This is a genomic window from Aminobacter sp. SR38 (assembly GCF_014843375.1).
GTDB lineage: Bacteria > Pseudomonadota > Alphaproteobacteria > Rhizobiales > Rhizobiaceae > Aminobacter > Aminobacter ciceronei.
Genome location: NZ_CP062113.1, coordinates 229511 through 287181 on the forward strand (window position 1 = coordinate 229511; position 57671 = coordinate 287181).

At 64.3% G+C, this 57671-nt stretch carries 52 protein-coding genes and 1 pseudogene (2 of these 53 running past the window's edge); 21 read left to right on the plus strand and 32 right to left on the minus strand.

Features of this window, described 5'->3' with window-relative positions:
* Nucleotides 1-94 (minus strand): annotated as a pseudogene (locus tag IG197_RS36365) (GMC oxidoreductase) (its annotated part extends 202 nt beyond the left edge of the window); the annotation flags it as partial.
* Between the two features lie 6 nt (nt 95-100).
* Here IG197_RS36365 and IG197_RS36920 point away from each other — a divergent pair.
* Nucleotides 101-274, plus strand: coding sequence for a hypothetical protein (locus IG197_RS36920; RefSeq protein WP_263008201.1), 174 nt, complete (start codon nt 101-103; stop codon nt 272-274).
* A 42-nt stretch (nt 275-316) separates the two neighbouring features.
* Here the strand turns inward: IG197_RS36920 and IG197_RS29020 are convergent, their stop codons facing one another.
* The 8 genes from IG197_RS29020 to IG197_RS29055 all read right to left on the minus strand — a co-directional run bounded on the left by IG197_RS29020 (nt 317) and on the right by IG197_RS29055 (nt 9407).
* Nucleotides 317-1561, minus strand: coding sequence for a glycine betaine/L-proline ABC transporter ATP-binding protein (locus IG197_RS29020; protein ID WP_371746584.1), 1245 nt, complete (start codon nt 1559-1561; stop codon nt 317-319).
* A gap of 4 nt (nt 1562-1565) precedes the next feature.
* Nucleotides 1566-2438, minus strand: coding sequence for a proline/glycine betaine ABC transporter permease (locus IG197_RS29025; RefSeq protein ID WP_192320576.1), 873 nt, complete (start codon nt 2436-2438; stop codon nt 1566-1568).
* A gap of 140 nt (nt 2439-2578) precedes the next feature.
* Nucleotides 2579-3583 (minus strand): glycine betaine ABC transporter substrate-binding protein, encoded by a 1005-nt coding sequence (locus IG197_RS29030; RefSeq protein WP_192320578.1) that lies wholly within the window; start codon nt 3581-3583, stop codon nt 2579-2581.
* A 102-nt stretch (nt 3584-3685) separates the two neighbouring features.
* Nucleotides 3686-4690, minus strand: coding sequence for an Ldh family oxidoreductase (locus IG197_RS29035; RefSeq protein ID WP_192320579.1), 1005 nt, complete (start codon nt 4688-4690; stop codon nt 3686-3688).
* 8 nt (nt 4691-4698) lie between these two features.
* Nucleotides 4699-5268, minus strand: coding sequence for a DUF3726 domain-containing protein (locus IG197_RS29040; RefSeq protein ID WP_154384448.1), 570 nt, complete (start codon nt 5266-5268; stop codon nt 4699-4701).
* Nucleotides 5265-6959, minus strand: coding sequence for a hypothetical protein (locus IG197_RS29045; RefSeq protein WP_192320581.1), 1695 nt, complete (start codon nt 6957-6959; stop codon nt 5265-5267). Before IG197_RS29045 ends, IG197_RS29040 begins: the two co-directional genes overlap by 4 nt.
* Nucleotides 6959-7951 (minus strand): membrane dipeptidase, encoded by a 993-nt coding sequence (locus IG197_RS29050; protein ID WP_067967262.1) that lies wholly within the window; start codon nt 7949-7951, stop codon nt 6959-6961. Before IG197_RS29050 ends, IG197_RS29045 begins: the two co-directional genes overlap by 1 nt.
* Nucleotides 7952-7955: 4 nt before the next feature.
* Nucleotides 7956-9407: an aldehyde dehydrogenase family protein gene (locus tag IG197_RS29055; RefSeq protein ID WP_192320582.1), complete on the minus strand. Its 1452-nt coding sequence runs from the start codon at nt 9405-9407 to the stop codon at nt 7956-7958.
* A 96-nt stretch (nt 9408-9503) separates the two neighbouring features.
* On the opposite strand from IG197_RS29055, the gene IG197_RS29060 reads away from it, so the two are divergent.
* Nucleotides 9504-10397: a LysR family transcriptional regulator gene (locus tag IG197_RS29060; protein WP_192320584.1), complete on the plus strand. Its 894-nt coding sequence runs from the start codon at nt 9504-9506 to the stop codon at nt 10395-10397.
* A gap of 143 nt (nt 10398-10540) precedes the next feature.
* On the opposite strand, the gene IG197_RS29065 is transcribed toward IG197_RS29060, so the two are convergent.
* From IG197_RS29065 to IG197_RS29075, 3 genes are read right to left on the minus strand one after another with little or no spacing between them, the layout of a single operon-like run.
* Entirely contained in the window at nt 10541-10957 is a 417-nt protein-coding gene (locus IG197_RS29065; RefSeq protein WP_067967258.1) for a DUF2177 family protein, read from the minus strand.
* Nucleotides 10958-10982: 25 nt separating this feature from the next.
* Complete coding sequence (locus tag IG197_RS29070) at nt 10983-11633, minus strand: ChrR family anti-sigma-E factor (protein ID WP_192320586.1); 651 nt, start codon at nt 11631-11633, stop codon at nt 10983-10985.
* On the minus strand, nt 11630-12208 hold the full coding sequence (locus tag IG197_RS29075) for a sigma-70 family RNA polymerase sigma factor (protein WP_246765460.1): 579 nt from the start codon (nt 12206-12208) through the stop codon (nt 11630-11632). Before IG197_RS29075 ends, IG197_RS29070 begins: the two co-directional genes overlap by 4 nt.
* Nucleotides 12209-12432: 224 nt before the next feature.
* On the opposite strand from IG197_RS29075, the gene IG197_RS29080 reads away from it, so the two are divergent.
* Both IG197_RS29080 and IG197_RS29085 read left to right on the plus strand, forming a co-directional pair.
* The gene (locus IG197_RS29080; protein WP_246765461.1) at nt 12433-13791 is read left to right on the plus strand and encodes an NAD(P)/FAD-dependent oxidoreductase; all 1359 of its coding nucleotides are present in this window, start codon (nt 12433-12435) and stop codon (nt 13789-13791) included.
* Nucleotides 13788-14585: a DUF1365 domain-containing protein gene (locus IG197_RS29085; protein WP_067967248.1), complete on the plus strand. Its 798-nt coding sequence runs from the start codon at nt 13788-13790 to the stop codon at nt 14583-14585. The genes IG197_RS29080 and IG197_RS29085 overlap by 4 nt, the downstream gene beginning before the upstream one ends.
* Nucleotides 14586-14614: 29 nt before the next feature.
* Here the strand turns inward: IG197_RS29085 and IG197_RS29090 are convergent, their stop codons facing one another.
* A complete protein-coding gene (locus IG197_RS29090; RefSeq protein WP_192320588.1) occupies nt 14615-15397 on the minus strand; it encodes an SDR family oxidoreductase in 783 nt (260 codons plus the stop codon).
* Between the two features lie 335 nt (nt 15398-15732).
* Between IG197_RS29090 and urtA the strand changes: the two genes are divergently transcribed.
* The 12 genes from urtA (at nt 15733) to IG197_RS29150 (ending at nt 28404) form a co-directional block, all read left to right on the plus strand.
* Nucleotides 15733-17040, plus strand: a complete 1308-nt coding sequence (gene urtA, locus IG197_RS29095) for an urea ABC transporter substrate-binding protein (RefSeq protein ID WP_192320590.1) — start codon at nt 15733-15735, stop codon at nt 17038-17040.
* Between the two features lie 71 nt (nt 17041-17111).
* Complete coding sequence (gene urtB / locus IG197_RS29100; protein WP_192320592.1) at nt 17112-18731, plus strand: urea ABC transporter permease subunit UrtB; 1620 nt, start codon at nt 17112-17114, stop codon at nt 18729-18731.
* Nucleotides 18728-19879 carry an urea ABC transporter permease subunit UrtC gene (urtC, locus tag IG197_RS29105; protein WP_182574699.1) on the plus strand — a complete coding sequence of 384 codons (1152 nt, stop codon included), beginning with the start codon at nt 18728-18730 and terminating at the stop codon, nt 19877-19879. The genes urtB and urtC overlap by 4 nt, the downstream gene beginning before the upstream one ends.
* 4 nt (nt 19880-19883) lie before the next feature.
* Nucleotides 19884-20630, plus strand: a complete 747-nt coding sequence (gene urtD, locus IG197_RS29110) for an urea ABC transporter ATP-binding protein UrtD (RefSeq protein ID WP_067967237.1) — start codon at nt 19884-19886, stop codon at nt 20628-20630.
* 171 nt (nt 20631-20801) lie between these two features.
* Nucleotides 20802-21497 carry an urea ABC transporter ATP-binding subunit UrtE gene (urtE, locus tag IG197_RS29115; RefSeq protein WP_192320594.1) on the plus strand — a complete coding sequence of 232 codons (696 nt, stop codon included), beginning with the start codon at nt 20802-20804 and terminating at the stop codon, nt 21495-21497.
* Between the two features lie 98 nt (nt 21498-21595).
* Nucleotides 21596-22342: a GntR family transcriptional regulator gene (locus tag IG197_RS29120; protein ID WP_192320596.1), complete on the plus strand. Its 747-nt coding sequence runs from the start codon at nt 21596-21598 to the stop codon at nt 22340-22342.
* 69 nt (nt 22343-22411) lie between these two features.
* Complete coding sequence (locus IG197_RS29125; RefSeq protein WP_246765462.1) at nt 22412-23098, plus strand: N-acetylmannosamine-6-phosphate 2-epimerase; 687 nt, start codon at nt 22412-22414, stop codon at nt 23096-23098.
* 5 nt (nt 23099-23103) lie between these two features.
* Nucleotides 23104-23952, plus strand: coding sequence for an ROK family protein (locus IG197_RS29130; RefSeq protein WP_192320598.1), 849 nt, complete (start codon nt 23104-23106; stop codon nt 23950-23952).
* A gap of 19 nt (nt 23953-23971) precedes the next feature.
* Complete coding sequence (locus IG197_RS29135) at nt 23972-25300, plus strand: sugar ABC transporter substrate-binding protein (protein ID WP_192320600.1); 1329 nt, start codon at nt 23972-23974, stop codon at nt 25298-25300.
* Between the two features lie 263 nt (nt 25301-25563).
* On the plus strand, nt 25564-26448 hold the full coding sequence (locus IG197_RS29140) for a carbohydrate ABC transporter permease (protein WP_192320602.1): 885 nt from the start codon (nt 25564-25566) through the stop codon (nt 26446-26448).
* Nucleotides 26448-27269, plus strand: a complete 822-nt coding sequence (locus IG197_RS29145; RefSeq protein WP_067967215.1) for a carbohydrate ABC transporter permease — start codon at nt 26448-26450, stop codon at nt 27267-27269. The genes IG197_RS29140 and IG197_RS29145 overlap by 1 nt, the downstream gene beginning before the upstream one ends.
* Before the next feature lie 73 nt (nt 27270-27342).
* Nucleotides 27343-28404: an ABC transporter ATP-binding protein gene (locus tag IG197_RS29150; protein ID WP_067967212.1), complete on the plus strand. Its 1062-nt coding sequence runs from the start codon at nt 27343-27345 to the stop codon at nt 28402-28404.
* 95 nt (nt 28405-28499) lie between these two features.
* Here the strand turns inward: IG197_RS29150 and IG197_RS29155 are convergent, their stop codons facing one another.
* The 12 genes from IG197_RS29155 to IG197_RS29210 all read right to left on the minus strand — a co-directional run bounded on the left by IG197_RS29155 (nt 28500) and on the right by IG197_RS29210 (nt 40919).
* Nucleotides 28500-29183, minus strand: a complete 684-nt coding sequence (locus IG197_RS29155) for a class II aldolase/adducin family protein (protein ID WP_067967210.1) — start codon at nt 29181-29183, stop codon at nt 28500-28502.
* 3 nt (nt 29184-29186) lie between these two features.
* A complete protein-coding gene (gene rhaM / locus IG197_RS29160; RefSeq protein WP_192320604.1) occupies nt 29187-29504 on the minus strand; it encodes an L-rhamnose mutarotase in 318 nt (105 codons plus the stop codon).
* A gap of 12 nt (nt 29505-29516) precedes the next feature.
* Nucleotides 29517-30806, minus strand: a complete 1290-nt coding sequence (rhaI, locus tag IG197_RS29165) for an L-rhamnose catabolism isomerase (protein WP_192320606.1) — start codon at nt 30804-30806, stop codon at nt 29517-29519.
* 22 nt (nt 30807-30828) lie between these two features.
* Complete coding sequence (locus IG197_RS29170) at nt 30829-31665, minus strand: TIGR01459 family HAD-type hydrolase (protein WP_192320607.1); 837 nt, start codon at nt 31663-31665, stop codon at nt 30829-30831.
* Nucleotides 31665-32942 carry an FGGY-family carbohydrate kinase gene (locus IG197_RS29175; protein ID WP_192320609.1) on the minus strand — a complete coding sequence of 426 codons (1278 nt, stop codon included), beginning with the start codon at nt 32940-32942 and terminating at the stop codon, nt 31665-31667. The genes IG197_RS29170 and IG197_RS29175 overlap by 1 nt, the downstream gene beginning before the upstream one ends.
* Nucleotide 32943: 1 nt before the next feature.
* Complete coding sequence (locus IG197_RS29180; protein WP_192320611.1) at nt 32944-34005, minus strand: class II aldolase/adducin family protein; 1062 nt, start codon at nt 34003-34005, stop codon at nt 32944-32946.
* A 105-nt stretch (nt 34006-34110) separates the two neighbouring features.
* Nucleotides 34111-35217, minus strand: a complete 1107-nt coding sequence (locus IG197_RS29185) for a substrate-binding domain-containing protein (protein ID WP_192320613.1) — start codon at nt 35215-35217, stop codon at nt 34111-34113.
* Nucleotides 35218-35275: 58 nt separating this feature from the next.
* Nucleotides 35276-36223: an ABC transporter permease gene (locus IG197_RS29190; RefSeq protein ID WP_192320615.1), complete on the minus strand. Its 948-nt coding sequence runs from the start codon at nt 36221-36223 to the stop codon at nt 35276-35278.
* 1 nt (nt 36224) lies between these two features.
* Nucleotides 36225-37229 carry an ABC transporter permease gene (locus tag IG197_RS29195; protein WP_192320617.1) on the minus strand — a complete coding sequence of 335 codons (1005 nt, stop codon included), beginning with the start codon at nt 37227-37229 and terminating at the stop codon, nt 36225-36227.
* Complete coding sequence (locus IG197_RS29200) at nt 37226-38740, minus strand: sugar ABC transporter ATP-binding protein (protein WP_192320619.1); 1515 nt, start codon at nt 38738-38740, stop codon at nt 37226-37228. The genes IG197_RS29195 and IG197_RS29200 overlap by 4 nt, the downstream gene beginning before the upstream one ends.
* A complete protein-coding gene (locus tag IG197_RS29205; RefSeq protein ID WP_192320620.1) occupies nt 38740-40146 on the minus strand; it encodes an FGGY-family carbohydrate kinase in 1407 nt (468 codons plus the stop codon). The genes IG197_RS29200 and IG197_RS29205 overlap by 1 nt, the downstream gene beginning before the upstream one ends.
* Nucleotides 40143-40919 (minus strand): DeoR/GlpR family DNA-binding transcription regulator, encoded by a 777-nt coding sequence (locus IG197_RS29210; protein WP_067968385.1) that lies wholly within the window; start codon nt 40917-40919, stop codon nt 40143-40145. The genes IG197_RS29205 and IG197_RS29210 overlap by 4 nt, the downstream gene beginning before the upstream one ends.
* 234 nt (nt 40920-41153) lie before the next feature.
* On the opposite strand from IG197_RS29210, the gene IG197_RS29215 reads away from it, so the two are divergent.
* Nucleotides 41154-43256 carry a bifunctional rhamnulose-1-phosphate aldolase/short-chain dehydrogenase gene (locus tag IG197_RS29215; RefSeq protein WP_192320622.1) on the plus strand — a complete coding sequence of 701 codons (2103 nt, stop codon included), beginning with the start codon at nt 41154-41156 and terminating at the stop codon, nt 43254-43256.
* A 327-nt stretch (nt 43257-43583) separates the two neighbouring features.
* Nucleotides 43584-43748: a sugar-binding domain-containing protein gene (locus IG197_RS36690; protein ID WP_192320626.1), complete on the plus strand. Its 165-nt coding sequence runs from the start codon at nt 43584-43586 to the stop codon at nt 43746-43748.
* Nucleotides 43749-43948: 200 nt separating this feature from the next.
* Here the strand turns inward: IG197_RS36690 and IG197_RS29230 are convergent, their stop codons facing one another.
* Nucleotides 43949-44935, minus strand: a complete 987-nt coding sequence (locus IG197_RS29230; protein ID WP_192320627.1) for a methyltransferase — start codon at nt 44933-44935, stop codon at nt 43949-43951.
* 232 nt (nt 44936-45167) lie between these two features.
* Between IG197_RS29230 and IG197_RS29235 the strand changes: the two genes are divergently transcribed.
* Nucleotides 45168-46418 (plus strand): site-specific integrase, encoded by a 1251-nt coding sequence (locus tag IG197_RS29235; protein ID WP_192320629.1) that lies wholly within the window; start codon nt 45168-45170, stop codon nt 46416-46418.
* 261 nt (nt 46419-46679) lie between these two features.
* Here IG197_RS29235 and repC read toward each other — a convergent pair whose 3' ends face one another.
* The 6 genes from repC to IG197_RS29265 all read right to left on the minus strand — a co-directional run bounded on the left by repC (nt 46680) and on the right by IG197_RS29265 (nt 56022).
* Nucleotides 46680-47888, minus strand: a complete 1209-nt coding sequence (repC, locus tag IG197_RS29240; RefSeq protein ID WP_182574704.1) for a plasmid replication protein RepC — start codon at nt 47886-47888, stop codon at nt 46680-46682.
* A gap of 259 nt (nt 47889-48147) precedes the next feature.
* A complete protein-coding gene (gene repB, locus IG197_RS29245; RefSeq protein WP_067968382.1) occupies nt 48148-49203 on the minus strand; it encodes a plasmid partitioning protein RepB in 1056 nt (351 codons plus the stop codon).
* A gap of 11 nt (nt 49204-49214) precedes the next feature.
* Nucleotides 49215-50408 carry a plasmid partitioning protein RepA gene (gene repA / locus IG197_RS29250; protein WP_182574706.1) on the minus strand — a complete coding sequence of 398 codons (1194 nt, stop codon included), beginning with the start codon at nt 50406-50408 and terminating at the stop codon, nt 49215-49217.
* Nucleotides 50409-50783: 375 nt separating this feature from the next.
* Complete coding sequence (locus tag IG197_RS29255; RefSeq protein ID WP_246765435.1) at nt 50784-51059, minus strand: WGR domain-containing protein; 276 nt, start codon at nt 51057-51059, stop codon at nt 50784-50786.
* A 65-nt stretch (nt 51060-51124) separates the two neighbouring features.
* Nucleotides 51125-54610 (minus strand): indolepyruvate ferredoxin oxidoreductase family protein, encoded by a 3486-nt coding sequence (locus IG197_RS29260; RefSeq protein ID WP_192320052.1) that lies wholly within the window; start codon nt 54608-54610, stop codon nt 51125-51127.
* Between the two features lie 8 nt (nt 54611-54618).
* On the minus strand, nt 54619-56022 hold the full coding sequence (locus tag IG197_RS29265) for an FAD-binding oxidoreductase (RefSeq protein WP_192320054.1): 1404 nt from the start codon (nt 56020-56022) through the stop codon (nt 54619-54621).
* A gap of 141 nt (nt 56023-56163) precedes the next feature.
* On the opposite strand from IG197_RS29265, the gene IG197_RS29270 reads away from it, so the two are divergent.
* Together IG197_RS29270 and IG197_RS29275 are read left to right on the plus strand one after the other, a co-directional pair.
* On the plus strand, nt 56164-56913 hold the full coding sequence (locus tag IG197_RS29270; RefSeq protein ID WP_154384421.1) for a FadR/GntR family transcriptional regulator: 750 nt from the start codon (nt 56164-56166) through the stop codon (nt 56911-56913).
* A gap of 36 nt (nt 56914-56949) precedes the next feature.
* Nucleotides 56950-57671, plus strand: partial view of an MDR family oxidoreductase gene (locus tag IG197_RS29275; protein WP_067968371.1) — the 5' portion only. It continues 271 nt past the right edge of the window; 722 of the gene's 993 nt are visible here — the first part of the coding sequence; the start codon lies at nt 56950-56952; the stop codon falls past the right edge of the window.

The window sequence follows — 57671 nt, forward strand, 5'->3', positions numbered from 1 at the left end:
GGCACGAGCCGCAAGGGTGGTAGGTGCTTTCCATCGTCTCGCGCACCCAGGCGTAGATCTCGCCATTGTCGCGCACATGTTGGGGCCACGGCGCACCTAGGTGACCGAAACTCCGATTTGCGGCGTCGATTTCGCCTGGGCTGCGGCGACCCCGCACATGGAAGGCACGCTGCTGCTGTTGCTTTCCGGCGCCTACATCGGCTTCCTCCCCGACCATTATGCCGAGGAGTCGGTGGCAAAGGCGATCTGCAGCTCCTGCTGCCCGAGCGCATGACCTTCGAGGATCCGTTTTACATCGCCTACCCCCGCTCGCGCCTCACGCGCGGCAGAGACCCTGGCCCAGGCGATCATCGGCCGCATTCGATGATCGCTTTACAACATCATCGAGCACCTGCGGCCTCTGGCGATGGTCCAAGTAGGCGGCGCCGCTCGACCGACACAGCGACTTAAATGCCAATTCGCGAGTGAGGACTCCGGCGGGCGCTCCACCGTCCATGACCACGACGGCATCTTCATCCGCCAGGAGCGGAAAGGTCTGGCGAAGTGTCGCCGCAGCGTCGATGCATGCAGCCCTCTTCGCACTATCCGGCTCGCCTGAGGTAACAACGCGCATCTCCGTACCATGCGTGACGATCACCGCCGGATGTTGGCGCAACAGCACGGCGGCCTCGTCACCCGTGGCTTCCGCCTGCGTCAGGACGGGAACCTTGGCAAAGGCGTCGTTGGCATGGAGCGCACGCGACAGGTCGACCTTGCGGACGAAACGCTCGACATAGTCGTCCGCCGGGCGGAACAGGATCTCTTCGCCGGTGCCGACCTGGCGCAACTCGCCATCCTTCAGAATGGCGATGCGATCACCGAGATGCAGGGCTTCATCGAGATCATGGGTGATAAAGATGATGGTCTTCTTCAGCCGTGCCTGGATCTGCTTCAGCTGTTCCTGCATGTCGCTTTTGATCAGCGGGTCGAGCGCGCTGAAGGCCTCGTCCATCAAGAGCACGTCTGCCTGCGTCGCAAGCGCCCGGGCGAGGCCAACCCGTTGCTGCATGCCGCCCGAGAGCTGGCGGGGAAAGCGGTGCTCGAACCCCTTGAGGCCGACGAGTTCGAGCTGCTCCATGCCGCGTGTCAGCGCCTCGCGCCGATCCACGCCCTGCAGGATCGGCCCGCAGATCGTGTTCTCCAGCACCGTCTGATGCGGCAGCAGACCGAAGCGCTGGAACACCATGGAAATGCCGCTGCGACGAAACGCCAACAATTCCCTCGCGTTCATGTCCATGATGTTGCGGCCGTCGACCAGGATGCGGCCGGCTGTCGGCTCGATCAGCCGGTTGAAATGACGGATCATCGTCGACTTCCCGGAGCCCGAAAGACCCATGATGACAAAGGTCTCGCCGCGGCGGATCGAGAAATCGATCCCCCTGAGGCCAACGATGCAGCCGGTCTTCTGCAGGACCTCGGCCTTCCCGGCGCCAGCGTGGAGTGCAGCCATTGCATCGTCCGGTCGGCTGCCGAAGATCTTGTAGACCTTATCGACCTGAATTTTCACGTCCGAAACGGTCACGATCCTACTCCCCGTGCTCGAGGTGTTTCTGGGCACGCCTGCCGTAGGACTGTGCGATGCGGTCGAAAATCACGGCGAGGAAGACGATGGCGATGCCGGCGACAAGGCCACGGCTTACCTCCAGCCGCTGGATCCCCTGCAACACCTGGTAGCCGAGCCCGCCGGCGCCGATCATCGATGCGATGACCACCATCGACAGCGCCATCATCGTCGTCTGGTTGATGCCGGCCATGATGGTCGGCAGGGCGAGCGGGATCTGGACCCTCACCAGCTTCTGGCTTGGTGTCGCACCAAAGGCGACAATCGCCTCGACCACCTCGCCGTCGACCTGGCGGATGCCGAGATCGGTCAACCTGATGACAGGTGGAATGGCGAAGAAGACGGTGGCGAGGATGGCCGGGATCTTGCCCGGCCCGAACAGCATGACGAAGGGGATCAGATAAACGAAGATCGGCAGCGTTTGCATGATGTTGAGCAACGGCAAGGCAATCGAGCGCAGCCTGTCGGACCGCGCCATGACGATGCCGAGCGGAATGCCAACCACAACGGCGACAACGGTCGCGGCGAGCATCAGCGCTACCGTCGCCATGGCGTCGTTCCACAGGCCAACAGCGCCGATGAAGAACAGCATGACGATCGCGCTGCCCGTCATTCGCACGTTACGCGAGGCCGAGTAGGTCAAAAGGGCGATGCCGGCGATCGTGACATACCAGGGCAACCATTGCAGGAAGGCCTCCATGGCACCGAGCAGCTTGAGCAGCGGTGCAAGCAACCGCTCGAGCGTGTCGCCGTAATTGGCAACGACCCAGCTGAAACCGTCATCGATCGCGAAGCGGAGCCCGCGCGTGTCCAGAAGCTCGGGAAAATTGTCTGCCACGGCATGACCCTTTCAAGGTTGGCAACCCGCGGCTCTCGCGGAGGCGGCCAGTTGCCGACGTTCCGCGGACAAGCGCCATGGGCATCGTATGCGAAGGGGCGGCCGCGCCCGGGGGAAGATACGCGGCCGCCAGGCTGCGATCAGAGCGCAGCCTTCACCTTCTCGGCGACATCGGCCGGGACCCATTTCGTCCAGATCGTTTCGTAGTTCTTGAAGAAATAGGCGGCGACTTCCTCGGGCGAAGCCTTGTTGTCGTCGCCCCAGGCCAGCACGTCGCTGATCTCGACGTTGGGCACCTGCATCTTCGACAGGAACTCGGCCACGGCAGGCGCCTTGTCCTTGAGTCTGGTGGTGGCCGCGACCGCAACTTCACCGACCGCCCAGCCCGTCAGTTCCGGCTTTTCGCATTTGGCATCGGTGAGGCAGGTGAATTTTGCCTGGTCGTAGGCCGGCATCTCGAGAACCTTGAGCTTGTACTTGCCGATCACTTCGGTCGGGCCCCAGTACCAGCCGATGAACGGCTTCTTGCGCGAGACCTGCCTGGCGATCATCGCCTTGAGGTTCGCACCCGAGCCGGTCGGATAGACCTCGTAGGTCGCTTCCAGGTCGAGCGCCTTGACCAGATTGTTGGTGATGATCTCGCAACCCCAGCCGGGCGGACAGGCATAGAAGCGGCCTTTGCCCGGGCTCGACGCGTCCTCGAACACCTGCCAGTTGTTCTTGAGATCGCTGACGGAGCGGATTTCCGGATGAGCCTCGGCGATGTAGTCAGGAATCCACCAGCCTTCCTGGCCGCCGCTGGCGAAGATGTCTCCCGCCTTGTAGACGGTTCCCTTGGCCAACATCTGGTCCCATGTCGACTTGACGGTGGAGACCCAGAGCTCGGGTGCGATGTCAGGCTCTCCCTTGGCCAGCATGGAAGATGCGGTCGGCACGGTATCGCCGGGCACGATCTGGACGTTGCAGCCATAGCCTTCGGCCAGGATCTCCTTGGCGACATAGGCGAGCGTACCGGCAGACAGCCAGGTCATTTCGGCGATCGTGATCGGGTCCTTCGTCCCGCATTCCGTGGCCTCGGCGGCATTGCTGCCGAGCACCATGCAGGCAAGGCACACTCCCGCAAGAATGGATGTCTTGAGCTTCATCGCAGTTCCCTTTGTTGTCGTTGTGATGGCCTCGAGGGATACGATGTCGAAAGCAGTCACTTTTATCAAACCGAAATAACTGATCCGGATTTCAGAAAAACTTTAGCGGCAGAGTGTTTCGATCCGATCCACGAGGCCGGCATCGACCCGCACGCCCTCCCGTTCATTGCGGCGCCGCGCAGCCTGGCGGCCGCTACCCGGAAGGCGGACATCGCCCTGATTGGCGATAGCTGCCACGAGACTTGCGACCTGATGTGAAAAGCCCGTCGAAAACGCCCTGGGGTCAAAAGCGATGAAACACTGTCCGGTTCTCGGCGGCCCGCCCGCCGTTCCGGAAAACGGACTGGCATCCTTGCTGAGAACGGCACCGGCAAGACAGGACGCCAGGATTTCGACGAGAAGTCCGACACCAAAACCCTTGTGGCCGCCGGCCGGCAGCATCGAGCCCTTCAGAGCGGCAGCCGGATCGAGCGTGTCAGCGCCATGTTCGTCGATGGCCCACCCGGGTTCGATCGGCCGGCCCTCCCGCGAGCGCAGAAGAATCTCCGATTTCGCCACCACACTCGCCGACTGGTCGAGCACCAGCGCGGCACCGCCTGCGCCATCCGGAGCGCCAAGCGCAAACGGATTGGTGCCGATCACCGGCAGGCGCCCGCCCGGCGGCGCTATCGACGCCGGTGCATGGGTGGTGCACAACCCGAGCAGTCCCGCCTCGGCGATACGCTCGGCATGGTGGCCAACTACGCCGCAATTGCAGGAATTGAACACCGTCATTGCAGCGACGCCGTTGCGCCGTGCGGCGGCAATGAAACGATCCCACCCGGCGTCGATGGCAGGATGGGCGAAACCGGTCGCCGCATCAACGACCACAGCGCCTGGGCGCGGCTGCGACACGGCAGGCCGTGCCTTTCCGTCGACCTTGCCGCAGCGGACATGATCGGCATAGATCGGCACATAGAGCAGGCCGTGGCTGCGGATGCCGTCGCGCTCCGCCAGCATCGTCGATCGGGCAACGGCCGCCGCATTGTCCTCGCTGGCTCCCGCTGCGGTCAGCGCACGCAGGCACAGCTGCTCGACCGCGGCGAGCGTCATTGTCCGCTCCGTCATGAAATCCCTCAATCGTTGTCGGTGGTGCCCGCGCCGGCGCCCTGGGCCCGCGACAGTTCCGAGGCCGGCACATACGTCCTCGCCGCAAGGCCGAGCGCTGCCGCGTAGGCCGCAGCGTCCGTCGCAGCCGGTCGCGGCGATCGACGCGGCATAGGCATCCCGCCGTCGGGTGGGGAATGCAGCCGCAGGCTCAACGCCGACGCGGCCAGTTCCGCAGGATTCGCCGCCAGCGCCAGCGGCTCCACACCGCCATCATAACGCAGGGTGAGGTTCATCGCCGTATTGGCAGCCACCGCTCCGGCGAGGCCGATCAGCATCAAGCTGCAGCTTCGTCCCTCGAACGCAATCTCGGCAGTTTCACCACAGCAGAGTGCATCGATGGCCGACTGGTCGCCGAGAACCTCCGCTTGGCTGCCAAGCGCGTCGATCACGACCCCGACAGCGTCAATGCCGCGCGCCGAGAGCCAGACGGCTGCCTGGCCGACATCCTCCGCCACGCCATGAGGCAATCCGGCGCCGCAGGCTGCCTTGCGGGCGAGCGTCTGCACTTCGTTGTAGGACAGCAGGATCGTCGTCATCTGAGCACCGGAAGCCAGCAATCGTCGGTTTCGCCGGCAGCGATTTCGTCCCGCGTCGGCGCCCCCTGAAAAAGTGTGATGCGTGTCCAGCGATCCGAACGCGGGTCGAATTTCGATGCGCCGAAAAAGGCAAGCTTGCAGCGCAGCATGTTGATCGGCAGGCAGCGGTCCGAGAGCAGGTTGTCGCGGATTTCCGAATAGGGTGCGGTCGCCGCCATCTGTATGCGGCGTACCGCATGGCGATGCTGAGGAAAGCGGGCAAGGAACGCGGCGACGGTTTGTGTTTCCGCCTCGTCCTCAAGGTCGGCGGCAAGGCGCTGCACCTGCCGGGCGATGTCGAGCGGAAGCTCGAGATGGGCGCCAGCTTCGGCGGCACGGCGGCCAAGCCGGGGCTCCAGCTTCTCCTCCGAAACATACCAGAACTGGGCGGTTTCCGCCGGCCTGTCGAACGCGATCGTCAGTGCCCAGCCATAGTGATCACGCAGCAGCCTGCGAAGTGCCGCAAGCCTCATGCCTGGCTGCAGCGTCGTTTCCCGCACCGCTGCCATGCCGTCTGTGAGATCGTCGTTTTCTGCCCCCGCCATTTCGATGACTAGCGCTGCAAGCAACTCCTGGAAGTCCACCGACATGAATTGCGAGCGCTCGAGCAGTGACGCCACCGGCGACGATACGGCCCGCAGCCGAGCGGGGTCGATCCAGGCCTGAGCCTCGGCCCACTCTCCACGCAGGCTCAGGATGCGCGCCATCAAGGAATCGTCTTCGACCGACCATTGATCGAGATGCCTGCCCGCCTGTCGCCAGAGGTCGCCGAGCCGATCCAGCGCGGCAGCATCCAGGTATCGTTTCGCCCGCACCCGCGCCAGCGCGCTCTCGCGCGCAAACACCCAGTTGTTCAGCAGCTGCGGATGATTGGCCAGGAACGGCGCCATGCCGAGACCAGTGGAGTTGCCGACTCCGATGTGGCGGCGCAGCTCCCGCGCAAGCGGCACGAAGGTTTCCGGCGCGCGGCGCCTGGCAACGTGCTCGACGAGATCGTGGGAGAATTCGCGGATCAGCCAGACCGTCAGCATCTCGGCCTGGAAGGGACCGGTGAGCCCCTCGCGTTCCGCCAGCACGCAACGGTCGGCGATGCCGAACTTGCCGTTGCCGTAGACGGCGGTGGTGCGCAGGAGATAGCCGACTTCACCAAGCCGGTCGCGTTCCGGCTGTCGCCCACGCGCCAGGCTGTCGACGACATGCTCGAAGAAACGCACGGACTTGTTGGCGCGGCTCAGCACCAGGTCGCGCGGTCCAAAACGCCCCGCCTCCTGGCGCGGCGCATTTTCCCGCAGCCGTTCGATCTCGGCCTTGTCGGGAATGCCGTCATAAAGCACGAAGCTGGTGTCCCAAGCCTCGGCGATGACGCGGTCGGAGCGCTGCTCGTCGGGAAGCGGACAGGAAAAGGCAACAAGGCTGTAGTCGTGCCCACCCAGCCTGAACGTGTAGACCGCATCGCCGAACCCGTTGTCGTCCATGCTCCAGACCGGGCGGCGCACCGTCGCACCGCTTGAAGCAAGACGCCGGATCAGCGTGCGCAGGAAGCTGAGCCGTGTCGGAAAGGAAGCGCCCATCCGCCGCAGGCGCATGACGACGTCGGGCGAGCGCATGGCTAGCTGCGGCGCGGTCGCAATGGCTGTTGCCCTGTTGGCCATCACATCGGTCCAAACGATTGGGTGTAGAACCGAAGCCAGTTGCCACCCATGATGTCGCTGACTTCCTCATTGGAGAAGCCTACCTTGCACAGCCCGTCACGGAGATTGCCAAGGTCGGCATTGCTGGTGAACCAGCTCGGCTGCCGCGGAAAGCCGGCCGCCGAAGCCGAGCCTTCACCATAGTCCGTGACCTTCGACCAACGGCCATTGCGCATCCAGGCGACCACCGAGTCCGGTTGGTCCTGGCAGAGATCGCTGCCGATGCCGAGATGCGCGACGCCGTAACGCGAAGCGGTCTCCGCGACCATGGCGCAGAAGCTCTGCAGCGTGCAGTTCGAGCCGCCCTTCATATGGTGGGGGTAGAGCGACAGGCCGAGCATGCCACCCGATCGCGTCAGCGCCTTCAGCACCGTATCGGACTTGTTGCGTAAGGCCGGATGCCACCAGTGCGGATTGGCATGGGTGATGGCGATCGGCCTCGCCGAGAGCTCGATTGCCTCAAGCGTCGAGCGCTCGGCGGAATGGCTCATGTCGACGACCATGCCGACACGATTCATCTCGGCGATCGCCTGGCGCCCGAAGCGGGTGATGCCGGGGTCTTCGCCCTCGTAGCAGCCGGTGGCAAGCAGTGACTGGTTGTTGTAACTCAGCTGCATGAAGCGCACGCCAAGCGCATGGCAGACCTCGATCAGGCCGATGTCGTCTTCGATCGGCGACGGGTTCTGCAGGCCGAAGAAGATGGCCGTGCGCCCCTCCCGCATCGCCCTTTCGATGTCGCTGCCGGCGCGACCTGGAAAGATGAGATCAGAATGGCGTTCGAAATGGCGGTTCCAGGCAATGATGTTCGCCACCGTCTCGCGGAAATTCTCATGATAGGCGATGGTGGCATGTACCCCATGCACGCCGCCGGCGCGCATCTGGGCGAAGACGTCCGCACTCCAGTTGGCATATTGCAGGCAGTCGACGACAGGGCTGGCGATCTTCGCGTCCATGACCTTACTCCGGCTCCCCTGCTCGAATATACGCTGTCTTGACCTGGGTGTAGAACTCGGCCGCCGAACGGCCCTGCTCGCGCGAGCCGAAGCTCGAGCCCTTCCGGCCGCCAAACGGCACATGATAGTCGGTTCCCGCCGTCGGCAGGTTGACGGTGACACAGCCCGTCTCCGCATGTCGCCGGAAATGGCTGGCACGAGCGAGCGAGCGAGTGAAGATGCCGGCGACCAACCCGAAACGCGTGTCGTTGACGGCGGCGAGCCCTTCGTCATAGCAGCCGACCTTCTGCACGGCAGCGATGGGCGCAAACATTTCCTCGCGATTGAAGTCCATCGCATTGGTCGTCCCGGTCAAAAGCGCCGGCGCCATGTAGAAGCCGTCATGGGCAAGTTGCAGCCGCTCGCCACCGACCGCCACTTCGGCGCCAGCGGTCCGGGCACGATCCATCCAGGCAAGGTTCGCCGCAAGCTGGCGCGCGCTGACGACGGGACCGACCTGCGTGCCATCCGCCAGGGCGTGACCGACCTTCAAGCCACCGACGGCAGCGGCCAATTTCTCGACGAAGGCATCGTGGATGCTCTCATGTATGACGAGGCGCGAGGAGGCGGTGCATTTCTGGCCTGTGCCCGAGTAACCGCCGCCAACGGCGGCCGCCACAGCCAGGTCGATGTCGGCATCATCCATCACCAGCAGCGCGTTCTTGGAGCCGAGCTCGAGCTGGAACTTCGTCAGTCTCGCGGCTGCAGCCACGGCCACCTGGCAGCCAACCTCGTAGGAGCCGGTGAAGGTGATGGCATCTACGCCTGGGTGGCCGGCAAGCCCGTTGCCGACAACCGCGCCTGGCCCCATCAGCAACTGGAACGCCCCATCCGGCAGGCCGGCGCGATGGATGATCTCTGCAAGAGCCCAAGCCGAGGCCGGTGTCTCGTTGGCGGGCTTCCAGATGACGGCATTGCCATAGGCAAGCGCCGGCGCGATCTTCCAGCTGGCGGTGGCGGTCGGAAAGTTCCAGGGCGAGACGACGGCCACCAGCCCCATCGGTTCGCGGCGCATGTCGATCTCGATGCCGGGACGCACCGATTCCGCGTTTTCGCCAAGCTGCCGCAGCACCTCGGCCGCGTAATAGGTGAAGAACTGGCCGGCGCGGAACACCTCGCCGCGACCTTCCGCCAGCGGCTTGCCCTCCTCGCGCGACAACAGCCTACCCAGTTCGGCTGACCGCTCCATCAGTTCATTGCCGATCCTGTTGAGGATGGCCTGACGCTGTTCGAGCCCGGTAGCCCGCCAGGCCGGCATCGCCGCCCGGCCAGCTGCGACCGCCTCGTCGACATCGCCCGTATCGGCCTGGGCATATAGACCGATCAGGTCGGTGACATCGGACGGGCTGCGATTTTCGTGGAAGCGATCGCCCTGCCGCCACCGGCCGCCGATCAGATTGGCGTAGCATTCTGCCATGTCGATCTCCATTGCTCGCCTGAAAATCCGCCACCGCCCCACTTCAATCAAGCAGATATTTCTGTTATCAATTTCAGAAGAATTGAAGTTGGTGTGATGATCAAACTGGAAGCATTGCGGGTCTTCGTCACGGTTGCCGAGAGCGGCAACATCAAGGACGCAGCCGATACGGTTGGCCGCACGGCCTCAGCCGTTTCGATGACCCTCAAGCAGTTGGAAGACGAGATCGGCGGACCGCTGTTCCAGACCGATCGCAAGAACAGCCTGACGGCGCTTGGCAATCTGATGCTCGATCTCGGCCGCGAGCAGATCCGCAGCTTCGACAAGTCGATCGGCATCATGCGGGCTTTCGCGCATAGCCGCATCGGCAGCCTGTCGATTGCCTCGGTACCCTCGGTCGCCACCAACGTGTTGCCGCCCATCCTGCAGCGGTTCCTGGAAACCCGACCACAGGTCGAGGTCGAACTGTTCGACATCGACAGTGCCCAGGTGCGGCGCATGGTGGAAAGCGGCGTCGCCGACATAGGCATTGCCGGCGAGAGCCGTGCCGGCGGCGGCGTCGAATTCACGCCGTTGTTCAGCGACCGGTTCAAGCTGCTCTGCAAGGACGATCACGAACTCTGCCAGCTCGAACGTCCTGTCGAATGGAGCGATCTGCACGGCGCGACGCTGATCCGCAACGGCGCATCCGACAGGATCGATGCGGAGGCGTACAGGCAGCTCTCCGCACGGTCGCTAATGACCGTCTACAACGTCACCTCGCTGGTTGCTTTGGTGAAGGCCGGGCTCGGCCTGACCATCCTGCCGTCATTGACCATGCATGGCGCCCATGATGGCGTGGCGGTGCTCGAACTGGCCGATGCGGCGGCAAGCAGGCAAGTCGGACTGGTCGAACGGCGAGACGTCTCGCCCTCACCCGTGGCCGCTGCTTTCCGTGCCTTCGCCCTGAAAGAAATCCCGGCACTGGTTGCAAGTCGCCTCGAAGACTAGGTGATCGCCCTGACCGTTATGCCTCGCCGATCGGCTGTCGCTCCGTCATCGAGAGCGATCAAGCCTGCCAGCGCCACCGGGTCGATGAAGACGACCTCGGCTCCTGCCTTGCCTGTTGGCTATGCCGCGAAAGGCAGCCCTCATCAGCTCGGCCTGGCCATCGCCCAGGCGGTGACCAGATACCCGATCGTTGCGGCAGTGCCGGTGAGAGCGACGCCCCAGGCCATGTCGACGACGCTGACCGTCACCGACCAGTTCTTCAGCGTGGCCAAGTTTGTCATGTCGTAGGTGCCGTAGGCGACGAGGCCGAGAAGAGCGCCATTGATCAGCGCTGTCGTCCAGCTCGCGCCGTTCAGCGCCGGCATTGTCGCGAAGTGCACGATGCCTGCGACATAGACGAGGTAGAACAGGCCGGCGACGCCGAAATGGGGCTGGTCGAGAAGCAGGGCGCCGATGCGGCTGCGGTAGAAGTTCGTCGAGATGGTCGACAGCCACAGGAAATCGAGGCCGAAGAAGACGATGGCAGTGGCGACGTAGGCAGTGGCGTAGCTGGCGATCATAGGCTGCTTTCGAACAACGGACCGGTCAAATCCCAAGCAGAGGCTGGATCGCCCGCATGATCCAGCTGCGGAACTGCAGCGGCGCGTCGGTCACCGCAAGGCAGATACAGTCGGCTTCAGGCGTGGCTACCGGTTGGTGCGTCAGGCTGGCGTCGGCGTCCTCGAGGTCGCCACGCGCAAACAGACCCGTGCCATCGTGAAAGCTGCCGGCCAGCACCAGCGTCAGCTCGCGGCCGCCATGGCTGTGCTCCGGCACCGGCTTGCCGGCGGGAATGCGCAGCAGCCTGACCATGGTTTCGCGATCGCCCGTCTTGATAGGGATCTGGTACGCGCCGCGTCCGAGCGGCCGCCATCTAAGCGTGTCGAAATCGCCACCGACATAGGAGCGCAACGGCTCCGGCAAGCCGCCGCTGTGCCCAACAGTGCTTTGGCGGGCGGCCGCGGTCTCGGGTTGCTGCAAACGGCTGCGCACGCTGGCCCAGGACTGGTCGACCGAGGCCTCGTCTTCCATCGTATCGAGCAACTCGCCGCCGACGTCCTCGGCCACTGTCAGGCGACGCCGGCAGGCTGGGCACAGCGCGAGATGCGTAGCCACCGCAATGCTCCAGCCCTCAGCTAGGCTGCCGGCGGCATAGCTGATGAGCAGGTCGTCGCTGATATGGTGACGAATGGTCACGACACGTCTCCGGAGCGGGCGAGCGCGGCCCGCAACTTGTCGAAGGCCAAGCGCATGCGCGACTTGACCGTCCCGAGGGGCAGGTTCAGGCGCTGCGCGATCGCGCTGTGCGACTGGTCTTCGAAAAACGACAGTTTGAGCAGCGACGCCTGTTCCGCAGGCAGGGCTGCAATTGCATGGTGAAGCTGTTCCGATGTCTCGCGCATGTCGAGCTCGGCATCGGCGGGAGCGACATCGTCGGGCACGAAGGCGGGATCTTCCGGGTCGAATTCCGGTCGCCTTTCACGCCGGAAAGCGTCGATGCGCAGGTTACGCGCAATGGCGAAGATCCAGGTCGACGCCGCCCCCTTCGCCGGATCGTAACGCTCCGCCTTGTTCCACACGGCGATCATGGTTTCCTGCATCAGTTCCTCGGCCTGCTGGCCGTTGCCACCCGTCCTCGCCATGTAGGCCTTCACGCGTGGTGCGAAGTGGCGAAACAGCTGTTCATAAGCTTCGATGTCCCGCCGGGCACCCACAGCGCACAGCAGTTCTCGCATGTCGGAACCATCGTCGACGCCAGTCGGGCGGTTCATGTCGGCTGTTCCCAAATCACCATGCCATGGCGCGGAGCGCCAATGCCCCGCCTTGAAGCGTTTCTGCCACGCCGGAACGCCGATGGAAACGACCGTGTTCATGCTGTTGGTACGCCGGCGAGCGACCGCCGGATCACTCGCATCGGAAAAATTTCGCGTCCCAGCGATCCGCCGGGGCCTGCGCTCCGTATCCAGCAGCATAAGGCGCAGCGGAAAGGCGAGACGTGAGCATCGACACCAGCAAGGAATTGCCCGATCACGCGCGCCGCGTCGCCGTCATCGGATCCGGCATATCAGGTCTTTCGGCAGCCTGGCTGCTCGGCCGCAAGCTTGATGTCACGCTCTACGAAAGCGAGCCTCGCCTTGGCGGCCATTCCAACACGATCATGGTTCCGACCAACAACGGCGCCCTGCCCGTCGACACCGGCTTCATCGTCTACAACGAGCGCAACTATCCCAACCTCGTCGCCCTGTTCCGTGAAATCGGCGTGCCGACGGCAGCTTCCAACATGTCGTTCGCCGCCTCGCTCGAAGGCGGCAAGCTCGAATATTCGGGCTCCGGCCTCAACGGCCTGATCGGCCAGCGCGGCAATGTCATCCGGCCGCGCTTCTGGCGAATGATGCGTGACATCCTGCGCTTCTACCGCGAGGCGCCGGCGCTGCTCATTCGCGCCGACCTGCACGGCGTCAGCCTCGGCGAATATCTCGATCGCAACGATTATGCTCCGGCTTTCGTCGAGGACCATTTGCTGCCGATGGGAGCAGCGATCTGGTCAACAACGGCACGCGACATGCGCGCTTACCCACTGCTCGCCTTCGTCAGGTTCTTCGCCAGCCATGGCCTGCTCAGCCTGGCCGACCGGCCGAAGTGGCGAACCGTGCTTGGCGGCAGCCGGGAATATGTTCGCCGGCTGAGCGCCAACTTCGCCGACAACATCAGGCTGAGCACGGCGGTCGGCAATATTGCGCGCAAGAACGGCCGGGTCGTCGTCACCGACACCAAGGGACATGCCGACACCTTCACCGATGTCGTCATAGCCACTCATGCCAACCAGGCGCTCGACCTGCTCTCCGACGCCGACCAGCAGGAGCGGGCTTTGCTTGGCGCCTTCCGCTACACCGACAATCTGGCGGTGCTGCATTCAGACGAGAACCTCATGCCGCGACGCAAGCGGGTCTGGTCAAGCTGGAACTATATCGGCGAGGACCGCGACGACAACAGCCAGCCGCTATGCGTGACCTACTGGATGAACCGGCTGCAGAACCTCGACATGCGCCATCCCCTGTTCGTGACGCTCAACCCGACGCGCCAGATCGATCCTGCAAAGATCATCGGGCGCTACGACTACACCCATCCGCTGTTCGACCAGCACGCGCTCGACGCCCAGCAGCAGCTCTGGCGCCTGCAGGGCCGACGCCAAACCTGGTTCTGCGGTGCCTATTTCGGCTTCGGTTTCCACGAGGACGGCCTGCAATCCGGCCTCGCTGTTGCCGAAAGTCTCGCGGACATCAGGCGACCATGGAAGGTGCGCGACGAATCCGGGCGAATTGCGCTGATGCCCCGGCTGGAGGCAGCCGAATGAGCCTGCGCTCCGCGCTGTTTTCTGGCACGGTCACGCATACGCGGCTCAGGCCGCGTCGCCACAGGCTACACTACCGCGTCTTCTCGCTGCTGCTCGATCTCGACGAAATGCCCGGTGTCAGCGTGACTTCCCGGCTGTTCGGCTACAACCGCTGCGCAATCCTCAGCTTCTGGGATGCCGACCACGGCGACGGCAGCGCCAGCGGCCTGCGCGGCTGGGTCGAGGCGCAACTGGCCAAGGCCGATAGGCTGGAGAGCGGCATGCGCATCCGGGTGCTCTGCTATCCCCGAATCCTCGGCTACGTCTTCAATCCGCTGACGGTTTATTTCTGCCACGCGCCCGATGGCCCGCTCAGGGCGATCCTCTACGAGGTCTGCAACACCTTCGGCGAACGCCACACCTACGTCATTCCGGTCGACGCCGGAGCGAGCGGCCCGATACGTCAAGGCTGCGCAAAGGAACTCTACGTCTCGCCCTTCATGCCGATGTCCTGCTTCTACCGCTTCCACATCGAGCCGCCCGGTGACAGGGTCCTGGTGCGCATCGATGAATCGGACGCCGAAGGCCCACTTCTTGCCGCCTCCTTTGCCGGCAGGCGTCAAGAGCTCACCGACCGCGCCTTGCTCGGCGCCCTCTTCCGCTACCCGCTGATGACGCTGAAGGTGACGCTTGGCATTCACTGGGAGGCGCTGCGCATCTGGTGGAAGGGCATCCCCGTCCACCGGCACAACGCCGCAGTTCAAAAGATCAGCACCACCGTCGTGACGACAAGGGTTCCGGAACACGCGCAATAGAGCCGGGTCCACCGACCTTCGCCGTGCCGTCAGTCGCGGACCATGCGCCGCGTGATCACAAAGCGCAGCCGCTCTGGCATCGCCGCCAGGAGCTTCATCGACAGCACCATCTTCCATGGAAAAGCGGTCATGAAACGCCGCGATTTCAGGCCAGTCATGATGTGGTCGACCGCAGCGTCTGCCGAGATCATGAACGGCATCGGAAAATCGTTCTTCCGCGTCAGGGGCGTGTCGACGAAACTCGGACAGACGAGGCTGAGCCGCACGTTCCGAGCCGCGAGTTCAGGGTGGAGCGCTTCACACATGTTGATCAGCGCTGCCTTGGTCGCGCCATAGGCTGCAGCGCCCGGCAGGCCGACGAAGCCTGAAACCGAAGACACCACGGCAACGTGCCCGCCCTGGCGCGCCAGCATGCGCGGCATCAGCGCGGCCAGGCAATGCACGCAGCCCATCAGATTGACGTCAACGGTGGCGCGAAAGGCGCCGGCGTCGAACTCAGCGGCGGAGTCGCGCGCATAGGTGCCGGCGTTCAGCACGGCGAGATCGATCGGCCCGATTTCGCCCTCGATGCGGGCAACCGTCTCGAGTACGGTCGCCTCGGCGGTCACGTCGAGCGGGAATGCACGGATACGACCCGGCGCCTTGGCGGCCAGTTCGGCGAGATCGCTCGCCGTCCGCGCGCTTGCCACGACCTGCCAGCCTTCGCTGGCAAGCCGCAACGCCAAGGCGCGGCCGATGCCGGAGCCGGCACCAGTGACCCACGCCAGCCGCCTGTTGCTCACGACCCGCCCAGCATCGTTGTTCCGGCGCATGGCTGCTCCTCGGAATGCCCGTTCTCCCTCTCTTACGAGCAAAGCCGGCGATTGGTTCATGGCTCCCAGCATCTCGACGGCCGGCATAGCCGCGAGGGCACTATTGCTCATAGTTTATGCAAAAATCAGATCTGGGCAAAAAACTGGCAATATCTGCTGTGCAATGCACAAATCCTGGGACACCGGCTGGCGGCATGAGCAGCCATGCCTTCGGGGGCATTAGGCCAACCTTATGAAAATGCGCGACTTTCCCTGCCTCCAAACTGGCCCTGAGCGATTGGCATGACGGTTGCATGACATTGTTCATTGCAACAAAGCCAAATGGGAGACTGGTAATGAGGGGACATTTCGCACGTTGGACCGCCGCAGCCATGGCCGGGATAGTCGGCGCCGGGCTCAGCCTGGCGTCGCCCTCCGCGGCGGCGGACGACACCATCAAGGTCGGCGTGCTGCATTCGCTGTCCGGAACGATGGCGATTTCAGAAACGACGCTGAAAGACACGATGCTGTTCCTCATCGAAGAACAGAACAAGAAGGGCGGGTTGCTCGGCAAGAAGCTCGAGGCCGTCGTCGTCGATCCGGCCTCGGACTGGCCGCTGTTTGCCGAAAAGGCACGCCAGTTGATCGAGCAGGACAAGGTCGCCGCCGTCTTCGGCTGCTGGACCTCGTCGTCACGCAAGTCGGTGCTGCCGGTCTTCGAGGAGCTCAACAGCCTGCTGTTCTATCCCGTCCAGTATGAAGGGGAGGAAAGCCAGCGCAACGTGTTCTACACCGGCGCCGCGCCCAACCAGCAGGCCATTCCTGCCGTCGACTATCTGATGAACGAAGAAGGCGTGCAGCGCTGGGTGCTCGCCGGCACCGACTATGTCTATCCGCAGACGACGAACAAGATCCTGCAGGCCTATCTGCAGTCGAAGGGCGTCGCCGCCGAGGACATCATGGTCAACTACACGCCGTTCGGGCATTCCGACTGGCAGACCATCGTCTCCGACATCAAGAAGTTCGGCTCGACCGGCAAGAAGACCGCCGTCGTCTCGACCATCAATGGCGACGCCAACGTGCCGTTCTACAAGGAGCTCGGCAACCAGGGCATCAAGGCCGAGGACATTCCGGTGGTCGCTTTCTCGGTCGGCGAGGAAGAACTCGCCGGCCTCGACACCGCGCCGCTGGTCGGCCATCTCGCCGCCTGGAACTATTTCCAGTCAGTCGATAGCCCCGCCAACGCCGAGTTCATCTCGGCCTGGAAGGGCTACACCAAGAACGACAAGCGGGTGACCAACGACCCGATGGAAGCCCATGTCATCGGATTCAACATGTGGCTGAAGGCGGTCGAGAAGGCCGGTACCACCGATCCGGACGCCGTCATCGACGCCATCGTCGGTGTCTCGGTGCCGAACCTCTCGGGCGGCTTCTCGACAATGATGCCCAACCACCACATCACCAAGCCGGTGCTGATCGGCGAGATCCAGGCCGACGGCCAGTTCGAGACGGTGTGGCAGACCGCGGGCCTCGTGGTCGGCGACGAATGGTCCGACTACCTGCCCGATTCCAAGGACCTGATCGCCGACTGGCGCGCGCCGATGTCGTGCGGAAACTTTAACGTCGCCACCGGCAAGTGCGGCGGCAAGGGCACGACCAACTAGCCCCATCAAGGTGCCGGGCAGGCCATCTCGCCCGGCACCCCAACCCTAATCGCACACAGGTGCCATCCCAGATGCAGTTCGTCCGCAGTCTAGTCCTGGCCATTGCCGTCATTTGCGCGAGCCTGCCGTCGCTTGCCCATGCCGACGAGGCGGGCTTGCGGGCATTGCTCACCCGGCTCGCCACGACGACAAACTTCCAGGAGACGGAATCCGTCGTCCGCGATCTTGCCGCCACCGGGGAGCCGGCCGTCGAGCGCATCCTGTCGGCCCTGGCCGACGGCAACCTCTATGTCAGAAAGTCCGACCAGGGCGTCTTCACAGGCAAGGAAGATGGCCAGACGCTTTCGCTGTCCGATCCGCTCGACGGAACGGCAGCCGGCACAGCTGCGAAGGCCGATATTGCCAAGGTCAAGGTCAACAACGCGCTCCGCCGCACCATCCGCGACGTCATGGGTGGGCTTACCCTCGGATCGGCCGATCCAACTGTGAGGCTGTCGGCGGCAAGCACCATGCTCAAGCGCCCCGACAAGACCGCGTTGCCAGCTCTCGACGCAGCGATTGCCGGCGAGACCGACGCCACGGTCAAAGCAGCGCTTGCCCAGGCCCGCGCCGCCGCAGTCCTGGTTTCCGACCTCGGCGAGGCCGAAAAACGCGCTGCCATCGCCGTTCTTGCAAACCGCGGCGACAGCGACGCGCTGGCCCAGCTGACAGCCTTCCAGGCCGCAAGCACCGGCGCATTGGCCGAGACGGCCGCCCGCTCGGTCGCGCAGATCGAGACCAGCATGGCCGCCTGGCAGGTGGCGCAAAACGTCTGGTACGGCATCTCGCTCGGCTCGGTGCTGCTGCTCGCAGCCATCGGCCTCGCCATCACCTTCGGCGTCATGGGCGTCATCAACATGGCCCATGGCGAGATGGTCATGCTCGGCGCCTACACCACCTTCGTCGTGCAGCAGGCGATCCGCGCCTTCGCGCCCGACCTGTTCGACTGGTCGTTGGCCATCGCTTTGCCTGCCGCCTTCCTCGTCGCCGGCGGCGTCGGCCTCGCCATCGAACGCGGCATGATCCGTTTCCTCTATGGCCGTCCGCTCGAAACGCTTCTGGCGACCTGGGGTGTCTCGCTGATCCTGCAGCAGGCTGTCCGCACCATCTTCGGCCCGACCAATCAGGAGGTCGGCGCACCGAGCTGGATGGCCGGCGCGTTCCAGCTCGGCCAGCTGACAATCACCTGGAGCCGGCTCTGGATCGTGCTGTTCTGCCTCGCCGTCTTCCTTCTGCTGGTCTTCATCATGAAGCGGACGAGCTGGGGCCTGCGCATGCGCGCGGTGACCCAGAACCGGCGCATGGCCGCCTCGATGGGCATCCGCACGCCATGGGTCGACGCCTTCACCTTCGCACTCGGCTCAGGCATCGCAGGGATCGCGGGGGTGGCGCTGAGCCAGATCGACAATGTCTCGCCCAATTTCGGCCAGGGCTACATCATCGACAGCTTCATGGTCGTGGTCTTCGGCGGTGTCGGCAATCTCTGGGGCACCTTCATCGGCGCGATGACGCTTGGCGTTCTGAACAAGTTCCTCGAGCCTTACGCCGGTGCGGTGCTCGGCAAGATCCTGGTGCTGGTGCTGATCATCCTGTTCATCCAGAAGCGGCCGCGCGGCCTGTTCGCGCTCAAGGGACGGGCGGTGGAAGCATGATCGCGCGTCGCCTGTTTTCCTCCGACCGGCGCATCGCCGTCACCATCGCCACGCTGCTCGCGGCTGCGGTCATCGTGCCAGTGCTCAATCTCGCGGTGCCGGCCGAGAGTGCCTTCCACGTGCCGAGCTACGTCGTGGCGCTGGCCGGCAAATATCTCTGCTATGCCCTGCTTGCGCTCGCGCTCGACCTCGTCTGGGGCTATTGCGGCATCCTGTCACTCGGCCATGGCGCCTTCTTCGCCCTCGGCGGCTACGCCATGGGCATGTATCTGATGCGCCAGATCGGCGCGCGCGGCGTCTACGGCAACCCTGACCTGCCCGACTTCATGGTGTTCCTAAACTGGAAGGAACTGCCCTGGTACTGGCTCGGCTTCGATCACTTCTGGTTCGCAGCGCTGATGGTCATGGCCGTGCCGGGCCTGCTCGCCTTCGTGTTCGGCTGGTTTGCCTTCCGCAGCCGCGTCACCGGCGTCTATCTGTCGATCATCACCCAGGCCATGACCTATGCCCTGCTGCTTGCCTTTTTCCGCAACGACATGGGCTTCGGCGGCAACAACGGCCTGACCGACTTCAAGGACATCCTTGGCTTCAGCGTCCAGGCAAGCGAAACGCGCTCGGCGCTGTTTGCCGCGAGCGCGGTAGCGCTGGCGCTCGGCGTGCTGGTCACCTGGCTGGTGGTCGGTTCGAAATACGGCAAGCTTCTGATGGCCGTGCGCGATGCGGAGAGCCGCACGCGCTTCCTCGGCTGGCGGGCGGAGAACGTCAAGCTGTTCGCCTTCACGCTGTCGGCCATGATGGCCGGCATAGCGGGCGCGTTCTACGTGCCGCAGGTCGGCATCATCAACCCCGGTGAATTCGATCCTGCCAATTCGATCGAGGTCGTGATCTGGACCGCAGTCGGCGGCCGCGGAACCATCGTCGGGCCGATTGTCGGTGCCATCGCCGTCAATGCCGCCAAGAGCTGGTTCACCGGCGCGTTGCCCGAACTCTGGCTGTTCGCACTTGGCGGCCTGTTCATCGCCTCCACCTTGTTTTTGCCGCGCGGCATCGTCGGCCTGTGGGACCGGTGGCAGCAGATGCGGGCCACGCGCGCGGTGCCGGCCGAAGGCAAGGCCGCCGCGCGGACCGAGCCCCAGCCGGCGGAGTGACGGGATGAGCATGAGCGGAACCATCCTCTATCTCGACGGCGTGTCGGTTGCCTTTGACGGCTTCCGCGCCATCAACGACCTGTCGCTGGTGCTCGACAGGGGCGAGATGCGGGCCATCATCGGCCCCAACGGCGCCGGCAAGACGACGATGATGGACATCGTCACCGGCAAGACCCGTCCCGACAGCGGCGAGGTCTTTTTCGACGGCCAGATCGACCTGACGCGTCATGACGAGGCCGAGATCGCTATGATGGGCATCGGCCGCAAGTTCCAGAAACCGACGGTGTTCGAGAACCATACTGTCGAGGACAACCTGCTACTGTCGCTCAAGGGGCAGCGCTCGATCTTCCCGGCACTCTTCTATCGCTCTTCGGCAGCCGACCGCCGGCGCATTGACGACATCCTCGGCGTCATCCGGCTCGGAGCCCGGCGCAACGAGCCGGCTGCCGGCCTGTCGCACGGCCAGAAGCAATGGCTCGAAATCGGCATGCTTCTCGCGCAGGACCCGAAGCTGCTGCTCGTCGACGAGCCGGTAGCCGGCATGACGGACGCCGAAACCTTCGAGACCGCCCGCCTGCTCAAGGACATCGCAGAGACGCATTCGGTCATCGTCGTCGAGCATGACATGCATTTCGTCCGCGAGCTCGGCGTCAAGGTGACCTGCCTGCACGAAGGCTCCGTGCTGTCGGAAGGCACGCTCGACTTCGTCTCGTCAGACGAACGTGTCGTCGAAGTCTATCTGGGGCGCTGACGATGTGGTGGCGCGGTACTTATCTAGCGACGGTCCCAAAGCGGGAAACTCCGGCATCGCCGCAGGCCATGTCGCAAACGAAATCCACCAACCTCCCCTGGCGCTCCGGAAGGGCCGCCACCCCCGTCCTGGCGACGGGGGCGCGGGGGGCCCAGTCGATGGAGCCGGGCGATGCTTGAGGTCAACGACGCCGTTCTCCACTACGGCGCGGCCGAGGCGCTGCGCGGCGTCTCGCTGCGTGCCGACGCCGGCAAGATCACCTGCGTGCTTGGCCGCAACGGCGTGGGCAAGACAAGTCTGATGAGATCGATCGTCGGCCAGCACAGGCTGACATCGGGTACGGTTGCCTTCGAGGGGAAGGCGCTCGACCGGAGCGCGGCATACGATCGCGCCCGGTCGGGCATCTCTTTCGTGCCGCAGGGGCGCGAGATTTTTCCGCTGCTGACGGTACAGGAGAACCTGGAGACCGGCTTCGCGCCGCTGAAGCGGGGCGAACGCACGGTGCCCGAACACGTCTTCGAGCTGTTTCCTGTTCTGAAGCAGATGCTGGCACGGCGCGGCGGCGACCTCTCGGGCGGTCAGCAACAGCAGCTGGCGATCGGCCGGGCGCTGGTCATGCGGCCGAAACTCCTGGTGCTCGACGAGCCGACAGAAGGCATCCAGCCGTCGATCATCAAGGATATCGGCCGTGCCATCCGCTACCTGCGCGACACCGCCGGCATCGCCGTGCTCCTGGTAGAGCAATATCTCGATTTCTGCCGCGAGCTCGCCGACGTCGTCTACATCATGGACCGTGGCAGGATCGTCCATACAGGCGCCGCCGGAGACCTCGATACGTCCGAAATCCGCAAGCTGCTGACGGTGTGAGCCGCAAAGAGACTGGAAAACGACCCGACAAGGACAATACCAGTTTAACACCTGAAAAAAATTCTGCATAAAGGAGCGACTTTCCACAGGTGGCTCCGATGGGCGATCAGGCAATCCTCGACTTCCTCGCAAGACAGCTTTCCGGCGAGAGCGGCGAACCGCTATACCGGCGGCTGGAGGACGCCATCAAGGAGGCGATCGGTGCCTCCCACCTCAAGCGTAGCGCCGTCATCCCCAGCGAACGCACGCTGTGCGATGCGCTCGGCATTTCGCGCGTCACCGTGCGCAAGGCGATCGACGGCCTCGTCTCCGACGGGCTGCTCGACCGCCGCCAGGGCGCAAAGACCGTCGTGTCGTCGCGCCTGGAGAAGTCGCTGGCAACCATGACCAGCTTTTCCGAAGACATGCGCTCGCGCGGGCTTGAACCCGGCTGCGTCTGGATTTCGCGAGAGATTTCACGGCCTTCGCCAGCCGAAATGATGGCCTTGGGCATCTCCGCCAGCGAAAAGGTCGTGCGCCTGCGCCGCCTGCGCACCGCCGACGACACACCCATCGCCATCGAGATCGCCACGCTGCCGGCACGTTTCGTGCCGGATCCCCAGGCGGTCGGGGAATCGCTCTACGAATATCTCGAGGCCACCGGCGCCCTGCCGGTCCGGGCACTGCAGCGCATGCAGGCCAAGCCCGCCACCGACGAGGAGCACCAGCTTCTCGCCACGCCCGAGGACACCTCTTTGCTGGTCATGGAACGTCGCTGCTTCCTCGCCGACGGCCAGATCGTCGAGTTCACCCAGACCAAGTACCGCGGCGACGTCTACGACTTCGTCATCGAGCTGATGCGATAATACCAGTATAAAGCCTGTTGCAATCTGGTATTGGACTGCTACCGTCTGGGCATCACAGGAGATGCCCGCGTGCCGCTTGACTTCAAAGCCCTCGACAATGGCCTGATCGTGTCCTGCCAGCCGGTGAAGGGTGGCGCCATGGACAAGGCCGAGATGGTCGTGGGCTTCGCGCTGGCGGCCATCGACGGCGGCGCCGCTGCTCTGCGCATCGAATCCGCCGAATATGTCGCTGCCGTCCGCGCCGCCACCAACAAGCCGATCATAGGCCTGGTCAAGCGCGACCTTGATGACACGCCCGTCCGCATCACGCCCTGGCTCGAAGACATCGACGCGCTGGCCGCCGCAGGTGCCGACGTCATCGCCTACGATGCCACCCAGCGCATCCGCCCGGTTGCGACCAACGCGCTGATCGAGCGTATCCATTCCCACGGCCGTGCCGCCATGGCCGACTGCTCCGTCATCTCCGACGCCGAGCAGGCGCTGGCCGAAGGCGCCGACGTCGTCGGCTCGACGCTCGCCGGCTACACCGGCCCGGTCGAACCGACCGAGCCCGACTTTGCGCTGATGGCGGCGATGCGGAAGCTGACGCCTCACGTCGTCGCCGAGGGCAATGTCCGCACCCCCGCCCAGGCGCAGCAGGCGCTGGCGTCCGGAGCCTCGATGGTCGTCGTCGGCTCTGCCATCACCCGGCCGGAATATGTGACCTCGTGGTTTCGCTCGGCGCTCGACGAAACCATCGCCAAGGCCGGAGCCTGATCACCATGGCTGAGGCCGTTCTTGCGCTCGACATCGGCGGCACCAAGATGCTCGCAGCCCTGGTGCGCGAGGACACGGTGGTCGAAACGCACAAGATGCCGACGCCGCGCAGCGGTGATCCGGAGCAATGGCTGACGGCTCTGTTCGACGCCATTTCAGGCTGGAAGGGCCGCTACGACACGGTAGGCGTCGCCGTTTCCGGCATAATCGACGACGGCTGCTGGTCGCCGCTCAACCGCAAGACGCTCGATATCCCCGACGGCTTCCCACTGGTCGCAACCGTCAAAAGGCTCGCCGGCACCGACGCGGTGCTCGCCGCCAATGACGCACAGGCCGCTGCCTGGGGCGAGTTCTCCTGCGGCGCCGGCCAGGGCGAGGACCTCGTCTTCCTCACCATCTCCACCGGCATTGGTGGCGGAATCGTCGTCAACGGCCGCCTGCTCGGCGGTCTATCAGGCCATTTCGGCCTGCTGCGCAGCCTCGACGAGAACGCCGGCGTCCTCGAGGACCACGTCTCCGGCAACTGGATGGCGGCACAAGCGGCACCGCGCCAGGCCGGTGCCACCGCGCGCGAGGTCTTCGAGGCAGCAGCTGCAGGCCAAGCCTGGGCGCAGGAAATCATCAAGGCATCGGTGCGTCAGACCGCCCTTCTGTGCCGCAACATCCAGCTCATGCTCGACCCGGCCCGCATCGTCATCGGCGGCGGCATCGGTCTGGCACCCGGATATCTCGAATCCGTCCGGCAGGCACTGGGAAGCCTGCCGCCACGGCTCACCCCGCAGCTTCACGCGGCAGCACTCGGAGAGAGCGCCGGCGTCGTGGGCATCGCGGATCTAGCAAAACGTCAGAACTGAACTAGAGGGAGAACACGACATGACATTTTCGACGCTCAGAAAGGGCGGCCTGATCGCGGCTGCGATCGCCAGCCTGATGGCGAGCCCTGCCTTCGCCACGGTGACCGTGCTCGGCTGGCCGGGCGGCCCAGAGGAGACCGCGCTGCGCGCCGCCGCCGACGCCTACAACGCCAAATCCGACACGTCCGACGCCAACAAGGTCGAGTTGCTGTTCTTCAACCGCGACGGCTTCTGGGACAAGCTGCAGGCCGACCTCGCCGCCGGCTCGAAGGCCTTCGACGTCAACCTGCTCGCCACATACTCCATCGGCCGCTATGCGCCGTTCATGGAGCCGGTCGAGCTTTCGGACGAGGCCAAGGCTGTCTATGGCGACTCCGTGCTCTCCACCATGCAGTATGAAGGCAAGCAGTTCGGCGTGCCGACCGATCTTTCGCTGCACTTCATGTATTACCGCAAGGACCTGGTCGAGGCGCTGCTCAAGGATGACGCAGCAAAGGCCAGATTCGCCGAGATTTCCGAGAAGCACCTCGGCAAGAAGCTCGAGCCGAAAAACCCGGACGAGTGGACCTGGGACGACTACGCGGCAACCGCGCTCTACTTCACCCAGGCCGTCAACCCGGACAGTCCGACCCGCTACGGCACCGTACTGCAGCTCAAGAACCTGCTGTTCAACATGATGGTGTTCCAGTCGCTGCCGCGTTCCTACGGCGGCAACTGGATGGACGAGAGCGGCAAGGTGACGGTCAATTCCGACGCCTATCGCAAGGGCCTCGAGACTTACAAGCTGCTCTATGACGCCGGCGCCACCCCGCGTGACTCGCTGTCCTACGAGTTCGCCGAAGCCAACGCCGCCTACGCCTCCGGCCAGGTTGCAGCAATGATGCAATGGAACGCGGCTGCCTCCGACCTGACTTCCAAGGAGAAGTCGCCGACGGTTGCCGAGGTCACCGAGACCATCGCCCCGCCGGCCGGACCCGAGGGCCGCTTCACCCACATCCATGGCCTCGGCTTCGGCCTCAACAAGAACGCCGAGAACAAGGATGGCGCCAAGGCCTTCATCAAGTGGCTGTCGTCGAAGGAAGCAGCGCTGATCTACGCCAGGAGCAGCGGCGCGCCGGCACTCACCCCCGACGTCGTGAAGGAAGTCGCGGCCGAGCGCCCCGACCTGGTCAAGCTCGGCGAGTTCGCCAGCAAGTATGGCTACGTCATGAACGGCGGCACCTCGGCCAAGGCGCTCTCGGTCTACGAACTCCAGGCCAAGGAGTTCACCGGCTACTGGTCGGGCCAGCAGTCGCTCGACGACGCCCTTGCCAACACCGAAAAGGGCATGACCGAGCTGCTCAAGTAATCGGCTGGCCGGCGGCAGCACCAGGCCATCGCCGGCCACTCCTACAGGTTCGGGATTTCGGCACTTCTCCGCGCTTCCATGCCCCTGGTATGGCCGGGCGATCCTGGCATCCGTTTTGCCCGCACGGGTCCGAGGTGTCGAATCCTGAGCCCGTCCAGGTGCATGTCCCGACACGACCGCCGCTTCGGGGGTCGGCCAGCCACCATTGCTTCCATTGGAACGCCGGCCTTAGATCCATTGGAACGCCAGCCTTAGATCGATTGATGACAACGCTTTCGCAACGCGCCCCCTCGTCCGAATTCCGTCTGCTGGCAGTGCCACTGGTGCTGTTCCTGCTCGTCTTCCTTGGCTTCCCGGCTATCGTCAATCTCGTCTACTCGGTCTCCGAGGTCAGTTTCGAGACCCTGCGCAGCCCCGAGATCACGGGTTTCTCCAACTTCGCCGCCGTCTGGAACGATCAGTCGTTCTGGCAGGCGAGCTGGTTCTCATTCCGCTTCGGCCTGCTGACCGCGCTGCTCGAATGTGCGCTCGGCCTGTTCCTCGCGATCTTCCTGTCGCCGCTCATCGAAAAGCGCAGCTGGCTGATGGCGATCCTGATGTTGCCGTTGATGGTGGCGCCGGCGCTCGTCGGCCTGATGTACCGCCTCGTGCTGCACGAGTTCGTCGGCCCGGTGCCCTATTATCTCTGGACCTGGTTCGGCGCGAGCTTCTCGTTCCTCGGACCGGGCTCGGCCTTCTGGACGCTGGTCGTCGTCGAAACGCTGCAGTGGACGCCGTTCGCCTTCCTCTTGTTCTACATGGCCTACCAGGCCATCCCCAAGGAGATCATCGAGGCTTCCGCCATGGACGGCGCGCGCTACCGCCACCGTCTCTGGTACATCGAACTGCCGCTGATGGCGCCGACGATCGTGGTTGCCCTGCTCATCCGCTTCATCGATGGCTTCCGCGTCTTCGACAATGTCTATGTGCTGACAGGCAGCGGCCCGGGCGGCTCCACCGCTTCACTGTCGATCTACATCTACGAAGCCTTCTTCAAACAGGGAGCTATCGGCAAGGCGGTCGCGGCTTCGGTCATTCTGTTCGTGGTGTCGTTTGCCGTGCTCTACGGCCTCAACGCGCTTGCCGCCCGTCGCAAGGGAGCCCGCTGATGATCAACGCCCTCCGCTGGATCGTCTTCGCCATCGCCGCACTGGCGATGAATTTCCCGATCCTCGTCACGCTCTCGACCTCGTTCAAGAGCGCGCGCGAGCTGTCGACCAATCCGGGCCTCTGGGTCTACGCACCGACGCTCGAAAACTACGCCACCGTGTTTACGGTGTCCGACCGGTTGAACATTTTTCTTTATCTGGTGAACAGCGTGGCTGTCGCGGCCCTCGGCACGCTGCTTGCGGTGGCGCTGGCTTTGCCCGCTGCCTATGCGATCGCCCGCGGCAAGCTCGGCGAACGCACGCTGTTGCCGCTCATCGTCAATTTGCGCGCCGTGCCGCTGATCATTTTCGCCATTCCGCTCTACATGATGTTTCAGTGGCTCTCGCTGCTCGACACGCGCCTCGGCCTCGGCCTGATCCTTGCGATCGTCAATCTGCCGCTGGCGCTGGTCATCCTGGTCAACGCCATCCGCGACCTGCCCGGCGAACTCGACGAGGCGGCACTGATGGACGGCGCCACGCGTTTCCAGATCCTGACCAGGGTGATTGCGCCGCTCTGTCGCCCGGCCATCGTCACCAGCCTGATCTTCGGCTTCATCACCGCCTGGAACGAGTTCCTGTTCGGCCTGATGCTGACCACGTCCAAGGCCGTGCCCATCACCGTCGGCGCTTCGTTCTTCTTCGCCGCCAGCGGCGGCGGCGTGCAGTGGGGCGTCGCCTCGGCCGTCATGATCGTCGGCGCCCTGCCGCCGATGCTGCTCGGCCTCATCATGTATCGCCAGATCAGCGGCTCGATGACGGCAGGCGCGGTCAAGGGCTGAACGCATATCAGCCCGAAAATCCCGTGATTTTCGGCATGCGCGATGTGCAGAAGAGAGTTTCCAGGAGGATTCTATGGGTACGATTTCGCTCCAAAAAGCAGGCAAGCGTTACGGCGGCACCGAGATCATCAGGGATCTCGACCTCGACATTTCAGATGGCGAGTTCGTCGTCATTGTCGGCCCATCCGGCTGCGGCAAGTCCACGCTGCTGCGCATGATCGCCGGCCTCGAGGAAACCACCTCCGGCCACCTTTTGATCGACGGCCGCGACGTCACCAGGGCGCCGCCGGTCGAGCGCCAGCTTGCCATGGTGTTCCAGTCCTACGCGCTTTATCCGCATATGACCGTACGCCAGAATATGGGTTTTGGGCTCAAGCTGGCGAAACTCTCACCGGATGCGATCAAGGCCAAGGTCGACCAGGCCGCCGACACGCTGAAGCTCACCCATCTGCTCGATCGTTACCCGCGCCAGCTCTCGGGCGGCCAGCGCCAGCGCGTCGCTATCGGCCGCGCCATCGTGCGCCAGCCGGTCGCCTTTCTGTTCGACGAGCCGCTGTCCAACCTGGACGCAGCGCTCCGCGTCGACATGCGGCTGGAGATCGCCAAGCTGCACCGCTCGCTCGGCGCCACCATGGTCTATGTCACCCACGACCAGGTCGAGGCGATGACGCTGGCCGACCGCATCGTCGTGCTCAAGGAAGGCCGCGTCATGCAGCACGGCAGTCCGCACGAGCTCTACGAGCGGCCCGCCAATCTTTTCGTCGCCCAGTTCATCGGCAGCCCCAAAATGAACGTGCTCGCCTGCGCCCCTTCAGGTGACGGCAAGCTCGACCTGTCCGGGCAGGGCGCGCTGTCCCTCACCTTCGCTGGCAGGCCGACCCAGCTCGGCGCCCGCCCCGAGCACCTGTCGCTCGTCGCCCCCGACAACGGCAACTGCCGCGGCACGGTCGAGGTCGCCGAATATCTTGGCGGCAACACCAGCGTCTTCGTCCGAAACGATCAGCTTGGCCTGATCAACGTCAATGCGCCCGCCGACACCCCAGTCCGGATCGGCGAGACTGTCGGCATCGCCATCGACGGCAAAAGGGTATCGCTGTTCGATGCTGACGGTGCGGCCATCGCCCGCGCGGCCTGACCGCCCATTCGGCTTGCGGCAGGCCGGCGTCAGCCGCGAGTCGGTGTGTCCGTCTCGCTCGACATACTCGGCGAGTACCTCAGCCGAAATGCCGCTCAGCCCTCGCGTGGACGCGCCACGTCGTTGGTGCCTTCGGCGTCGGGTGCCAGGCCATAGCTCATGCGGCGCATCTGATCGATCACCCTCCCCATCTCCTCGTCGGAAAGGACCGGCGGCTCACCGAGCATTAGCGCCTGGACATACATGCGCGACAGCGTCTCCACTTCGATCGCCAGCCACAGTGCGTGTTCGAGGTTGGTGCCGAGCGAGATCTGGCCGTGCTGGCCGAGCAGGCAGGCGAGCCGATCCTTCAGCGCAACAAGCGCGTTGTCCGACAGCGCCTGGGTGCCGAAGGTGGCATAGGCGGCACAGCGGATGGTGGTGCCGCCGGCAACGCCGGTCATGTAATGGAACGACGGAATGGTCCTGTGGTGGCAGGCGAGCGTCGTCGCATAGACCGAATGGCAATGCAGAACGACGCTGATGTCCTCGCGCGCCTTGAGTATGTCGCGGTGGAAACGCCATTCCGATGACGGGCGGCGGCCGACATAGGTGCCGTCGAAATCCATCTCGACGATGTCATCAGGGCCCATGATATCGTAAGGCATACCCGACGGGGTGATGAGGAAGCTGCGGCCCGACCGCACCGAAAGGTTGCCTGCCGTGCCCTGGTTGATACCGCTCGAATTCATGCGCCGGCAGATCGACACCATCTCCTCGCGCAGTGCCTTGTCAGTCATTGTCTACTCCAGATGAAAAACCTTGCGCAGCGGCACGACCAGCGGCTCGTCGCGGTCGGTGTACTGCATGATGTCGGCCATGAAGTCCCACCAGCGGCGGTTGACCTCGGTTTGCGGCAGCCTGTCCATATCGTGGTCATCGGTGCGGACCAGCGTGGCGAACAGGTGATTGGTCTCGGGATCGAGCCAGATCGTGTAGTCGGACACGCCCGCTTCGCGTAGCGCAGCACTGAGCTCCGGCCAGATCTCGTCGTGGCGTTTCTCGTACTCGGCGGCCTGGCCCGGATTGAGGACCATGCGGAAGGCGATGCGCTCGGGCATGTCCTGACCCCCTCAGACGATGCCGCCGCCACCGCCGACCGACGCCGGCCGCTCGGCCGCGACCTTCTGGCGGTAACCGCTGGCACGGTAGGCTGCGACCGGATCGATGGCGCCGCCCCGGTTCAGCCGCGCCATGGCAAGGATCGGCTCGACATCAGTACGGTAGGCCGCCTTCAGCGTCTGCGTCGCCATCAGTGCGTCATTGTCTTCCTGAAAGCCTTCGAGCGCCTTGCGGTCGACCAGCAGTGCGGCGGCATAGGCCCGCTGAACCTCGACGGCCGACAGCATCAGGCTTTCGATCGGGTCGGTGACGTTGTGGCTCTGGTCGAGCATGTGCGCAGGGTGAAAATCCTTGGCGCCGGAAAGCTCGGCGTCGACCAGTTCGTTGAAGACCAGGAACAGGCGATAGGGGTCGATCGATCCGGCATCGAGATCGTCGTCACCATACTTCGAGTCGTTGAAGTGGAAGCCACCCAGCTTGCCGAACTGGATCAGCCGGGAGACGATCATTTCGATGTTGACGTTGGGGGCGTGATGGCCAAGGTCGACGAGGCAATAGGCCTTGTCGCCCAGTTCCTTTGATGTGATGTAGTTGGTGCCCCAATCCTGCACGACGGTCGAATAGAAGGCCGGCTCGTACATCTTGTGCTCGGTGAACAGTCGCCAGTCGCCTGGCAGCGCCGCATAGATGTCCTTCATTGCGTCGAGATAACGCTCGAAAGCTCGGGCGAAATTGACCTGGCCGGGGAAGTTCGAGCCATCACCGATCCACACCGTCAGCGCCTTCGACCCCAGGGTCTTGCCGATTTCAATGCACTCGATGTTGTGCTCGACCGCCTGGCGGCGGACGGCTGGGTCCGCGTGGCTGAGCGAACCGAACTTGTAGGACTGCCTCTGTCCCGATGCGTCGGAGAAGGTGTTCGAATTCATCGCATCGAAGCCGAGGCCGAAACGGGCCGCGGCCTGCTTCAACCTGCTGGCGTCGGCCTTGTCCCAAGGGATATGCAGCGAGACGGTCGGCGTCGCCCGCGTCAGCTGGTTGATGACGGCGCAATCCTCGACCTTGTCGAACACGTCGCGCGGTTCGCCCTGGCCGGGAAAGCGGGCAAAACGGGTGCCGCCGGTACCGACGCCCCAGGACGGGATTGCGACGCCGAAGGCCTCGACCTTGGCAAGAATGGCATCGATGGTGATGCCGCGCCGGTCGAGCTGCGCGCCGAGCGACGCGTAATCGGCGCGCAGGGCTTTCTCCCTGTCGGCGTTGCTCTTTTCAACGGCGCCGCCCGATATCATCGTTTCCATCATATCCTCCTCTTGCGCGGCCTCACCACGCAAATGTCCGCACAAGAAAGTTAGGAATAGCGCCATGCTCAGCGAACAGTTTTTCACGCTCGGCCTGACTGCTCGTCTCGAGAACACCGGTCATGACAAGGGCGGTCCGCAGCCCAGCCCCTTGCCCACCTGATATGTCGTGCTCGATGCTGTCGCCGACGCAGACGACGCGCACCGGGTCGGGATTGCCGAGCATGTCGAGCGCAGCAGCGTAGATTTCGGGAAACGGCTTGCCGATCCAGGTCACCGCACCGCCAAGCTCGGCGTAGAGTTCGGCGATGCGTCCGGCGCCGAAGCGCGGTCCGACCGAGGTCAGCATGATCTTGTCGGGATTGGTGCACAGGCACCTTGCGCCGCGCGCGGCGGCGGGCTGGAGCAGCCGGCGGTAGTGGTCGAGGTCGAAACGGTCGCCCTCGCTGGCAGAGAGCAGGACGATGTCGGCCTCTTCGCCGGGTTCGACCAAGGTCAGCGGCAGGTTTTCGACGGCGGACCGGTCGCCATCGCGGGCGATGAGCAGGCAGCGCAGGCCTGCTTCGCTGCCGAGCTGCTTGCGCAGGCTCTGCCAGGCGACCTCGCCCGAGGAGAGAAAATGATCCCAGCTGCCGGGCACGAAACCGAGCCTGGCCAGCCGTGCCTCGTTGGGCGCCGAACGTTTGCCCGAATTGGACAGAAGCAGCAACCGCTTGCCAAGCTCCTGCAGCCGCACCAACGTCTCGATAGCGCCAGGGTAAGGCGCCACGCCGTCGTGCAACACGCCGAACTGATCGAGGATGAAGACGTCGAACCGCTCGGCCAGATCGCGAATGCCTGCAAGCTGGAGTGCGGACATCACAGGTCTCCCACGGCTTCGAGGCCGATGAGCGCCAGTCGTGCGGTGCCGGCGGCGGCCTCCTGGGAATGCGCCGGCGGGAACGGCACGCCGAGCCTGTTCTGGCGGATCGCGGTCCAGGCTGGGTTGGATGCCCCGCCGCCGAGGCTGCGCATGGACTGCAGAGGCGGCGCACCGAGTTCGGCCAACCTGTCATAACCGAGCTTCTCGATGGTGGAGATGCCCTCGAGCATGGCTTGCAGGAAGCCCGCATCATCGGCAGGGCGCGGCGTGAGCCTTGGCGGCCAGGCGGGATCAAGCACCGGAAAGCGCTCGCCCGGTTCGAGCAACGGGTAGAAATCGAGACCGGTCGAAACATCAGGGTCGATGGCGGCGGACACCCGTACGATCTCATCTGCGGAAAAGAAGTGGGCCAAGACTTTGCCGCCGCTGTTGGAGGCGCCGCCGGCGAGCCACATGCCATTGAGGCGGTGGCTATAGATGCCGAATTCGGGCGCGAAGATCGGCCGATCACACAGCAGCTTGAGCGTCAGCGTCGAGCCGAGCGCCGTGACGCCGTCGCCCGGCCTGTCGGCGCCGGTCGCCAGGAACGAGGCGCAACCATCGGTGGTGCCGGCGATGATCTCGACCTCTTCGCTCAGGTCGAGGGCCTTGGCCATGGCTGGCTCGATGGTTTCGATCGGCGCGCCCGGCGCCACCACGCGTGGCAGAAGTGCGGTCCTGAGCCCAGCTGCAGCGAGCCAGTCCGGCCAATGCCGGTCGATCGGATCGTAGCCGGTCTTCAGCGCATTGTTTTCGTCGGTGGTACCGAAATGGCCGGCGAGGCGTCCCGCGATCCAGTCGGCCTGGTGCAAGATTTTTGCGACGCCGGGCACGGATTGGAAGACCAGCGCCTTGGCCAGACCCGACGTGGTGCCGTGGGCCGCGCTTTCGGCCGGGATGACGGCGGCGATGCGGGCCAGCAACGCCTCATCACCGACCTTGTCGTCATACATCAGCGGTTCGGCGAGCGGCACACCCTGGCCGTCGACAGGCAGCAGCGTGCCGGAGGTGGCATCGACGGCAATGGCATGGACCCAGGTGCGGTCGACCTGGACAAGCACAGCCTTCAACGCCACCTCGACAGCCTGCCACCAGATTTTCGGGTCGCGCGGGTTGGGGCCGAAGTCCGCGAGTTTGGCCGCGCCCTGCGCCACGATCTCGAAGCCGGGCGTCATCACCACGGCGCGCGCACCTGACGTGCCTAGGTCGATGCCGATGGCGAGCGGGGTACTCATCTCAGGCGATCTTCTTGGCCGCGGCCTTGCGGGCGAGGTCCTGCCGGTACTTCTCGGCATCCCAGTCGGTCAGCTGCAGATGCTCTTCCGGTGTCAGCACCCGTACCGGCGCATTGTCCGGGACGCGTGCCAGGACATCGGCGAGGCAGCGGGCCATAGCATCGGCGCCCGGCGTCGCATCCCTGCGCATCAGTATACCCGTTCCGGGAAACAGGATCGAGACCGGCGACGTGCCCAAGCGTGCGACCACTGCAGCGACGTCTTCTCCGTCACGGGCGATGACGGAGCCGGTTCCAAGGAAGATCACGTGGTCCGGGTAAAGGCTGCCCTTGGCCGCCAGGTCCAGGCTCACGGGGTCGGTCGCAGCGGCATGCGCGGCATCGGCCGACGGAAGGCGATAATTCGTACCGTCGGCGAGTTGAGCGAGGCGAGCAGCATCGAGCGCAGGAGCGCTGCGCGGTGCAACACGCAGCCTCGCCTTGACATCCTCAAGCAAGGCCTCCGCCCCCGCCACCGTATCGGCCGCGACGACGAGACCATGATTGCCAAGGATCAGCACGTCGGGCCGCTGGCCGCGATGTTCCGAGATGGCGAGCGCCAGCGGCAAGCCCGGCCGCGCATAAGGCACACAAGCCCAGTTCAACCCCGCGAGGCGCGGGTCAACCTGTTGGACGCAGTCATCGCGCACGGCCTGCGCAATGGTGTCGACGCAATGAACGTGCAGAACCACGCGCTGCGGCATCAGCGCATGCACCGTCGTCTCGATGGACGGCCGCAGGCCCGAGCTGTTGAGAGCAGCGATGGTGAACTGATGCGCCTGTTCGGCAGCGGGATCGATTGCCTCGACGGCCGCGATCAATGGTGCCATTTCCACCGGCACCATGATGTCGCGCTCCAGCGCATGCGCCAGCCAGGTGCCGGAGGCCTTGATCCAGAGCGTACCGCCGACCTTGAGCGAGGTGTTGCCGCCGGCGCCCTGCGTCAGCAGCGGGTCACCGCCGATGCGGGCAGAGACGGCTTTCAGCTGTTCGAGTTCGGCTTGCCAGCCGGCCGCTTCTGGCATGGCGACGGTCCTTTCAAATGCGGGGTGAAGTTGGCCGGCAGCGCACTGCCGGCCAACCCCGAAATCAGAAGACGACCGGGGGGATGGCCGTCTCCCGTTTCGATCTCAGAAGTCGAAGTTGCCGATGTTGTCCTTGTTGAAGACGGTCGGTGCGCCGAGCAGAATTTCCGAGCCGTTGATGACCGAGAGATCGCCCAGCTTGCCGGCTTTCACCGAGGTCGCACCGGGAGCCAGCGTGCCGTCGGCGACCGCACGCAGCACGTAGGCTGCGGCATAGCCGAGGTCGACTGGGTTCCACAGCACCACCGACTTGACGCAACCGGCGCCGACATAGGGCTTCATCGCGTTCGGGGTGGCGAGGCCGACGACGGCGACGCTGCCGCACTTCTTGGCCTGGGTCACGGCGTCGGCGGCGGCCGGCGTCGCCACGCTGGTCATGCCGAAGATGCCCTTCAGCTCGTCGCCATACTTGTTGATGAGCGTATTCGACTGATTGAAGGACAGGATATTGTCTTCCTGTGCCTCGACCGTCTCGAGCCACTTCATCTTGGGATGGCACTTGGCTTGGTAGGCCGCCATCTCGGCGATCCAGCGCGCCTGGTTAGGCGTGGTGAAGGTCGAGGTGACGATCGCGAAGGCACCTTCATCGCCGATCTCGGCGGCCATCGAGTCGACCATCGCCTTGGCAATGCCGTTGAATTCGGCCTGGTTGACGAACCACTGGCGGGCATCGGGCGACGAGTTGGCGTCGTAGCCGACGACGTTGATGCCGGCGCCGAGCGCCTTCTTCAGCACGGGGGCGATGGCGACGGGGTCGTTGGCTGCGAACAGGATGCCGTCGACGCCCGAGGTGATGTAGTTGTCGATCAGCGTGATCTGGTCGTCGATATTGGCCTTGGACGGACCGTCGGTCTTGGCGTCCATCGAGCCCATTTCCTTGGCGGCGTCGGCAATGCCCTTGGAGGTGGCGTTGAAGTAGCCGATGCCGACCAGTTTCGGCACGTCGACGACCTTGATCGTCTTGCCTTTGCGGTCGGGCGCGTTGGTCGGCTGGCCACCGTCATAAGGCTTGGCGGCAGCGGTCGCGGGCGTGGCGTCGCAGGCCAGCGGGTTGGTCGGCAGGTCGTCGCCGCCCGTCCAGACAGACTGGGCATTGCTGAGGCTTGTCGAGAACGACAAGGCCAAGAGCGCGGAAAGTACTACGTTACGCATTCCATCCTCCATTGATCGTCCGGACACTGTAGAGCGGCAGTGAAGGACGTTGCTCTCCCTAGGTTCGAGTGCCGCTCCTCTCGAAGAGGTTGCTGGCGAGGATCGCCAGTATAAGTACCGCGCCGATCAGCATGATCGTGCCATCACCCTTGATGCCGGCAAGCGACAGGCCGTTCTTCAGCGCCTGGATCAGGCAAAGTCCGATGATGGTGCCGATGATCGTTCCGCGCCCACCGAAGATCGAAGTACCGCCAAGCACCACCGCGGTGATGGCGTCGAGCTCGATGCCTGTGCCCATGTCGGAGCGCGTCGTGGAGACGCGGGAGACGAAGATGACGGCGGCAACGGCTGCGGCGAAGCCCGACGCGGTGTAGAGCGCCAACTTGGTCTTCTCGACCGACAGGCCGGAGAAACGGCTGGCGACCTCGTTGGAACCGACCGCGTAGACCGTGCGGCCCCATGTCGTATAGGCAAGGATGACCGAGGCAACGATGGCCGCGAACAGCAGGACCCACAGTTGCGTCGGCACGCCGAGCACGTCCTTCTGACCCAGCACGTAGAACCATTCGGGATAGCCGCGTACCGAGCGTGCCTGGCTGATACCCTCAGCGAGGCCGCGATAAAGTGCGAGCGTCGCCAGCGTGGCGATCAGCGGTGGCACGCGGAAGCGCGTGATGATGACCCCGTTGACGAAGCCGGCAAAGGTTCCCGCTGCAATGGCGGCGGTAGCCGCGACCGGCAGTGGCAGGCCGACATTCTGCCAGAACACACCGGTCAGGATCGCCGTCAGGCCAAGGATCGAGCCAACCGACAGGTCGATACCGCCGGTAGCGATGACGAAGGTCATGGCGATCGCGATCAGCCCGATCTCGGTCATCAGCCGCCCCTGGTTGAGCAGGTTGTCGACGGTGAAGAAGCGGTCCGACTGGAACGACAGGACGATCAGGACGACGACCAGCAACAGGGCCAGGAAGGTTTCGTGACGGATGAGGGATTTCAGCTTCATCTCATGCCCCTCTGCCGCGACGGCGCAGCATGTCGGCCAAAACGGTTGCCAGGATCAGCAGGCCGATGACGGCGCGCAGCCAGTAGGCCGAGACGTTGACGAAGATCAGCGCCGATCCGATGGTGGCGAACAGGATGGTCGCCAGCGTCGAGCCGATCACCGTGCCCGAACCACCGAGGATCGACACGCCGCCGATGACGGCAGCTGTGATGACGGTCAGCTCGAGATTCGGTGGTACGGTCGACTGGATGACCTGCAACTGGGTGGCGAACAGGATCGTTGCAAGACCGGCAAAGGCGCCGTGGATGACGAAGACGGCGACGGTTCGGCGCGCAATCGGAATGCCGGTCGCAAGGGCCGCTTCGGCGTTGCCGCCTATGGCATAGAGCGAGCGACCGAAGGCGGTGTAGCGCATCCAGAACGCAGCAAGCAGCGTCAACACCACCATGAAGACCAGCGGCACCGGCAGCCCGAAGATCTGCTTTTGGGCGATCAGGTAGGCCGGCGGCAGGTCGGTGATCCAGGTGCCGCCGGTGACGCTGATCAGGCCGCCGCGCAGGATGGACAGTGCGCCGAGCGTCACGACGATGGACGGTATCCTGGCATAGGCGACGAGGATGCCGATGATCGCATTGACCGCCATGCCGACAACCACCGGCGCCAGCCAGGCGAACCAGATCGGATAGCCCGCAACCGCAAGCGACCCAGAGATCGTCGCGAGCACGCCGATCAGCGCCCCGACCGAAACGTCGATGTTGCCGGTGACGATGACCATCGCCATGCCGATGGCGGCAACCGCGATATAGGCATTGCCGGAGAAGATGGTGGTCAAATTGTTGGCGCTGATGAAGCGCGGATTGACCATCGTGACGATGGCGAACAGGACGACGATGGCGGCAAGCACCACGATCTCCTGGCCGTATTCGGCGAAAAGCCGCTTGAATAAGCCGGGGCGCTGAGGGGCCGTGCGTGAGCGGGCGGTCGCTTCGACTGTCGTCGTCATCATGCCGCCTCCCCGCTGCGATGCGCGGTCATGGCGGCGCCGACGCGCTCGGGCGTGGCGTCGGCGCGGTCGATCTCGCCGGTGATCTGGCCGCCGCTGATCACCAGCACGCGGTCGCTCATGCCGAGCACCTCAGGCAACTCGCTCGAAATCATGATGATGGCCACGCCCTGCTTCACCAGCTCTCCCATGATGGTGTGGATTTCAGCCTTGGCGCCGACGTCGACGCCGCGCGTCGGTTCGTCGAGGATCAGCACCTTGGGCATGGTCTCCAGCCATTTGGCGATGACCACCTTCTGCTGGTTGCCGCCAGAGAGTTCGCCGACCGGCTGACCGATGTTGCGGCAGCGGATGCTGAGCCGCTTGACCGCGTCCAGCGCGCGCTGTGCCTCCTCGCCGGCCTTGATGAAAATGCCCGACGACAGCCGCTCGATGGTTGCCATCGAGACGTTCTTGCGGATGGCCATGGCCTTGACGAGACCCTGCAGGCCCCGGTCCTCCGGCACATAGGCGATGCCCAGATCGCGCGCCTGGCGTGGCGATCCGATGCGCACCGCCTTGCCTTCCATTTCGATCTCACCCGACGTTGCCGGCGTCATGCCGAACAGGGTCAGTGCAAGTTCGGTTCGACCGCTGCCGACCAGACCGGCAATGCCGAGGATTTCGCCGCGCCTCAAAGCAAACGAGATGTCGCGCACATGACGGCCGTGATTGAGCTTCGTCACCCGAAGCACGGTGCCGCCGATGCTGGCTTGCGTTTTCGGGAACAGGCTTTCGATCGAGCGGCCGACCATCATCGACACGAGCTGGTTCTCGTCGACCTCGCCGATGTCCCTGGTGGCGACATGGGCGCCGTCGCGCAGCACGGTCACGCGATCGGCGAGCGCAAAGATCTCGGGCATGCGATGGCTGACATAAACGATGCCGACGCCACGTTCGCGCAACTGCCTGACGACCGCCATAAGCCGCTGGACATCGGACTCGACCAGCGACGCGGTCGGCTCGTCCATGATCAGGATGCGGGCATTCTTGCTCAGCGCCTTGGCGATCTCGACGCGCTGGCGCTGGGCGACCGACAGGCTCAGAACCTTGGTGTCGACGTCGAGGTCGAATGTGTCGAGCTGATCGAGCAGATCGCGGGTACGGCGGCGCACCTCGGCCCAGTCGATGATGCCTGTGGCCGTGCGCGGATAGTTGCCGAGGAAGACGTTTTCCGCCACCGACAGCTCGGGGAACAAAAGCAGCTCCTGGTAGACGGTGGCAATGCCCGCCGCGCCGGCGTCGCGCGTCGTGGAAAATTTCAACTCCCTGCCGTCGACGGTGATTGTGCCGGCGTCGGGCGTATAGAGGCCGGACATCATCTTGATCAAAGTCGACTTGCCGGCGCCGTTTTCGCCCAGCAGCGCATGCACCTCGCCGGGGCGGACGTCGAAGCTGACGTCCTTCAGCACCTTCACGCCGCCGAAGGACTTGGACATGCCGGTGAGGCTGACATAGGCGGTCGAATTGCTCATCAGCTCGCCTCCTTCGCATCAGGCCTTGCCGCCCTGGCAGCGGCGCGCGCGCCGTCTGCCAGTTCGCGCCAGCGAGCGCGGTAAGTGTCGAGACCGGGAATGTGGCTCGCCGACACCGGCACGGTCTCGTCTCCGAACGGCTTCAGGCCAAGCGCCTTGAAGGCCAGTGCCGCGGCGCCCGTTGCCGACCCTTCGCTCATCATCGAACGCACGACCGTCTGCGTCGGGCGCAATTGCGCCAGCATGGCGGTGAACAGGTCGATCTTCGCCAGGCCACCGTCGATGACCAGGAGATTTTCCGACTTGATCAGGTCGAGCGACAGGTCGGTCATCATGGCGACATAGAGTGCGGCGACCGCCGCCCTCTCCTCGCCGCTGACGTCGCCGCCGACGATATGTCCCTTCGTCTCGGGGAAAGGTCCGCCGGCCGCCCATGACGGTATGGCGAAGATGCCACGCTCCATCACGTGCTCGACTGCGGCCTGTGAGATCGACTTGTTCCAGTTGTTGCTGATGAGGTCGTATTCGCGCCCGCCCATGAAGCGCAGCGACGGCGCCGGTTCACCATTGACCGTCACATTGGCGATCATGTCGCGCTCCTGGTCGAGCGCGCCGAGCGGACAGTCGAGATTGATGATGATGACCCAGGTGCCGGTCGAAACCAGCGTGAAGTCGTGCAGCCCGGTCATGCGGTAATAGGCCAGCGCCGCGTTGGAATCATGCACGCCGTTATGCACGGCGATCGCCCGGGTGCTGCCATCCGCCATGGTGACGCTGGCCTCTCCGACGATCGCACCTGCCGGCGCTATCGCGGGGAAGCGATCACGCCAGCCGAGCCGCTCGACCAGCGAGCTGTAGTCTCGCTCGAGCGGTGCCCAAAGCTGGCTGTGCGCACCGAGATAGGACCATTCGGAAAGCTTGCGCCCGCTGAAGCGCCAGACCCAATATTGCGGATAGCACAGGATCGCCTCCGTGGAGGCGAACGCTTCGGGTTCTTCGACCTCAAGCCAGTAGATATGACGGGCGATGGAGAAGCCCAGCGGCAGCCAGGGCGTGTAGGTCTCGGAGAAGTTTGGCAGGATCGGGTCGATCTTGCCGGCAATCGCCTCCGGCAGTTCCTGTTCATAGTCCAGGATCGGATGCAGCAGCTCATTGCCGCGCACCAGCGCAAAAGCGCATCCGTGAGCGGAGACCATCATCCGGGTCACGTCATGGGCCGCTGCAACCTCGGCCAGCTCATGGTTCATCCAGGAAAACAGGCGCTCGTCGTCGAGCACGCTCTTTCCGCGATAACTATGCCAGACCGGCTTGGTGCGGCGTTCGTCGAGCAGCGTGCCATCGGGCGAGAACACGAACAGCTTGGAGTTCGTCTTGCCGAGATCGAAGACCGCCAGCGCCCCGCTCATGCCCCGCCCCCGTTGGACGCGATGCGCAGTGCGATACCCGCGCCCTCGAGCATCTTGGCATGCTGGTCAGACAGGCCGTCATCGGTGATGACCATGGCCAGCCGTGTCAGCGGCAGGGCGACGTTGCGCGCATGGATAGTGAACTTGCGGCTGTCGGCGAGGACGACGATCTGGTCGGCGTTGTGACTGAGCTCCTGGATCGAGCGCACCATCAGCGGATGCGATTCGAGCAGGCCGTCCGGGCTTATGCCCTGCGCGCCGAGGAAGAACTTGGAGGCATAGAAATTGATCGGCTGCGACGGCGAATAGATGACCCTTGGCTCGCGATGCAATTCGCCGCCCGCCAATGTCAGGCTGCACTTGCCGTGCTCGCCGAGATAACCCGCCAAAGGCATGGAGTTGGTGAACAGGCGGACATTGCGGTCGGCCAGCTTGACGCCGAGATGGAAGCAAGTCGAACCGCCGTTGACGATGACCGCGTCGCCGTCCGCAACCATGGTCGCGGCCAGTTCGGCGATCAGGCGCTTGGGCTCGACGGCCAGATCACGGTTCTCGTCATAAGGACGCGCAAAGGCCGTGCCTTGCGCCGCGCCATCAAGTGCCGAGATGCCGCCATAGACCTTGCGGGCACCGCCGGCCTCATCGATCTTGTCGATGTCACGCCGCACGGTGGCTGCGGAAACGCCTAGATGCTCTTGCAGATCGCGCACCGACGCAAAGGGCCGGTCGCGCAAAAGCTCGACGATCTGTCGCTGGCGGACCAGGTCGTTCACGAAAACACCTCCCATGGCTTCGCGAAAAGGCAGTGCCATGAGCTAACTTACGCAAATCCAATTGATGCGCAAGCGAATTGTGACGAAAATAGCTCATACCGCGCTGCAACTAGATCATGATGCGGCGCACAATGATCAACTTCAATCTTTTTGCGATTGACAAACCGCACGGCTTGGCCTGATTTTACGGCCAAACGAGAGCGGCGCCCGATCTCGCGCCGGGAGGAATCCGACATGCCCGACACCAACGCCACGCGGCTTGCAAATCTGTGGGACGACGCCAGGGCGGCCGCCATGAGCGAGCCGGAGCGGCTGGTCTATCGCTCCAACATCCTGGGCTCGGACAAGCGTGTCACCAACTATGGTGGCGGCAACACCTCGTCCAAGATCATGCAGAAGGACCCGCTGACGGGCACAGAAGTCGAGGTCCTGTGGGTCAAGGGCTCGGGCGGCGACAGCGCGTCGATCAAGCTCGACGGTTTCGCTACCCTCTATATGGACAAGCTGCGCGCGCTGAAGGGGCTCTATCGTGGCCTTGCCCATGAAGACGAGATGGTCGGCTACCTGCCGCACTGCACCTTCAATCTCAACCCGCGCGCCGCCTCCATCGACACCCCTCTTCACGCCTATGTTCCAAGGGCTTACGTCGACCACATGCATCCCGATGCGATCATCGCGATCGCGGCCGCCAAGGATTCACAGGCTCTGACATCAAGAATCTTCGGCGACGAGATCGGTTGGCTGCCGTGGAAGCGCCCCGGCTTCGAACTCGGGCTCTGGCTCGAAAAATTCTGCCTGGAGAACCCTTCGGCCAAGGGCGTCGTGCTCGAAAGCCATGGCCTGTTTACCTGGGGCGACACGCCCAAGGCGTGCTATTCCACCACCATCGACACCATCAACAAGGCGATCGGCTGGTTCGAAAGCGAGGCAAGGGGCAAATCGGCTTTCGGCGGCGCGGTCGCGACGTCGCTGCCGGCAGACGATCGCCGGGCTATCGCAGCACAGCTGATGCCGCGCATCCGCGGCATGATCTCGCAGCAGGGCGTGCGCAAGCTCGGTCATTTCGACGACAGCGATGCCGTGCTCGAGTTTGTCAACTCGCGCCATCTGCGCGATCTCGCGGCCCTCGGCACCTCCTGCCCAGATCATTTCCTGCGCACCAAGATCAGGCCGCTGGTGATCGACTTCGATCCTGCGAAGGCTGATGTGGACACAGTGATTGCAGCGCTGCCCAAGGCACTGGACGATTACCGTGCCGGCTACCAGGCCTATTACGATCGCTGCAAGCACGCAGACTCGCCTGCCGTGCGCGACCCCAACGCCGTGGTTTACCTGATGCCAGGCGTCGGCATGTTCACCTTCGCCGCAGACAAGGCAACGGCCAGGATTTCCGGCGAATTCTACGTCAACGCCATCAATGTCATGCGCGGTGCCTCATCGGTGTCGACCTATGTCGGCCTGTCAGAGCAGGAAGCCTTCGACATCGAGTACTGGCTGCTCGAGGAGGCCAAGCTGCAGCGCATGCCCAAAGCCAAGTCGCTGGCAGGCCAGATCGCCTTCGTCACCGGCGGTGCCGGCGGCATCGGCAAGGCGACGGCCGTCAGGCTTCTGCGCGAAGGCGCCTGCGTCGTCATCGCCGACATTGACGAGGCCGCACTTGCCACCGCGCATGACGAACTCGGCAAGGCATTCGGCAAGGACTTCGTGCGGGCCGTCCGCCTCGACGTCACCGACGAAACAGGCGTGGCCTCGGCCTATGCCGACAGTGCGGTCGAATTCGGCGGCACGGATATCCTGGTCTCGAATGCCGGCATCTCGTCCTCGGCGTCGATCGAGGACACGGAACTCGCCATGTGGAACCGCAACATGGACATCCTCGCCAAGGGCTACTTTCTGGTGTCGCGCGAAGCGTTCCGACTGTTCAAGCAGCAGCAGATCGGTGGCAACATCGTCTTCATCGCCTCGAAAAATGGACTGGCCGCCTCACCCAATGCAGCAGCCTACTGCACGGCCAAGGCGGCCGAGATCCATCTCGCGCGCTGCCTGGCGCTCGAAGGCGCGGAGCATCAGATCCGGGTCAACACCGTCAATCCTGACGCCGTGCTGCGCGGCTCAAAGATCTGGACCGGAGAATGGCGCGAGCAACGCGCGGCAGCCTACTCGATGCAGCCCGACGACCTCGAGGAGCACTATCGCAGGCGCTCGATGCTGAAGCGCTCGGTCTTTCCCGAGGATATCGCAGAGGCGGTCTACTTCCTTGCGTCCGACATGTCGGCGAAGTCGACCGGCAACATCATCAACGTCGATGCCGGCAACGCACAGAGCTTCACCAGGTAGTGCTCGTTAGAATTCCCTGAGCCGGCAAAAGGGCGGCAAAAAAGTCACGACCTGCCGGCTCCCGGTTTCGTGGGGGTTTGACTGCGGTCGGATGACCGGAGTTGTGACCTGCCGCCAGGCAGCAGGTCATCGTCGATTTCAGTCGGGCATTTTCCGTCTCCAATGTTCGTCGGCCGGCTCATGCGGTCCTGACAGCCATGTCGTTCGTAGCGAAGTCGTGAACCTCGAGCAGCTCGACGCCTATCCTGCAAAAGGTGCACAGGCAGTCGTCTGCGGACGGTTTATCGATGCGAACGGTCAAGCCATCCCGGAGAGATCGACCATCGCATGATCGGTATCGCGCTCGACGACATGCGCGGCAAGGAAATGGGCCTGCTCACCTCGTGCGGAACTGACAGGGTGCTTTCAATTCGCGCCACGCAGAATGGTGGATTTGCAACGCACCTAGCCACATGCGCGAAGACCGCTGAAGCGCTGATCGACCTGGCATAAGGCCGCAATCTGACGTTTCCGTGCTGTCGGGCCGCCAAATCCAAAACAAAGTGATTGGCTGGCGGGTAAGACGACGAGGGCGGCCCGGATAGATGCTTGCACGCCGCGTTCCAACGTCACGTTCGGCGCCAGCTGCTGTCAGTCCGCGCTGAGGCCATGCAAGGTCGAAAGCAGGCCGATCAATCGTGAAAGCCGACGGATCAGCCCGCAAGGCGCGCTCGAAACAACGTGCAGCCGTCCGCCAGGCGCGACCTGGATATATCCCCGAATCCAGCGTCGGTCATCCACGCGCGATACTGGCCTTCGGTGTACGATTCGCCGTGGCGATAAAGGTTCAAGAAGGTGAGGTTCAGAAAGACACCTTCAGGCGGGCCGAGGCGGTCGTCGTCGACGACACCCCAGCCCGCAATCGCGATCTCGCCTCCCGGCGTGAGACAACGCGCCGCGTTCAGGATCGAACGGCGTGCCTGATCAGGCGGAAGGACCTGAACGACGGCTTTCAGGATCGCCAGATCGTGCCGACCGATTGACGGCGCAACGGTGATGTCCCCCTCTTCGACAACCACGTCATCGACACCGTATTCCGACAGGATTTCTGGCGCGGCAGCTGCAACCGTCGGAAGCTCCATCAGTGTCGCGGCGATCCGCGGCCATCGCTCGCGAAGCCCGACGAGGATGGTCCCGGGGCCCCCGCCAATGTCGATCACCGATCCGATCGCAGAGAGGTCAATCTCCTGGGCCAGGTATCGGCCGAAAATTGCGGCGCCTGGCGCCAGCTTTCGGCTGAAGGCCGCGGCGGCCTCAGGCCCCGCTTGCGAAAAGTCGTGCAGTGCAGCCGGCCGGTTCTGTCGCAGCGACTCTGCAGTCAGCAGGTCGGCTCCCCAGAGCTCGCGCAGGAGCGCATGATCACCACCACGATAGGTCTTCTTGGATGCGTCAAGAAAAGCCGACGCTTCGGCTCCATTGCGAAATCGACCATCCTCGACTTCGAGTAGACCGAAGCTGGCGAGCGCGTAGAGGAGCCGCGACAGACGATCGGGGGCGATGTTGAACAGGGCTCCGAGGCCGTCAGCCGTCAACGCGCTGTCCCCGAGCTGGGTGAAGATGCCAAGGTCCAAACCGGCGCGAAGCGCCAAAGCGCGAGGCACCGCTGCGATCAGGTCGTCGATCCGGTCAGAACCTACCATCTCACGTCCCCTGCGCGAGCTAGGATCACGGTTGAAGCAGATCGGCAGATCGGGTTCAACCGTGGCAACCCTAACAGGCAGCGGCCAGAAATTGTGTCCCCAAAGCGAAGGGCATAGCGCATCTCAACTGTGCGGTTACGTTCGCTCTTGGCATCTAAAGCGCACAGCCTGTCGATCACGTCAAATGAACGATAATCTTGCATTATCACTCATTTGATGGCCTACTGCCGAAATGGCCTCTCACGTCGCGCAAAATCCGGAAAACCATAGCAAACGGCGTTCGCCTCGACGAGAGAGCACCTCTGAAAACGCTGTTCCGGGTCAAAATCGTTGTCATGACGATGTCTCCGTCGATGACCTGCCTGACATTGTCGATGTCGTGATGGCCATGGGCCGGCAGGCGGAGGCGGCCATCGAGCCCGGCGCTGTCGTCGGTGCCGACGGCGGAGGCACCTCCCCTGCCCTCGCGTCCGACGACGTCTCGCCCGTCCGCCGCCTCCCGGGCCAGCTCGACGAGCTGGCCGAGCGTGCGCGCGGTTATGTCAAGGCGGCCAGTTCCGCCAACACCCGGCGCGCCTACGCCGCCGACTGGAAGCACTTTTCCGACTGGGCCCGGCGCCAGGGTTTTGCCACCATGCCGCCGGATGCCGAGACCGTCGGGCTCTACATCACCGCGCTCGCTTCCGGCGCCGGCATCGGCGACAAAAAATCCGTGTCGACCATCGAACGACGGCTCGCGTCCCTGAGCTGGAACTATGCCCAGCGCGGGGGCGAAAAGCTCGACCGGAAACACCGTGCCATCGCGACCGTCATGGCCGGCATCCGCAATGCCCACGCCCGCCCTCCCCGGCAGAAGGAAGCGATCCTGCCCGAAGATCTGATCGCCATGCTGGAGACGCTCGACAGGGGGACCCTGCGCGGCCTGAGAGATCGGGCGATGCTGCTGCTCGGTTTCACCGGAGCGCTACGCCGCTCGGAGATCGTTGGCCTCGATTGCGGCCGCGATCAGACCCAGGATTCTTCGGGCTGGATCGACTTTTTTCCCAAAGGCCTGCTGGTGACGTTGCGCGGAAAAACCGGCTGGCGCGAGGTCGAGATCGGCCGTGGATCGGCCGACTCCACCTGCCCTGTCGTGGCCCTGGAGACCTGGCTGAACCTTGCCCGCATTTCCCATGGCCCACTGTTTCGCCGCGTGACCGGTCAAGGCAAAAAGGTCGGCACCGAGCGGCTCAACGACCAGGAAATCGCCCGTCTGGTCAAACGTACCGCCCTTGCCGCCGGCGTCCGCGGCGATCTGACCGAGTCCGAACGGACCGGGCTTTTTGCCGGCCATTCGCTGCGTGCTGGCCTTGCCTCTTCGGCCGACGTCGAGGAGCGCTACGTGCAGAAGCAGCTCGGCCACGCCAGTGCCGAAATGACCCGCACGTACCAGCGCCGCCGCGACCGCTTCCGCGTCAATCTCACCAAGGCGAGTGGACTCTAGCGCCCTCCCCTCCAACTCCGGAATTGGACGCATTTGAGAATGCCGCCCCGGTCACACAAAGCACCTCGATGAGGTCCGCGTGCGATTGCCACGGCATATCAGTAGCCCGCCGAAGATCCCTCCCCAAGCAAATTGCTGTGCCTGGTAGAACGCGGCCCCGCTTCGGAGTTGTAGCTTCCTCTACCCGCCGCAGCTTCCCTTAGGCAGTGATCGATGTCCCGACCGGAATTCAGCTGCCACCCAGCTTCTGCCCACCCGGCGTCATCCCGCTTTGGCCTGGGCCCCTCCCCTGCCGCGCAGCAGCGCCATGAGCACCGGCCCGATCGAGAATTCACCGGCCCGCGCTTTCGCCGTCAGGCTACGCAGATAGCCGCCCGGGCTGGAAATCGCCTCGCCCTTCTGCAGCATCGCCGCCACCATGATCGCTGCATCCACCGCCCCCATTGCCTCGCAGGCCTGGTTCCAGGCATCCGGGCTGACGCCGAGCGCGCCGCGCACTAGATTTGCCGTTTCCACCAGATCCGCCCAGCCCGAAATGCCGTTTCGTGCGTAGTCCGCAATGTCAGGGCAGGCACGCAGCACCATGCCAAGCGGATAACCCGTTGGCGGCTGGCTCCTGGTTTCAGGTTTCACCGCAGCGGCCGTCCCTTGGCCTTTCTCGAGGCCGGGTTCAAATTCATGAGGATGTGTATTTGAATTCTGTATGTGGCGCTCGGAATGAGACTCATTGGCGCTTGTTTCTTCAGTTTTTACGTGACTTTCCAGCGCCTTGCGTACCTCCTGGGCAAGCGCAGCCAGCTCGGCGGCAATCGGTTCGAGCTCGAGCCGGCTCGCCGTGCGTGGAATAGCCGCCACTATGTCACGATAACTGAGATGCAGGCGTGGCCAATCAGCCGCAATGCCCTCCTCGAGGCCGAATGCGATCATCTTGGCGATGTCACGACGCAGGATGGTGATGCGCTCGCGGACGAGCAGAAGCGACCGCCGCTCAGCCCTCACTGCCTCGGCCATGCGCTCGAATTCTTCGGCACGGGCCAGAAGCGGCGTCAGGTCGAAGCCAAAGGCCTGCTCGATCGCACCGTCAAAGCCTTTGCGCGCATAACGCTTGCCATTGGGGCTGTCGCGGCGCACCACCAGGCCGCAGTCGACGAGCACCGAGAGATGCCGCCTGAGCGTCGCCGGCGCCATGCCATGCGCCCTCAGCGCCAGCTGGGCATTGGACGGAAACACCACCAGCCCCTCCCCTTCCACGAGATCCGTGTCGGGATGGAAGCTCAGCAGCGCGTTGAGAACGGCAAGGGCGCGATCGCTGGCGCCAAGCAATTGCTTGGCCTCGCAGACGGCACGGAACACCTGCCATTTGTTGGAGCTGGCGCCAGGCGCGCAGCTGTCGGCCGCCATCTGACCTGCCACCATGGCAAGCGACAACGACCGCCGCCCAAAGGGCGTCGTCGAGATATGCTCAGTCATCCTTGTTTTACCTCAGTCGAGGCAAGCCGAAGGCATTCCGGAACGCGTCCAGTGGTTGACAAGTCGGCCCGGAAATGATTCTCTTACAATTGCTACATTGATGAGGGCTTCCGGAATGGCGACGTTTCGGGGGCCTTTTTCTTGCCGATTATCCTTCTGTTTCCGATCCTCTACGCGTTGGAACCTACGCTTTACGCTCCATCACCCGCGGGTGGCGCTGCGTTGAGGCAAACGCCCGTGCCGCTGGCTGTGGACAAACCTAGCCTTGCCCGGCCGAGCGGCCACGCTCCTGCTCGAACCTCTCCAACAGCTTGGGCAACTCCTCATCGAGGAAGTCTGCGAACCCATCCGCTGCCTTTTCCAGAAAATCGATCCTGGCTTTGCCCTTGGAAACAGTCAGACTTGCAACCGCCCTGCCCTTGCCATCGCGGATTTCGCGCACGGCGCCGGCGATTGGCTGCGTCTTGCGCTGCAGGTGCATGAACAACATGTTGAAGCGTTCATCGCTCGTTGCAGCAAGGAAGCGCTGGCTGGTGACCTCGTCGTCGGCCTTGACGCGAGCCGCCTCGCTCTTCAGCAGCTCGGCCAGTGCCATCCAGCGCGGACGGCCGATCTTGGGGGCCGCGCCGATCGCGCGTACGACCTGTTCAGGCACCGCGTCGGCCACCTGCAGGAAGCGCGTCATCTCGGCCTTGTGCAGCGACAGCGCGTCCTGAACGACGGCGCGCTCGAAGCCTCTGGCGATCAGCTCGTGGGCGAACAGCGCCCGCTCGATGAAGGAGAGGTCACGCCGCTCGCTGTTTTCCTTACCCTGGGCGAGCACCAGCTCGACGTCGGAGAGCGGCCGGACGATGGCCAGGACGGGAACGCCGAGCTTTCCGGCAGCGCGCACGCGGCGATGGCCGTAGGCAGTCTGGTAGCGCCCCGGCTTGTCGGGATGCGGCCTGAGCAACACCGGAACCTGCTGCCCAGACGTCTCGATGCTGCTGACCAGCGCGTCGAAATCCGGATCCTGCGCGCCATGGTCGAGCCGGTCGGCGACGAACGACGCCTCGATCAGTGACGCGTCGACCTGGCTTACACGCTCTGCGGCATCGAGGCTTTCCTTGAGCCTGCGCGCCTCCTCGATCTCCCTGGACAGGCCACCGAGCGACAGGCCCATGGCCTTGACGGCTCCAGAGGCGCTGCGCTGGCGCGCGGCATCCGGCTCAGCCGTTTTCGTCTCAGGCGCCTTCTCGGTCGGAGTTGCGGCCACAGGCGCCGGTTCGACCGTACCGAACAGCGCCTTGAGCTGATCCTTGCGGTTCAATGCCATGCCAGCCTCCCTCACGCCGCCCGGTTCCATGCCTTGAGCATCAGGCTCTCGATCTCGCCGTTGACAGCTGTCAACGACTCCATGGCGCGGTCATAGGTGGCACGGCTGAAGCTCTCACGTGACACTTCGTAAAGCGTCTGCTTGGTCAGGCCCGCATCCGAAAAGGCGGTCGACTTGACCAGCGGCGCGGTCAGCACCCGATCGCCGAACAGCGAGCGCAGGAAACCGACGATCTGGGTCTGCGGTCCGTCATTGGGCTCGTAGCGCGTGATCAGGTAGCGCATGAAATCGAAATTCAGCTCGCCGCCGGCCTCCCGCACCACCGACAGAAGGTCGGCGGTCATGAACAGGAACTGGCTCATCGAGGCAACGTCGAGCATCTGCGGGTGAATGGTCACCAGCACCGAGGTCGCCGCGCACAGCGCCGACAGGGTCAGGAAGCCGAGCTGCGGCGGGCAGTCCATGACGACGACGTCGTAATTGTCGGCAACGGTCTGCAGCGCTTCCTGGACACGTGCAAAGAACATCGCCTTGTTGTCGCCGGCCTGCCGCGCCGCCAGCATCTGCGGCGTCGTATGCTCGAACTCCTGAAGCTCAAGATTGCCGGGCACGAAGTCGAGCCCGTCGAAATAGGTGCGGCGGATGATGTCGGTCAGCGGCCGGCGCTCCTCGTCATAGCGGATCGCGCCATAGAGCGTGTCGTTGCCGTCGAGATCGAGTTCCGGCTGGTAGCCCAGCAGTGCCGACATCGAAGCCTGCGGATCGAGATCGATCGCCAGCACCCGGTAACCGGCCAGCGCAAGATGCTGGGCAAGGTGCGTGCTGGTCGTGGTCTTGCCCGAGCCGCCCTTGAAATTGGTGACGGCGATGACCTGAAGGTGTTCGCCACGCCCGGTGTCGCGGCGCGGCAGATAATGGCGCGCCTTGGTGGGGTTCTGCTCGGCCAGATGCCGGCGCAGCCCGTTGATGTCGTCGAGTGCGTAGTAGCGTCGCCCCCCTGCCCCGGTTTCGGGCTGCGGCCCTTCGCCTGCGATGGAGAGCTGGCGCAGATAGCCGTCGGTGACACCGATCAGACGTGCGGCTTCGCCGCTCGAAAACTTGCGCAGGACCTTCTTCGAGGTCGGCGAAAACAGCCGGTCGCGCATTGCCTGCAATTGCGCCGACAACATCTCGGCGTCCCGCGCAATGGCACGATCAGTCGCCATGACCTCGGCCTCGTCGCTCGCGTTTTCCGCCCGTGCTTGAACTGCCCCAACCAAGTCTTTAGTCCCCTCTCGCCCACCAGCGCATGCGTAAGCGACGCACCGTCAGGCTTCGTTAAGATTTATGCGCCGATTCGCTGCAGAATCCGAATCCGGGTTACGCCTTCGCACATTTTAACGTGCCGGAGCGTGGATAACGGTTTTCTGAGGCGGTTACGCTGGACGCGTCGAATTACGACCAATTAGCGTAACAAGGGTGCTGGAGAGGGCGAGTCGAGTCAACTTGTTTATAGTTAACGGAAATTAACCATTGTGACGGAGGCGTAACGGCGACCGTCGAGGACCGTTTCGGTCCCGGCATATCGTCGTTGACAGCTGTCAACCGACGGAGCTGTAGCCGCGCTTGACCTTGGACACCACCAAACGGCGCATCGCCTCCTGCGCCTGGGCAACGTTGGCAAAGAGATCGAGACGCCTCCGGCCCAGCGTACCGATGCGGCCCCATTCGCGCACCAGCACCGCGTCGCCAAACAGCGAACGCTCAACCGACAGGCAATAGAACCGCGCCATGTTACGGCTCGGATCACGACGCTGGAGGTGCAGGATGGGGCTCGGTTTGTACATGGACGGCAGAATCGCGCGCGGCGAACCCACCGTCCAATGAAACTCCTGAATCGATCAGCCGTGGTCGATTCAGGCCGTTGATGGGACCAGGCTCGTCAGGCCGCCTGCCCTACGGCCGTGGCCTGATCAAATGCGGCGAGCAGTTCGAGCTTACGCTTTTCGTAACGCTCGACGGCAGCTAGCTTGATGTGGCCATAGCCGCGGACGGTCTCGGCCAGGCTGGCGATCTCTGTCGCCATTGCTAGGTTTGAAGCCGACAGGCGGGCGGAAAGCGCCTCGACCAGCGTGAAGTAGTCCGCCGCCAGTTTGCGTTCCATCTTGCGCTCGGCGGTGCGGCCGAATGGATCGAAGCGGGTGCCACGCAGGCTCTTGAGGCGAGCCAGCACGGCAAAGGCCGGCTCGATCCAGCGGCTGCCGATGGCGATCTTGGCGGGATGGCCGGTGCGCGGATCGGTACGGGTCAGCATCGGCGGCGCGAGATTGTACTGGAGCTTGAAGTCGCCTTCGAACTGCTCGGCGAGCTTTTGCCGGAAGGCCGGATCGCGATGCAGCCGCGCTACCTCGTATTCGTCCTTATAGGCCATCAGCTTGAATGCGGCCTTGGCAACGGCCGTCGCGAACATAGCCTGCCCCGGAGCCACTCTCGCCTCGGCTTGCCGCGCCTTGTCGACCAGCGTCCGATAGCGCTCGGCATATCCCGCGTCCTGATACCCGGTGAGGAACGCGACGCGCTGCGCGACGATCTCATCAGGCGACTTGGCTTCGGGCGCCGAAGCGGGTGCCGTCCCAGCCTGCCGGCTGACGAAGTCCATGTCGTCGACGGAACGCCGGCCCCAGGCAAAGGCAGCGCGGTTCATGGCGACGCCGGCGCCGTTGAGGTAGATCGCCTTCTCGATCGCTTCGCGCCCGATCGGCACCAGGCCCTTCTGCCAGGCATGGCCGAGCAGGAACATGTTGGCGGCGATCGCATCGCCGAACAGCGCGGTTGCCAGCTTCATTGCGGGAAGCGTGGTGAGCGCGTCCTCGCCGCCGGCAGTGCGCAGCCGCCGCAGCGTCGCGCTTTCTCGGAAGTCAATCGTGGTGTCCTTGACGAAGGACGCCGTCGGGGCGAAGTGGTCGTCGACCACGGCCCTGGTACGGCCCTTGCCGAAAGTGGCGACGGCATTCTGCGATGCAGCGACCACGAGATCGAAGCCGAGCACTAGGTCGGCCTCGCCAGGGCCGATGCGGGCTGCGTTGAGCATCTCAGGCCGTCGCGCCAGGCGAATGTGCGAGACGACGGCACCATTCTTCTGTGCCAGGCCGGTCTGGTCGAGCGTCACCAGTGACAGGCCGTCGAGATGAGCTGCCTGTGACAGGATGGCACTGACGGTGATGACGCCTGTGCCGCCGATGCCAGTAAGCAGCAGGCTGTAGGGCGCATCGCCCAACCTGGGCAGGCTGGGCTCGGCCAGGCCGGCGTCGACGCCGCCGGCAGCCTTGGCGCGCGGCTTGCGCAGGCGCCCGCCTTCGACGGTGACAAAGCTCGGGCAAAAGCCCTTGGTGCAGCTGAGGTCGGTGTTGCAGCTCGACTGGTTGATGGCGCGCTTGCGGCCAAACTCGGTCTCGCGCGGCTCGATGGAGATGCAGTTCGAGACCGCCGAGCAATCACCGCAGCCTTCGCAGACCAGTTCGTTGATGAAGGCACGCTTGGGCGAGACGGCATAGGTGCCACGCTTGCGCCGGCGGCGCTTTTCGGCGGCGCAGACCTGGTCGTAGACCAGCACGGTGACACCTTCGACGTCGCGCAGCTCACGCTGTACCTCGTCGAGCTCGTCGCGATGCCGCACATCGACCGCACGCGGCAGCAGGCCGGCCAGCAATGGCGGCCTCTCGGAGACGACGACGACCCGCTTGGCACCCTCGGCGAGCACCTGGCCGACGATCGACGGCACCGACAATTCGCCGTCATGGCGCTGGCCACCGGTCATGGCGACCGCATCGTTGTAGAGGATCTTGTAGGTGGCGTTGACCTTGGCGGCGATGCCGGCGCGGATGGCCAGCAGACCGGAATGGAAATAAGTGCCGTCGCCCATGTTGACGAAGATGTGCTTCTCGTCGGTGAAGGGGGAAAGGCCGATCCACGAGCCGCCTTCGCCACCCATCTGGGTGAAGGTCGAGGTGTCGCGCTCCATGCCGATCACCATCATGTGGCAACCGATACCGGTGGAGGCGCGGCTGCCCTTGGGCAGAACCGTCGATGTCGAATGCGGGCACCCTGAGCAGAAATAGGGTTCGCGGTTGAGCAGACCCGGTTCGGCAGGGGAGGGGGCTCCAACCGTTGACAGCTGTACGGCGCGGGCCGCGAGGCCTGCGTCATCAGTGCCCAGCCATTGCAGGATGGCACGTGCCACCGAGAGCGCGCCAATCTCGCCGATCGAGGGCAGGAGTGGAGAGCCGTCCGGCCCGGTCTTGCCGAAGACTTGCGGCCGGCGGTCGCCCGGCTGGTTGAACAGCTGCGACTTGATCTGCTCCTCGATGACCGGACGCTTTTCTTCGACGACGAGGATCTGCTCCAGCCCGTCGGCAAATTCGCGCAGGCCCTCCGGCTCCAGCGGCCAGACCATGCCAACCTTGTAAAGGCGGATGCCAAGCTCGGCGGCGCGGCCCTCGTCGATGCCGAGCAGTGCCAGTGCACCCTTGAGGTCGAGCCAGGATTTGCCGGTCGAGACAATGCCGAGCCGTGCGGCAGGGGAGGGCCAGACCGGACGGTCGAGGCGATTGGCGCGGGCGAAGGCGAGCACCGCGGCAAGCTTGGTCTCGAGCCGCCGTTCCATCGCTTGCTGTCCGTCGGGCCAGCGCATCGACAGGCCGTCGGCGGGGAGAGGCATGTCTGGCGTGACGATCTCCAGCCGGGTCGGATCGAGGTCGACAGTTGCCGAGCACTCAACGATCTCGGTCTGGCATTTGAAGCCGACCCAAGCACCGGAATAGCGGCTCATGGCCCAGCCAAGCAGACCGTAGTCGATATATTCACTGATGCCGGCCGGCGACAGAAGCGGCACCATGGCCGATATCAGGTTGTGCTCGCTCTGGTGGGGCAGGGTCGACGACACCGCGCCATGGTCGTCGCCGACGAGCAACAGCACGCCGCCATGCTTGCTGGTGCCGATGGCATTGGCGTGGCGGATGACATCCATGGTGCGGTCGACGCCCGGGCCCTTGCCGTACCACATGGAAAAGACGCCGTCGTAGCGCGCGCCGGGGAACATGCCGGTCTGCTGCGTGCCCCACACCGCGGTCGCCGCCATGTCCTCATTGAGACCGGGCTGGAAGACGATATGGCTTTCCTTGAGATGTTTCCGGGCGCTGGCCATCTCGCGATCGAAGCCGGCTAATGGAGAGCCGCGATAGCCCGAGACGTAACCTGCGGTGTTGAGCCCGACGGCCAGATCCCGCTGGCGTTGGACCATCGGCAGGCGCACCAGCGCCTGCGTGCCCGAAACAAGGATGCGGCCGCGTTCGAGCGTGTAGCGTTCGTCAAGCGCCGAGGGCATGTCGACCGGGCGGGCGCCATTTTCAGGAGAAGTCACAGCTGTCATTGCGGCACTCAGACGTTGGGCAGGGCAGGGGGCATGTCGAAGATGCGGCCCGGATTGAGAATGTTGTTGGGGTCGAGCGCGGCCTTCAGGCGGCGCATCGCCGCGAGCTCGGCCGGCGCGCGCGTCAGATGCAGATAGGCCTTCTTGTCCAATCCGATGCCATGCTCTGCCGAGATCGAGCCGCCGCTTTTCGCGACGCAATCGAACACCGCGCTGGCGACCTGGTCGGGCCTGTCGGTTCGCACGACGTAATGCAGGTTACCGTCGCCGAGATGGCCGAAGACATAATCCCGCGCCGCGGGGTCGACCTGCCGCTGGGCCGTGCGCGCCATATCGAGGAAGGCGCCCATTTCAGGCAGCGGCAGGCTGACATCGAGGCTGAGCATCGCATCTTCGGCGAACAGGAAGCGATTGACGTCATCGCGCAGCGTCCACAGCGCATGAAACTCGCGTTCCGACTGCGAGACCACGACGTCCTCGACCAGTCCGTCCTCGATTGCCCGCGACAAAGTCTCGATGAAGGCCTCCTCGTCGGTTCCCGGGCTCATGCCCTGGATATCGGCGAGCACGTAGACCGGTGTCGAGAGGGCGACCGGCGCAGTGAAGCCGAGCGCTGCGACCATGTCACCCATCAGCGGCGCCAGGATGACCTCGAAGCCTGACAGCAGGTTGCCGAGGCGGGCACGCAGGAATGTGAGCAGGCCGAAGGCCGCGCCCAGCGACGGCAAGGAGCAGAAGGCCGCGGACTGCGTCACGGGCCTGGGATGCAGCCTGAGGCAGGCGCGGGTGACGACGCCGAGCGTGCCTTCGCTGCCAATGAAAAGCTGGCCGAGGTCGTAGCCCGAATTGTCCTTGGCGAGCCCCTTGAGCGAGGACAGAACACTGCCATCGGCGAGCACGGCCTCAAGCCCCAGCACCTGGGCGCGGAAGCTGCCATAGCGCAGAACGCGAATGCCGCCGGCATTGGTGGCGATGTTGCCGCCGATGGTGGCGGTGCCGCGTGCGCCGATGTCGACGCCGAAGACGAGGCCCGCAGTGTCGGCCTTTTCCTGCACGAGTTGCAGCGGCACGCCTGCATCGGCAACGATGGTTCCGGCCGTCGGCTCGACCTCCTGCAAGGTGGTCATGCGCTCGAGCGACAACACTGCCTCGCCTGCCAGCACCCTCGCCCCGCCCGACAGTCCGGTGCGGCCGCCCTGGACGACCAGCGGCAGGCGCGCGTCGTTGCAGACCTTCAGGATCTCGGCGACCTCGTCGGTGCCGCGTGGCCGCAGCACAAGCTCCGGCCGGGCGCCCCGCTCACCGGCAAGATCGTCGCTGTAGCGTGGATCGATGGCGTCGCCTGCCAGGATGGCGGCCTTGTCGAGCCGTGCCTGGAGGAGGGAGAGAACCTGATCGCTCTTGGGTGTCATGGCGCCTGGATGGCCCGGAGGAAGCCATTTCCGGGCGCTGTCTCGGTCAAGCTTATTTCGCTTGCAATATTTGTCAAACCTATATTGTTTATCTTCATATCGAAACGGAGGCGGCCGCAAGGCAGCACCGACGGAGGGCGAATGCCGATCGAATATCAGGACGTGGTTCGCACTGGCGTGGCCCGGCAGGTCGCCGACAAGATCCGCGCGGCCATTCTCGACGGCCGCCTGCAGATCGACGAACGCCTGCCGACCGAAGAAGACCTCGCCAAGAGCTTCGGCATATCGCGCCCGACGGTGCGCGAGGCGCTGAAGCGGCTTGCGGCACAGAACCTGATACGCTCGCAGCGTGGGCCGACCGGTGGCACCTTCGTCAGCCGCCCCGATCCGGAGGGCCTGTCATCGGCGATCACGGGGGCCGCGACATTGCTTGTCGGCGTCGGCGCCTTCGACATCGACGAGATCATAAGCGCGCGGCTGGAAACGGAAGCAATCTGCTGCCGGCTTGCCTGCGAGCGACGCAGCGACGCCGACCTTGCCGCGATGCGCGCCGAGATCACGCTGCAGCGTTCCAAGCTGCTCAGCGACGAGGATTTTTGCGCCTCAGACGTGCGCTTCCACCGCGCCGTTGTACAGGCGGCGGGCAACGGCCCGCTCAGCCTGATGATGTACACGGTGGTCGAGGCGTTCATGCCGATCACCAACATGATCGTTTCGCATGTGCGCGAGCGCAGCACAGTCGCCGATTTCCATGAAAAGCTTGCTGGCGCCATCGAGGCGCGTAACGCAAGCGATGCCACCGGCGTGCTGTCGGAGCTGCTCGCCTATGTTCGCGACAGCTATGCGCTCAGCCTGACGCGGCGCGCCGAACGCGAGGCCAAGCGCGGCTAAGCCGGAGATTACCCCCATGCCTTCCTGGAGACTTTCATGAGCGAGACTTTTACGGCGTTGATGCTTGAAGATGTCGACGGCAAGCCGCGCGCCGGCTTCCGCGAGATCACCAAAGCCGACCTGCCAGACAACGACGTGCTGGTCGAGGTCGCCTATTCAAGCCTCAACTACAAGGATGGCCTCGCCATTTCGGGCAAGGGCCGTATCGCGCGCCGCCTGCCGATGGTTGCAGGCATCGATATTGCCGGCACTGTCGTCGAGTCGCGCTCACCGGCATGGAAGGCGGGCGACAAGGTCGTGGCCAATGGCTGGGGCATGTCGGAAACGGAGTGGGGTGCGTACACACGCTTTCAGCGGCTGAAGCCGGAATGGCTGATCCGCCTGCCTGATGCCTTCACCATGGAACAGGCGATGGCAATCGGCACCGCGGGTTACACTGCGGCCCTGTGCGTCGACGCGCTCGAAGACTGGGGCAAGATCCAGCCCGGCAAGGGCGAGGTGCTGGTGACGGGTGCTGCCGGCGGCGTCGGCTCGACAGCCGTCAGCCTGTTGTCCTCCAAGGGTTATGCCGTCGTTGCCTCGACCGGCCGGGCCGAGACGCATGACTATCTCCGCTCGCTGGGCGCAACTGCCTTCCTCGACCGGGCAGAACTCGCCGGTGAGGTCAGGCCGCTGCAGAAGGAGCGCTGGAGCGGTGCCGTCGACAGCGTCGGTTCGACCACGCTCGCCAACGCGCTGGCGCAGACTGTTTATGGCGG

Bases quoted from the DNA above. Each gene is read 5' to 3' on its own strand.
- IG197_RS29030 (WP_192320578.1), bottom strand. From the start codon at position 3,583: ATGAAGCTCAAGACATCCATTCTTGCGGGAGTGTGCCTTGCCTGCATG.
- IG197_RS29035 (WP_192320579.1), bottom strand. From the start codon at position 4,690: ATGACGGAGCGGACAATGACGCTCGCCGCGGTCGAGCAGCTGTGCCTG.
- IG197_RS29040 (WP_154384448.1), bottom strand. From the start codon at position 5,268: ATGACGACGATCCTGCTGTCCTACAACGAAGTGCAGACGCTCGCCCGC.
- IG197_RS29045 (WP_192320581.1), bottom strand. From the start codon at position 6,959: ATGGCCAACAGGGCAACAGCCATTGCGACCGCGCCGCAGCTAGCCATG.
- IG197_RS29050 (WP_067967262.1), bottom strand. From the start codon at position 7,951: ATGGACGCGAAGATCGCCAGCCCTGTCGTCGACTGCCTGCAATATGCC.
- IG197_RS29055 (WP_192320582.1), bottom strand. From the start codon at position 9,407: ATGGCAGAATGCTACGCCAATCTGATCGGCGGCCGGTGGCGGCAGGGC.
- IG197_RS29060 (WP_192320584.1), top strand. From the start codon at position 9,504: ATGATCAAACTGGAAGCATTGCGGGTCTTCGTCACGGTTGCCGAGAGC.
- IG197_RS29065 (WP_067967258.1), bottom strand. From the start codon at position 10,957: ATGATCGCCAGCTACGCCACTGCCTACGTCGCCACTGCCATCGTCTTC.
- IG197_RS29075 (WP_246765460.1), bottom strand. From the start codon at position 12,208: ATGAACCGCCCGACTGGCGTCGACGATGGTTCCGACATGCGAGAACTG.
- IG197_RS29085 (WP_067967248.1), top strand. From the start codon at position 13,788: ATGAGCCTGCGCTCCGCGCTGTTTTCTGGCACGGTCACGCATACGCGG.
- IG197_RS29090 (WP_192320588.1), bottom strand. From the start codon at position 15,397: ATGCGCCGGAACAACGATGCTGGGCGGGTCGTGAGCAACAGGCGGCTG.
- urtA (WP_192320590.1), top strand. From the start codon at position 15,733: ATGAGGGGACATTTCGCACGTTGGACCGCCGCAGCCATGGCCGGGATA.
- urtB (WP_192320592.1), top strand. From the start codon at position 17,112: ATGCAGTTCGTCCGCAGTCTAGTCCTGGCCATTGCCGTCATTTGCGCG.
- urtC (WP_182574699.1), top strand. From the start codon at position 18,728: ATGATCGCGCGTCGCCTGTTTTCCTCCGACCGGCGCATCGCCGTCACC.
- urtD (WP_067967237.1), top strand. From the start codon at position 19,884: ATGAGCATGAGCGGAACCATCCTCTATCTCGACGGCGTGTCGGTTGCC.
- urtE (WP_192320594.1), top strand. From the start codon at position 20,802: ATGCTTGAGGTCAACGACGCCGTTCTCCACTACGGCGCGGCCGAGGCG.
- IG197_RS29120 (WP_192320596.1), top strand. From the start codon at position 21,596: ATGGGCGATCAGGCAATCCTCGACTTCCTCGCAAGACAGCTTTCCGGC.
- IG197_RS29130 (WP_192320598.1), top strand. From the start codon at position 23,104: ATGGCTGAGGCCGTTCTTGCGCTCGACATCGGCGGCACCAAGATGCTC.
- IG197_RS29135 (WP_192320600.1), top strand. From the start codon at position 23,972: ATGACATTTTCGACGCTCAGAAAGGGCGGCCTGATCGCGGCTGCGATC.
- IG197_RS29140 (WP_192320602.1), top strand. From the start codon at position 25,564: ATGACAACGCTTTCGCAACGCGCCCCCTCGTCCGAATTCCGTCTGCTG.
- IG197_RS29145 (WP_067967215.1), top strand. From the start codon at position 26,448: ATGATCAACGCCCTCCGCTGGATCGTCTTCGCCATCGCCGCACTGGCG.
- IG197_RS29150 (WP_067967212.1), top strand. From the start codon at position 27,343: ATGGGTACGATTTCGCTCCAAAAAGCAGGCAAGCGTTACGGCGGCACC.
- IG197_RS29155 (WP_067967210.1), bottom strand. From the start codon at position 29,183: ATGACTGACAAGGCACTGCGCGAGGAGATGGTGTCGATCTGCCGGCGC.
- rhaM (WP_192320604.1), bottom strand. From the start codon at position 29,504: ATGCCCGAGCGCATCGCCTTCCGCATGGTCCTCAATCCGGGCCAGGCC.
- rhaI (WP_192320606.1), bottom strand. From the start codon at position 30,806: ATGGAAACGATGATATCGGGCGGCGCCGTTGAAAAGAGCAACGCCGAC.
- IG197_RS29170 (WP_192320607.1), bottom strand. From the start codon at position 31,665: ATGTCCGCACTCCAGCTTGCAGGCATTCGCGATCTGGCCGAGCGGTTC.
- IG197_RS29175 (WP_192320609.1), bottom strand. From the start codon at position 32,942: ATGAGTACCCCGCTCGCCATCGGCATCGACCTAGGCACGTCAGGTGCG.
- IG197_RS29180 (WP_192320611.1), bottom strand. From the start codon at position 34,005: ATGCCAGAAGCGGCCGGCTGGCAAGCCGAACTCGAACAGCTGAAAGCC.
- IG197_RS29185 (WP_192320613.1), bottom strand. From the start codon at position 35,217: ATGCGTAACGTAGTACTTTCCGCGCTCTTGGCCTTGTCGTTCTCGACA.
- IG197_RS29190 (WP_192320615.1), bottom strand. From the start codon at position 36,223: ATGAAGCTGAAATCCCTCATCCGTCACGAAACCTTCCTGGCCCTGTTG.
- IG197_RS29195 (WP_192320617.1), bottom strand. From the start codon at position 37,229: ATGATGACGACGACAGTCGAAGCGACCGCCCGCTCACGCACGGCCCCT.
- IG197_RS29200 (WP_192320619.1), bottom strand. From the start codon at position 38,740: ATGAGCAATTCGACCGCCTATGTCAGCCTCACCGGCATGTCCAAGTCC.
- IG197_RS29205 (WP_192320620.1), bottom strand. From the start codon at position 40,146: ATGAGCGGGGCGCTGGCGGTCTTCGATCTCGGCAAGACGAACTCCAAG.
- IG197_RS29215 (WP_192320622.1), top strand. From the start codon at position 41,154: ATGCCCGACACCAACGCCACGCGGCTTGCAAATCTGTGGGACGACGCC.
- IG197_RS36690 (WP_192320626.1), top strand. From the start codon at position 43,584: ATGATCGGTATCGCGCTCGACGACATGCGCGGCAAGGAAATGGGCCTG.
- IG197_RS29230 (WP_192320627.1), bottom strand. From the start codon at position 44,935: ATGGTAGGTTCTGACCGGATCGACGACCTGATCGCAGCGGTGCCTCGC.
- IG197_RS29235 (WP_192320629.1), top strand. From the start codon at position 45,168: ATGGCCTCTCACGTCGCGCAAAATCCGGAAAACCATAGCAAACGGCGT.
- repC (WP_182574704.1), bottom strand. From the start codon at position 47,888: ATGACTGAGCATATCTCGACGACGCCCTTTGGGCGGCGGTCGTTGTCG.
- repB (WP_067968382.1), bottom strand. From the start codon at position 49,203: ATGGCATTGAACCGCAAGGATCAGCTCAAGGCGCTGTTCGGTACGGTC.
- repA (WP_182574706.1), bottom strand. From the start codon at position 50,408: ATGGCGACTGATCGTGCCATTGCGCGGGACGCCGAGATGTTGTCGGCG.
- IG197_RS29260 (WP_192320052.1), bottom strand. From the start codon at position 54,610: ATGACAGCTGTGACTTCTCCTGAAAATGGCGCCCGCCCGGTCGACATG.
- IG197_RS29265 (WP_192320054.1), bottom strand. From the start codon at position 56,022: ATGACACCCAAGAGCGATCAGGTTCTCTCCCTCCTCCAGGCACGGCTC.
- IG197_RS29270 (WP_154384421.1), top strand. From the start codon at position 56,164: ATGCCGATCGAATATCAGGACGTGGTTCGCACTGGCGTGGCCCGGCAG.